Annotated in this window: 26 protein-coding genes; 19 read left to right on the forward strand and 7 right to left on the reverse strand. The window is 36.1% G+C overall.

Annotated features, from left to right (window positions below; all coding sequences use genetic code 11):
• Positions 1–460: 460 nt before the first annotated feature.
• Entirely contained in the window at positions 461–2,257 is a 1,797-nt protein-coding gene (gene lepA / locus FLACOL7796_RS00100; protein WP_173968583.1) for a translation elongation factor 4, read from the reverse strand.
• A gap of 504 nt (positions 2,258–2,761) precedes the next feature.
• On the opposite strand from lepA, the gene FLACOL7796_RS00105 reads away from it, so the two are divergent.
• On the forward strand, positions 2,762–2,989 hold the full coding sequence (locus tag FLACOL7796_RS00105; protein WP_173968585.1) for a hypothetical protein: 228 nt from the start codon (positions 2,762–2,764) through the stop codon (positions 2,987–2,989).
• A 41-nt stretch (positions 2,990–3,030) separates the two neighbouring features.
• On the opposite strand, the gene FLACOL7796_RS00110 is transcribed toward FLACOL7796_RS00105, so the two are convergent.
• Together FLACOL7796_RS00110 and FLACOL7796_RS00115 are read right to left on the reverse strand one after the other, a co-directional pair.
• On the reverse strand, positions 3,031–3,756 hold the full coding sequence (locus tag FLACOL7796_RS00110; RefSeq protein WP_173968587.1) for an NUDIX hydrolase: 726 nt from the start codon (positions 3,754–3,756) through the stop codon (positions 3,031–3,033).
• 21 nt (positions 3,757–3,777) lie between these two features.
• Positions 3,778–4,494, reverse strand: coding sequence for an NUDIX hydrolase (locus tag FLACOL7796_RS00115; protein ID WP_173968588.1), 717 nt, complete (start codon positions 4,492–4,494; stop codon positions 3,778–3,780).
• Positions 4,495–4,885: 391 nt separating this feature from the next.
• Here FLACOL7796_RS00115 and FLACOL7796_RS00120 point away from each other — a divergent pair, with 391 nt between their 5' ends.
• The 14 genes from FLACOL7796_RS00120 to FLACOL7796_RS00185 all read left to right on the forward strand — a co-directional run bounded on the left by FLACOL7796_RS00120 (position 4,886) and on the right by FLACOL7796_RS00185 (position 33,290).
• Entirely contained in the window at positions 4,886–6,376 is a 1,491-nt protein-coding gene (locus FLACOL7796_RS00120) for a xylulokinase (RefSeq protein ID WP_173968590.1), read from the forward strand.
• A gap of 2 nt (positions 6,377–6,378) precedes the next feature.
• On the forward strand, positions 6,379–7,698 hold the full coding sequence (gene xylA / locus FLACOL7796_RS00125) for a xylose isomerase (RefSeq protein ID WP_173968591.1): 1,320 nt from the start codon (positions 6,379–6,381) through the stop codon (positions 7,696–7,698).
• A 45-nt stretch (positions 7,699–7,743) separates the two neighbouring features.
• On the forward strand, positions 7,744–10,875 hold the full coding sequence (locus tag FLACOL7796_RS00130) for a SusC/RagA family TonB-linked outer membrane protein (protein WP_173968593.1): 3,132 nt from the start codon (positions 7,744–7,746) through the stop codon (positions 10,873–10,875).
• An 11-nt stretch (positions 10,876–10,886) separates the two neighbouring features.
• Complete coding sequence (locus FLACOL7796_RS00135; protein ID WP_173968595.1) at positions 10,887–12,458, forward strand: RagB/SusD family nutrient uptake outer membrane protein; 1,572 nt, start codon at positions 10,887–10,889, stop codon at positions 12,456–12,458.
• A gap of 22 nt (positions 12,459–12,480) precedes the next feature.
• Positions 12,481–13,851, forward strand: coding sequence for a hypothetical protein (locus FLACOL7796_RS00140; RefSeq protein WP_232067250.1), 1,371 nt, complete (start codon positions 12,481–12,483; stop codon positions 13,849–13,851).
• Positions 13,852–13,978: 127 nt separating this feature from the next.
• Positions 13,979–16,468 carry a glycoside hydrolase family 2 TIM barrel-domain containing protein gene (locus FLACOL7796_RS00145; protein ID WP_173968597.1) on the forward strand — a complete coding sequence of 830 codons (2,490 nt, stop codon included), beginning with the start codon at positions 13,979–13,981 and terminating at the stop codon, positions 16,466–16,468.
• Positions 16,469–16,499: 31 nt separating this feature from the next.
• Complete coding sequence (locus FLACOL7796_RS00150; protein ID WP_173968599.1) at positions 16,500–18,899, forward strand: glycoside hydrolase family 31 protein; 2,400 nt, start codon at positions 16,500–16,502, stop codon at positions 18,897–18,899.
• A gap of 307 nt (positions 18,900–19,206) precedes the next feature.
• A complete protein-coding gene (locus FLACOL7796_RS00155) occupies positions 19,207–21,213 on the forward strand; it encodes a glycoside hydrolase family 97 protein (protein WP_173968600.1) in 2,007 nt (668 codons plus the stop codon).
• Positions 21,214–21,385: 172 nt separating this feature from the next.
• Positions 21,386–22,966, forward strand: a complete 1,581-nt coding sequence (locus tag FLACOL7796_RS00160) for a GH39 family glycosyl hydrolase (protein ID WP_173968602.1) — start codon at positions 21,386–21,388, stop codon at positions 22,964–22,966.
• 45 nt (positions 22,967–23,011) lie between these two features.
• Positions 23,012–25,249: a glycoside hydrolase family 3 C-terminal domain-containing protein gene (locus FLACOL7796_RS00165; protein ID WP_173968604.1), complete on the forward strand. Its 2,238-nt coding sequence runs from the start codon at positions 23,012–23,014 to the stop codon at positions 25,247–25,249.
• 107 nt (positions 25,250–25,356) lie between these two features.
• Entirely contained in the window at positions 25,357–26,868 is a 1,512-nt protein-coding gene (locus FLACOL7796_RS00170) for a glycoside hydrolase family 5 protein (RefSeq protein ID WP_173968606.1), read from the forward strand.
• 105 nt (positions 26,869–26,973) lie between these two features.
• Positions 26,974–28,923, forward strand: a complete 1,950-nt coding sequence (locus FLACOL7796_RS00175; RefSeq protein ID WP_173968608.1) for a sialate O-acetylesterase — start codon at positions 26,974–26,976, stop codon at positions 28,921–28,923.
• Positions 28,924–28,931: 8 nt separating this feature from the next.
• Positions 28,932–30,434: a family 43 glycosylhydrolase gene (locus FLACOL7796_RS00180; RefSeq protein ID WP_232067251.1), complete on the forward strand. Its 1,503-nt coding sequence runs from the start codon at positions 28,932–28,934 to the stop codon at positions 30,432–30,434.
• A 450-nt stretch (positions 30,435–30,884) separates the two neighbouring features.
• Complete coding sequence (locus FLACOL7796_RS00185) at positions 30,885–33,290, forward strand: glycoside hydrolase family 95 protein (protein WP_173968609.1); 2,406 nt, start codon at positions 30,885–30,887, stop codon at positions 33,288–33,290.
• A 364-nt stretch (positions 33,291–33,654) separates the two neighbouring features.
• On the opposite strand, the gene FLACOL7796_RS00190 is transcribed toward FLACOL7796_RS00185, so the two are convergent.
• Positions 33,655–34,203 carry a CvpA family protein gene (locus tag FLACOL7796_RS00190; protein ID WP_173968611.1) on the reverse strand — a complete coding sequence of 183 codons (549 nt, stop codon included), beginning with the start codon at positions 34,201–34,203 and terminating at the stop codon, positions 33,655–33,657.
• Between the two features lie 397 nt (positions 34,204–34,600).
• Here FLACOL7796_RS00190 and FLACOL7796_RS00195 point away from each other — a divergent pair, with 397 nt between their 5' ends.
• From FLACOL7796_RS00195 to FLACOL7796_RS00210, 4 genes are all read left to right on the forward strand, one after another.
• Positions 34,601–34,957, forward strand: a complete 357-nt coding sequence (locus FLACOL7796_RS00195; protein WP_173968613.1) for a hypothetical protein — start codon at positions 34,601–34,603, stop codon at positions 34,955–34,957.
• Positions 34,958–35,119: 162 nt separating this feature from the next.
• Complete coding sequence (locus FLACOL7796_RS00200; protein WP_173968614.1) at positions 35,120–35,569, forward strand: hypothetical protein; 450 nt, start codon at positions 35,120–35,122, stop codon at positions 35,567–35,569.
• Positions 35,570–35,654: 85 nt separating this feature from the next.
• Complete coding sequence (gene pheS, locus FLACOL7796_RS00205) at positions 35,655–36,674, forward strand: phenylalanine--tRNA ligase subunit alpha (RefSeq protein WP_173968616.1); 1,020 nt, start codon at positions 35,655–35,657, stop codon at positions 36,672–36,674.
• Positions 36,675–36,838: 164 nt separating this feature from the next.
• Positions 36,839–37,246, forward strand: a complete 408-nt coding sequence (locus FLACOL7796_RS00210; protein ID WP_173968618.1) for a hypothetical protein — start codon at positions 36,839–36,841, stop codon at positions 37,244–37,246.
• Between the two features lie 211 nt (positions 37,247–37,457).
• On the opposite strand, the gene FLACOL7796_RS00215 is transcribed toward FLACOL7796_RS00210, so the two are convergent.
• The 3 genes from FLACOL7796_RS00215 to FLACOL7796_RS00225 all read right to left on the reverse strand — a co-directional run.
• Positions 37,458–38,597 carry a cytochrome-c peroxidase gene (locus FLACOL7796_RS00215; RefSeq protein ID WP_173968620.1) on the reverse strand — a complete coding sequence of 380 codons (1,140 nt, stop codon included), beginning with the start codon at positions 38,595–38,597 and terminating at the stop codon, positions 37,458–37,460.
• Between the two features lie 2 nt (positions 38,598–38,599).
• Positions 38,600–40,201: a DUF6850 family outer membrane beta-barrel protein gene (locus FLACOL7796_RS00220; protein ID WP_173968622.1), complete on the reverse strand. Its 1,602-nt coding sequence runs from the start codon at positions 40,199–40,201 to the stop codon at positions 38,600–38,602.
• A gap of 11 nt (positions 40,202–40,212) precedes the next feature.
• On the reverse strand, positions 40,213–41,532 hold a 1,320-nt coding region (locus FLACOL7796_RS00225; protein ID WP_232067252.1), incomplete at its 5' end, for a DUF4876 domain-containing protein.

Consider the following 41,532-nt stretch of genomic DNA (forward strand, 5'->3'; position numbering starts at 1 on the left):
CAATAGCATTAAAAATGAAGTTATTGAGTTAATAATCTTACTTTTTTATAAGTATTTACTTGTTTAATTGAGGGTGAAAATTTAAGTTTTTAAGTATAAAAGCATGGATTTGTTGAGGTTTGAACTGTTAAAAAAGCAAAAATCCCGATAACTTTTGCTATCGCGTTAATCTGTTTTCTAAATAAAAAATACAAGATATCAGAATTCTAATCGTAGAGACGCACAGCAGTGCGTCTTCGCAATCTATGTCTATTTTCTCGAAAGATTTAACATCAATTACCGATAAAATTTGCGGGAGACGCACAGCAGTGCGTCTCTACAATTCTGTACATTGAGACAGCGTCGTATTTATAAATATAGATTCCAACCTTAATCAAATATTAAAACAAAAAACCCGACAACTTTCGTCATCGGGTTCAATCTATATTCTATTCTCTTTATTCTTTCTTCTAAAAAAAAATTAATCGTTAAGTTTCAAAACAGCCATAAAAGCTTCCTGAGGAATTTCAACGTTTCCTACTTGTCTCATGCGTTTTTTTCCTTTTTTCTGTTTTTCAAGTAATTTACGCTTACGCGAAATATCACCACCATAACATTTTGCGGTAACGTCTTTACGAAGTGCTTTAATAGTTTCACGAGCAATAATTTTAGCCCCAATTGCAGCCTGAATCGGAATGTCGAATTGTTGTCTTGGGATTAATTCGCGTAATTTCTCGGTCATTTTTTTACCGATGTTGTAAGCGTTGTCTTCGTGAATCAAGGCTGAAAGTGCATCAACCGTTTGTGCATTCAAAAGAACATCCAGTTTTACCAATTTTGAAGTTCTCATTCCTATCGGAGAGTAATCAAAAGAAGCATAACCTTTAGAAACTGTTTTTAAACGATCATAAAAATCGAATACAATTTCTGCCAATGGCATATCAAAATTCAATTCAACACGTTCTGTAGTCAAATACGTTTGATTGGTAATCTGGCCACGTTTTTCGATACATAAACTCATTACGTTTCCAACAAAGTCAGCTTTTGTAATAATAGTAGCTTTTATAAATGGTTCTTCAACTCTGTCTAAACGAGAAGGTTCAGGCAAATCAGAAGGGTTGTTTACAATAAATGCAGTTTCAGGATCTTTTTTGGTGTAAGCCAAATACGAAACGTTAGGTACCGTAGTAATTACCGTCATATCGAACTCACGCTCTAAACGTTCCTGAATAATTTCCATGTGAAGCATTCCTAAGAATCCGCAACGGAAACCAAAACCTAAAGCCGCAGAACTTTCAGGAGTAAAAACAAGCGAAGCATCATTCAGTTGCAATTTCTCCATAGAAGAACGCAAATCTTCGTAATCTTCAGTATCAACTGGATAAATTCCGGCAAATACCATTGGTTTTACATCCTCAAAACCAGTAATCATATTAGTAGTTGGCGTTTTAGCATCCGTTAGAGTATCTCCAACTTTTACCTCTTTCGCTTCTTTAATTCCAGAAATCAAATAACCAACATCTCCGCTGGAAATTACATTTTTAGGAACCTGATTTAATTTTAAAGTTCCAATTTCGTCAGCAAAATATTCATTGCCGGTAGCCATGAATTTAATTTTTTGCCCTTTTTTGATTTCACCGTTTACAACTCTAAAGATTACTTCGATTCCACGAAACGGATTGTAAACCGAGTCAAAAATCAAAGCTTGTAATGGTTCATCAGGATTTCCTTTTGGAGCAGGAATTTTTTCGATAATAGCAGCCAAAATATTTTCGACACCAAAACCGGTTTTTCCGGAAGCATGAATAATATCTTCTAATTTACATCCTAACAAATCGATAATATCATCACTAACTTCTTCAGGATTTGCACTTGGTAAATCGACTTTATTCAAAACCGGAATAATTTCCAGATCATTTTCCAAAGCAAGATATAAGTTAGAAATCGTTTGTGCCTGAATACTTTGTGCAGCATCTACAATCAAAAGTGCTCCTTCACAAGCAGCAATAGATCGTGAAACTTCGTATGAAAAGTCAACGTGACCAGGAGTATCAATAAGATTTAAAATATATTCTTCTCCCTTATAGGTATATTCCATCTGAATGGCGTGACTCTTAATGGTGATTCCACGCTCACGTTCCAGGTCCATGTTGTCAAGCAATTGAGCTTTTTCTTCACGAGCTGTAACGGTTTGTGTAGCGCCCAATAAGCGGTCTGCCAATGTACTTTTACCGTGGTCAATGTGTGCAATAATGCAAAAGTTACGTATCTTCTTCATTTTAATATTTCAATTCTCTAAACGAGTTTTAAGTAATTTTCAGGGTATAAATTTGCGCTGTAGCAATTGCTGTAGAGCGTGTTATTAAGCCGCAAAGATAGCGCAAAGTTTTGGATTCTGGAATGTACTTGTCCGATTTTGAGTTTTCAAGCCTGAAAGCCGTTTTTTAAGAGATAAAATTATGCTAATTCCTTCATTATCAATTACAGCCTAGTACTCAAAAATGTAAGGATAATCTTTTTTCCTGACCTCTTAGGAAAACATCCTTGCTGAAAAAATATCATAATTAGCTTTTGTTTGAAAAAACTGTATTTTTTGTACGAATAATTGTCGTTTCGTGAAATATGATTATACTTGTAGTCTTTTTGACTATAATAAAAAATCATATTGTAGTTAAGATTTTTGAGGTTATTTTTTATGAAAAATCTGTGCGCAGGATTTTATTGTAAAAAACACCTCAGGAAAAAGTGTTTATTTTTTACTAATAATTAAATCAAACAAATTATGAAAAAACAAACCATGCAGCTTGCTGAAAAATTTGGCAGGCTTACTAAAGACGAAATGAAAAACATTACGGGCGGTGCATTAGGAACAATTTGTGGTGCCAGACCTGTACCAACCTCAATTTGTGCCAGCGGAATGGGAGTCGCAGCCAACTCCGGAACAGAAGATCCTACTAAATATCCGGGTATTGTGGGAGGTTACTGCAATGTGATATTTTTATGTATCTAGAATAATAAAAAATGCCTGAAGATTTCCTTCAGGCATTTGTATTAAAACTCAAAACTGAAACCTTTTTCAGTAAGTTTTTTATAAGTATCAGCATCAAATTTGTACAATTTAGCGGCTCTGTGCGATACGGCTTTTTGTTTTTCATCGAGCTCAACAAGTAATTTCATGTGCAGAATCTTTCTGCGGAAATTAGATTTGTCTAATTCAATTCCTAAAATCTCTTCGTACAAATGCATTAACTGCAACAATGTAAATTTTTCAGGTAAAAGATTAAAACCAATTGGAGCCTGACGAACGCGATTGCGCAGCTGCATCAAACTAAAATTTAGAATTTCGTTATGATCAAAAATCAACTCCGGGATCTTATTAATTTTATACCACTTTGCTTCAATAACAGATAAACTGGCTTTGATATTATAATCTTCACGATTGACCAAAGTATAATATCCAATAGTTACCACACGTCTTTGAGGCACACGGGCAGGATTGGTAAAAGCTTTTAGTTGCTCTAAATAAATGTTGTCAAGACTCGTAAGTTCATATACGATTCGGTGCGCTGCATCATCAGCACTTTCTTCTCTCTTCATGTATCCACCCAGAAGTCCCCATTTTCCGATGCTTTCTCCTTCAGCATGTTGTACCAAAAGTACCTCAAGACTTGCTTTATTGAATCCAAAAATAACGCAGTCAATCGTCATTCCGTCTATTTCCGGAGTAGTGGTTTTATTCGTAGGATCTGGATTATTTTTAGAAGATGGAAAAGTCATTTGCTAATATTGTCGATAGTATTAAAATTCAAAATTGAATCCTTTTTCTGTGAGTTTGTTGTAAATCTCCGGATCAAATTTATACAATTTAGCAGCTCTATGCGAAACATCCTGTTGTTTTTCATCTAATGCAACCAATAATTTCATGTGAAGAATTTTTCTTCTAAAATTAGATTTATCCATTTCGATCCCCAGAATCTCTTCGTATAAATGCATTAATTGCAATAAAGTAAATTTTTCAGGCAAAAGGTTAAATCCAAGCGGTGCCTGGCGTACCCTGTTTTGAAGATGTTTTAAACTATAAGCAAGAATTTCGTTATGATCGTAAATCAAATCCGGAATACTATTGATCTTATACCATTTAGCATCAGATGCCGTAAAACCCGCTTTAATATTATAATCTTCTCGTTTTACCAAAGCATAATAACCTATAGTAATAACGCGTCGAAGCGGAAAACGATCCGGATCTCCAAAAGCTTTTAATTGCTCTAAATAAATGTTATCCAGTCCCGTAAGTTCGTTCAATAAACGATGTGCGGCATTGTCAGTACTTTCTTTTTTATAAATCCATCCTCCCGGAAGTCCCCATTTTCCTTTGCTAATACCTTCTCCGTGTTGTACCAATAGTACTTCTAGACTCCCTTTATCAAATCCAAATATGACACAGTCAATCGTGATCGCATTCATTGCGGTTGGTTCACTTTTTAAAGCTGAATCGTCGGCTACATTTTTGACCATATGCTACTTAAATTTTAAACAAATTAAATAAATAAAATGAATAGTTGCTTTTATAAATCCTTTATATTTTTTTTAACGAAATAATTTTCTGACAATCAAGTGTTTGTGATTCGTTAGAAAATACCATTCTAAAATTATAATTCCTAAACGGCTGATTGTCAAATCGCTAATTCGTTATTTTTTTGATATTTTTTTATTCTATTTAACCCAATATTTTATTGTATTCATAAAAATGAGGATCCAATTATCAGAATTGAAAAAATATAACCCTAATATTTTGTTAATATAGAAAAAATGTTTTACACTTGTAGTCAAATTAACCATAAGATAAGTTCAGTTTGACTATAAGTTTAAAAAGGACAAATCTATAACTAACTTAAAATACCACCAAATGTTTTTTTTAGGAATTGATTTAGGAAGCTCTTCGATAAAATTATCAGTTTTCGATCCTGAGAAAGGAACGACCATTGGAGCCGTTAGCGTTCCTGATTTTGAAATGCCAATTATTGCCCAACAATTTGGCTGGGCAGAACAAGATCCTGAATCATGGTGGCAATTTGTAAAAGACGGAATCCAGCAATTAGGCACAAAATCTCATATTGATTTAAAGAAAATTGCCGGAATAGGCATCGCTTATCAAATGCACGGTTTGGTTTTAACCGATGAAAATCTGAATCCTGTTCGTTCGTCGATTATTTGGTGCGACAGTCGTGCAGCCATTATTGGAGATGAAATTTACAATCAGATTGGAGCCGAAAATTGTCAAAAACAAATTTTAGGAAGTCCCGGAAATTTTACCGCTTCAAAACTAAAATGGGTAAAAGATAATCAACCTGAAGTTTTTGCAAAAGCAAAATACATGATGCTTCCGGGTGATTTTATTGCTGCGAAATTGTCAAAAGTCGCTCAAATTAGTACTTCGGGATTATCAGAAGCAGCTTTGTGGAATTTCTCTGAAGGAAAACTGGCAACCGAAATCCTTTCTCAAATGGGATTATCATCTGAGATTGTTCCTGAAATTGTTTCGAATTTTGGCATTCAGGCAACTATTCACCCAGAAATAGCACAAGAATTAGGATTAAATCCTGATGCTAAAATATCCTACAGAGCCGGAGACCAGCCCAACAATGCATTGTCATTGAATGTTTTAAAACCCGGAGAAATCGCTACAACAGCCGGAACCTCAGCAGTTGTATACGCCGTAAGCGATCAGGATGCTTACGACAAACAAAACAGAATCAATACTTTTTTACACGTTAATAATACCGAAGCCGAAAAATGCAACGGAGTAATGTTGTGCATAAACGGTTCTGGAATTTTGTACCAATGGTTACGCAAAATCATGTCGGTTGACAGAACTGAATTAATTGCCTACGAAAAACTAAATGCCGAAGCTGCAAAAGTTGATGCCGGAAGCAACGGACTTCGTTTTTATCCTTTTGGAAATGGTGTAGAAAGAATCTTCAATAATAAAAATGCGACTTCAGGCATTCAGAATTTAAACTTCAATATTCATCAGCCATCACATTTAGTGCGCGCGGCCTGCGAAGGAATCGTGTTTGCCATGAATTACGGTTTTGATGTCATGAAAGAAACGGGAGTTTCAGGAACTGTGGTTCGTGCCGGAAATTCGAACTTGTTTTTAAGCCCGGTTTTTAGAGAAATCTTCACCAATACTACACAGACTACTTTAGAATTATACAATACATCCGGAGCCGAAGGTGCTGCAAGAGGCGCTGCTTTTGGTTACGGCTATTACAATTCGCTCGACGAAGCTTTTCAGGGATTGCAATGTTTAGACCGAATTGAACCTAATAAAATCCTGACGACTCAATATCAGGATTTGTATCAAGAATGGAAAAATCAAATTAAAATACAATAATAATGAGCACAACCAATCAATATTTTAAAAACATAGACACGATTAAATTCGAAGGCAAAGAAAGTGATAACCCATTAGCGTTTAAATGGTATGATGAAAATCGTGTCGTTGCAGGAAAAACGTTAAAAGAGCATTTACGCTTTTCGATGGCATACTGGCATACGCTATGTAACACAGGAGGAGATCCGTTTGGAGCTTCGACTGAAACTTTTTCCTGGGATAAAAATGAAAATGTAATCTTAAGAGCCAAAGACAAAATGGATGCGGCTTTTGAATTCATGACAAAATTAGGTTTGCCATATTATTGTTTTCATGATGTTGATGTGGTTGATGATGCGCCAACATTAGCAGAATTTGAAACTCGTATTCAGACAATGGTTGAATATGCCAAACAAAAACAACAAGAATCAGGTATTAAATTGTTGTGGGGAACTTCAAACTTATTCAGCAATCCTCGCTATATGAATGGTGCAGCTACGAATCCAAACTTTGATGTTTTGGCGTATGCAGGAGCTCAGGCAAAAATCGCAATCGATGCTACTATAGCTTTAGGTGGTGAAAATTATGTTTTCTGGGGAGGTCGCGAAGGATATATGAGTTTGCTCAACACAGACATGAAAAGAGAATTAGACCACTTAGGCAGATTCTTAAATACTTGTAAAGATTATGCTCGTAAAGAAGGTTTTAAAGGAAACTTCCTGATCGAACCAAAACCGATGGAACCAACAAAACATCAATATGATTATGATGCTGCGACTTCATTAGGATTCATTAATAAATACGGACTTCAAAATGATTTCAAATTAAATCTTGAAGTAAACCACGCAACACTTGCCGGACATTCTTTTGAACATGAATTGCAAGTTGCCGTTGATGCAGGAATGTTAGGTAGCATTGATGCCAATCGTGGTGATTACCAAAACGGTTGGGATACAGATCAGTTCCCAATAAATCTTCAGGAAGTTACTCAGGCAATGTTAGTGATCCTTGAAGGTGGAGGAATTCAGGGTGGCGGAGTAAACTTCGATGCAAAAGTAAGAAGAAATTCAATCGATTTAGAAGATAAATTCATCGCACACATTTCAGGAATGGATGTTTTTGCAAGAGGATTAATCTGCGCAGATCAGATACTTCAGAATACAGATTACAGAAAATTACGCACGCAGCGTTACAGTTCATTTGACGGCGGAAACGGAGCAAAGTTCGAAAACGGAGAATTATCTCTTGAAGATCTTAGCAAAATTGCACGTGCAAGTGGAGAACCTCAACCATTAAGTGGAAGACAGGAATTATTCGAACAAATTATTTCGAATGCTTACTAACGACTAAAAATTACTAACTATAATTTAAACCAATTCTTAACTATTATGAAAAGCAAACATTGTATTAAAACAACACCGCTCTCGTTTTGTATGGCGCTGTTGCTTAGTGTATTTATGATGCAGTCCGGTTTTGCCCAGGAGCAATCCCAGTTTGTAACCGGAAATGTAAAATCAGGAGATGATGGTATGAGCGTTCCGGGTGCTACGGTCGCTATCGAAGGTACCAAGACCGCTACATCAACAGATTTTGATGGAAATTTTAAATTAGAAGCCAAAGCTGGCAACGTAATCGTAATCAGTTTTATGGGATTTAAAACACAACGTATTACCGTTGGAACTCAAAAAACGATCGCTGTTACTTTACAAACAGAAGCGGCAGATCTTAAAGAAGTTGTCGTTATTGGGTACGGTTCACAAAAGAAAACACTTGTAACCAATGCCGTTACTCAGGTTAGCGGAGAAAATCTTGCAAAAACCAATACAACAAATGCGCTACAGGCACTTCAGGGTCAGGCAGCCGGTATCCAGATTACTTCTACTTCAGGTCAGCCGGGAGAAGGATTAAATGTGGTGATTAGAGGTGTTGGTTCAACAGCAGGAAGCAGTCCGTTATATGTTGTAGACGGAATACTTACTAATGATATTTCGTATTTAAGTAACTCTGATATCGAATCTATTTCTGTATTAAAAGATGCTGCATCTGCTGCCATTTATGGTTCGCAAGCTTCTAATGGAGTTGTTTTGGTAACAACCAAAAAAGGAAAAAGAGGTTCTTCAGGACAAGTTACTTTTGACCAATATTACGGAGTACAATCAGTATCCAGAAAAGTAGATTTATTAGATGCAACTGAATACGCTACAATCTTAAATGAAGCGGCAGTAAATTCAGGAAAAAATCCATATTTCTCTAACAGCCAAATTGCTGCAATGGGAAAAGGAACAAACTGGATGGATAAAATGTTAGTAGATAATGCAGCAACTAAAAACTTCTCTTTTGGTGTTTCCGGAGGTTCAGATAGTTCTGTTTACTCATCATCTTTGTCTTATTTAGGACAAGAAGGAGTTGTAGGAGGTAAAGATTTATCGAACTATGAGCGTTATAATTTCAGATTCAATTCAGAACATAAATTATACAAAGATATATTGACTTTTGGTCAGAACTTGAGTTTTGCTTACATCAATAAAAACGGAATTGGAGTTGGAAATCAGTACAACAATTCTCTAAGAAGTGCTTATCAGGTATCGCCATTATTACCAATGTACGATGCAAATGGCAACTATTACGATAGTACCAAAAACAGCGAGCCTTGGTTGGCGGGTCAGGCAAATCCTTATGCATTAATGGAGTACAACAATCAAAATGAAAATAATAATCAAAAATTGCTTGGTAATGTTTATTTGCAAATTGAGCCAATAAAAAATTTAACATTCAAAACTACTTTAGGTCTTGATTATTATGCAGGCGAAGGACATTCGTACGTTCCTAAATATCAATTGTCTATTTATGCAAACAGTGCTTTTGATAAAGTAAGTCAAAACATGAATAAAGGTAAAACACTTACCTGGGATAACTTATTGACGTATAAATTTAATGTTGCCGAAACGCATCATTTTGAGGCAATGGTAGGTACATCTTCTATTAATTATGACGGAACAACTATATCCGCTTCAAATGCAGATTCGTTTTTTGATGATTTAGAGCATGCCTGGTTAGACAATACCACGAATAAAGACGGAGCTAAAATAGCATTCAATGGTATCAAGCAAGAAACCAAAAGAATGTCTTATTTTGGAAGATTAAATTACAATTTTAAAGAAACTTATCTGCTAAATGCCACTTTTAGAGTTGATGGATCTTCCATTTTTGCTAAGGAAAATGAGTGGGGCTATTTCCCATCTGTTTCAGCAGGTTGGGTTGCATCAAACGAAGAATTTTTAAGAGATTCAAAAGTGATCAACTTCCTTAAATTGAGAGCATCTTGGGGACAAGTTGGAAATCAGAATGCAAGAGCTTTTCAATATCTGTCACCAATAAAGGTAGATGATACTAATTATACTTTTGGAGATAAGGAAGGAAGTCTTACTCCTGGAGCATACCCGAACAGATTATCAAATCTGGATTTAAAATGGGAAACTTCAGAGCAAATTGACCTTGGTCTGGACGCTAGATTTTTAGACAATTCATTAAATCTTACGGTTGATTTTTATAAGAAAACAAACAAAGACTGGTTAATATTAGCACCAGTTTATGCAACCGCAGGAGCTGACGCACCATTTATTAATGGAGGAGATGTTGTAAATAAAGGGGTTGAGGTAAGTTTAAACTATCAAAACAGTATTGGAGATTTTAAATACAGTGTGAGTGCGAATGGTGCTTACAACAAAAATACAGTTGGGGCAATACCAACGGCAGATGGAATGATTCACGGATTGCCTAATGAACTTTATGACAATTCACCTGAATTTTACAGAGCACAAAACGGATATCCGTTAGGTTATTTCTGGGGATATAAAACTGGCGGTGTGTTCCAGAATCAGGCACAAATCGACAATTACAAATCAGCAAATGGTGTAGTATTACAGCCAACCGCAGCTCCTGGAGACATTATTTATGTAAATACGAATGGCGACGATAAAATTGATGCTTCGGATAAAACGAGTATCGGAAATCCTAATCCTGACTTTACTTATGGTTTCTCTTTATCTGCAAGTTATAAAGCTTTTGATTTCTCGCTTTTGGCAAATGGAGTAGCAGGAAACCAAATCGTACAATCTTATAGAAACCAATCTAATGCTTACGGAAATTATACTTCTGCGATATTAGATCGTTGGCACGGAGAAGGATCTTCTAACACAGTACCAAGAGTGACTGAAGACAATAGAAACTTTACACAATTTTCAGATTTATATGTTCAAAATGGGGATTTCTTAAGAATCAGTACGGTAACATTAGGATTTGATTTAGCAAAAATGAAACAATCAAAACCATTTTTTGCCAGCCAGTTTAGAGTTTACTTTTCAGTATTAAATCTTTACACTTTCACAAAATACAACGGTATGGACCCTGAAATTGGATTTGGTTCTTCAAACAATGACCAAAAATTCTCATCAGGTGTAGATGTAGGATACTATCCAAGACCAAGAACATTCATGTTAGGATTAAATGTTAAACTTTAATAAATAAAAAGATGAAAAATACATATTTATATATTTTCTGTTTGAGTTTATTGGTTCTGGGTTCTTGTAGTTTAGAAACAGAGCCTCTAACACCAATAGATACAAGTTTTTACAAAACCAAAGACGATGCTTATACAGCATTAGTTGGTTGTTACGACGGAATGCAGGTAGCAACAGGCGGCGCAGGAGTGGGAGTTCCTGTATTAAGCGAAGTAATGTCTGATAATTGTTTTGGAGGTACGGGAAATTCAGATCCTTACAATTATGCAGTTATGGATGAATTTGATACTTCAAGATCTCCTGCAGATGTTGATATACTTAATACCAATTGGATCGCCTACTATAAAGCAATTTACCGTTGTAATATGCTATTATCTAAAATGGATCAGATTGAATGGCAGGGAGATATTGCCTTAAGAAACACATACGAATCTGAGACTAAATTTATCAGGGCTTATCTTTATTTTGAAATGGCCCGTATATGGGGAAGTGTGCCTTTATTGACAGTACCAACTTCTGAAAATGTTCCGCAGGCGACACCTGAAGAAATTTATAAAGTAATAGCAGATGATTTGGTATTTGCATCAAACAATTTGCCTACAGAAGCTTATAATGCGAAACCAAACGGACGTATTACAAAATGGGCAGCAAAATCTTTACTAGGGCGTGTTTATTTATATTACACAGGATATTACGGAAAACCTGACCTGGTTGGTGTAGTAAATAAAACTCAGGCTCTAGGACATTTAGAAGATGTTATTGCTTCTAGCGGACATGGTTTAGTGGCTGATTTTTCTACTCTTTGGCCGGCAGCTTCAGTAGACAAATATGCAGGTGAAGCCAATAGAGAATTTGTCTTTTCAATAAAATACACTTATACAAGTGATTATGACGGAAATACTGATAGTAACCAATGGATGGTAATGTTCGGAATAAGAGAATTCTCATCTTATCCGTATGGCCGTGGTTGGGGAGTTACCGTAAACTCTAAGTTATGGAATGCTTATAGTGTAACAGATACAAGACGTACTGCAAGTATAATTGGTTTAGATGAAGAGAAGATACCATTTGACAAAAAAAATAGCCAAAGAGAATACACCGGATATTACAATAAAAAATATTCTCCAATGGTGAACAAAGAAGGAGTAGATCTTCCGATTGCTATGGGAAGTCGCTTTTGGGACATCAGTCAATTTCAGGATTATGTAGTGTTACGATATTCAGACGTTTTATTAATGGCTGCAGAATTAGGAAGTGGCAATGCTCAGACTTATTTTGATGAGGTTAGAAGAAGAGCTTACAAAGAGAATTTTGTTGCATTACCAGTAAATGCTGATAATATTTTGAACGAGAGACGCCTGGAGTTTGCTCTTGAAGGAGTAAGATACTATGATTTACTACGTCAGGGAATTGGAAAAGCATCTTCAAGTATTGCAGAAACTACAACATTATTAAATGGTGGAGTTCCTACAACAAAAACAATTTCGGCAGGTAAAATTCAGGAAACAAAAGGACTGATGCAAATCCCGAATACTCAGATTACATTATCAGGAGGACTTTTGAAACAAAATGCTGGTTGGTAATTTTAACTAAAAAATCAAAGAAATGAAAAATATTAAAGTATTAATTACATCATTTTTGATATTAGCACTAATGCTCGTATCATCTTGTTCTCCAGATACCTATTCTCTGGATGAGCCAATGAATAAATCAGATATACATTATGACATTACTCAGGATTTAGTTGCAGATCCCGGAGGAAATACAGTACTATTAAAAAACACAACTCCAGGAGTTATTTTAAACTGGGATTATGTTACAGGAAAATCAAATAAAGCGGAACAAAAAGTACAATATGCTTTTAAAGGAACTTATACTATTAAGATTTCTGCAGTAACAGATGGTGGTATTGTCGAGTTAGATCCGGTAACTATTACAGTAAGTCAGGACAACTTAAACTATGTTAATGATCCTTTATGGACTGCATTATCTGGTGGAGTTGGACACAAAAAATCATGGGTAGCTGACAACGGTAAATACGGATTAGCTCCGGGAGCAATGTCTTATGCAGATCCTAATACAGTAGTAGAATGGAATAAATTCTCTCCAAACTGGGAACCTACAGGAAATGCAAATTCAAGTACAGATGCAGATATGCATTGGGGAAGATACATGACTTTCAGCCTTGACGGAGGACCTTTTATGACGGTTCATGAAGCTAACGGAATAAGCATCGAAAGCGGAGCATATTTCTTAGATGTTAATGCTCATACCTTGACTACAACCGGAGCTACAATTTTAAGACCGGATAATTATATTGCAAATGCAAGTAACTGGACTAGTGAAATTAAAGTATTAACACTTACAGAGAATCAGTTACGAATTGCTATTAAGAGAACCAATAGCGAAGGACCTTGGTGGTACATCTGGAATTTTGTTTCTAAAGATTATGCAGATACCTACGTTCCTCCGGTTACAGTGCCTGTTCTTGACGAAGGCTATAATCCTACATTTGCTCCAGGAGAATTGGTAACAATGTTAACAGGTGGTGCTGGTGCAGGTAGAGTTTGGAAACTGGATGCAGCAGGAAATCCGGTAGACTGGATTGGTGCAGGAAAAGGATGGACAACCGGAGCAGGTAGTTCTGCAGATTGGGGATGGAATCCTGGTTGGGCAGCTGTTGCAGCTAATTCATGGATACGTTTTGATCAATGGGGCGGTAAATTAAACTATACCCGCAGCCAAAACGGAGTTGTAACTACAGGAATCTTTACTATAAATGCAGCAACCAACGAAATTAATTTAGGAACAGAGGTCTTAATTCAAAATTCAGAAAGCTGGATGAGTCCATCTGCAAATGTTATTAAAGTAGTAAAAGCGTACAATAAAGATTTTCTTCAAAAAGGTATTTGGTTAGGAACATCTTACGATGCAACCAAAGATGAGTGGTTTGTTTTCCATTACATCATTCCTTAAATAATTGTGGCTTTTTAAAAACTAAAAGCCAGATTGTTTAAAAGTATAAAACAACCGGTAGGGGATTTACAAAGTCGCCTATCGGTATGTTTATATTTGTTTTTAAATATTAAAAAATCCTTTCAAAATGAAGAATAAAAGAAAATACTTCAATAATGGACTACCATTATTAATGCTAATCGGAATTATTTTGTTGGGCTCGTGCAGCAAAAAAGAGGATGCTTTTGCAAACAGAAAAGTTTCTTTTAATTCAGATTGGAGTTTTCATTTAAATGATAGCATACAAGACAAAGATACCATTGGAACTTCGACCAAATGGAGAACTTTAAACGTTCCTCATGATTGGAGTATCGAAGGAAATTTCGATGAAAAAAGTCTTGCCGGATACGGAGGCGGAGCATTAAACGGAGGTTTGGGCTGGTATAAAAAAACATTCAAAGTTGCTGCTGCAGATAGCAGTAAAGTAACATCCATTATTTTTGATGGCGTTTACAAAGACAGCGAAGTCTGGATAAACGGACATTATTTAGGAAAACGTCCAAACGGATACATAGGTTTTCAATATGACATGTCACCGTATTTAAATTACGGAGACAAAAACAACGAAATTATTGTAAAGGTTGACAATTCAAAACAACCCAATTCACGTTGGTATTCAGGATCAGGAATTTTTAGAAATGTCTGGATCGAAACCACCGATAAACTACACGTTGCACAATGGGGAACTTATGTGACAACACCAAAAGTTACAGCTGAAAAAGCTTCAGTAAGTTTTGAAACTACCATTCAAAACCAAAACACCGCTTCAAAAAAAGCAACAGTAACCACTACTATTTTTAAAGAAGATACCAAAGTAACATCCGTTACTCAAAATATAACGATTGGTGCAAATGCCAATCAAACCATTAAACAAGAAACTCAGGTCGAAACACCAATTTTATGGTCGGTCGAAAAACCTGAATTGTATTCAGCCGTTACTGAAATTTCGGTTGATGATAAAATTGTAGATCAATACAAAACCAATTTCGGAATCAGAGATTTTAAATTCGATCTTGATAAAGGTTTTATTTTAAATGGAAAGCAAGTCAAAATAAAAGGAGTTTGTCTGCATCACGATTTAGGTCCGTTAGGTGCTGCAATCAATACGCGCGCAATCGAACGTCAGTTAGAAATCATGAAAGAAATGGGCGTAAACGGAATCAGGACTTCACACAATCCACCTGCTCCCGAACTTTTAGATTTATGCGATAAAATGGGTTTCATTGTCATGGATGAAGCTTTCGACATGTGGAAACAAACCAAAACCAAATACGATTACGGAAACGATTGGGACAAATGGCACAAAAAAGATCTAATAGATCAATTGCTTCGTGACCGTAACCATCCAAGTATTTTTGTTTGGAGTATTGGTAATGAAATCCCGGAACAATGGAATGAAAATGGTGTGGCTATAGCCAAAGAATTAGCAGCAATAACGCGTCAATACGACAAAACGCGTCCGTTGACAGCAGCGATGAATCCACCGGTAAATATGAATATTGATGCCGTAACATTACAATTTGAGAAAAAAAATGTATCGATTAATCCACTTGCCGCATCTGGTGTTTTAGATTTAATTGGTTACAATTATGCACATCAAACCTACGAACATCATCAAAAAAACTTCCCCAATACACCATTCATTGCAACCGAAACTACTTCGGGATTACAAACAAGAGGTTATTATGACGCTGTTTCAGACACCATAAAAAAATGGCCAGTTAGCTGGGATAAAAAATTTACCGGAGGAAATCCGGGTAACACCGTTTCAGCTTACGATCAGGTACAAACGCCTTGGGGTTCTACGCATGAAGCCACCTGGAAAGTAATAAAAAAACACGATTTCCTTTCGGGAATGTACATCTGGACAGGTTTCGATTATATCGGAGAACCAACTCCGTATGAATGGCCGTCGATCAGTTCTTATTTCGGAATTGTCGATTTAGCCGGTTTCCCAAAAGACGTTTATTATATGTACCAAAGCGAATGGACAGACAAAACGGTGCTGCATATTTTCCCACATTGGAACTGGAAAGCAGGACAAACCGTAGATGTTTGGGCATATTACAATAAAGCAGATGAGGTTGAACTTTTCCTTAATGGAAAATCAGTTGGAGTTCGCAGTAAAAAAGGAGATGATTTACACGTCATGTGGAGAATTCCTTTTCAACCCGGAGCACTAAAAGCAATCTCTCGTAAAAACGGAAAAACAGTTTTAGAAACCGAAATCAAAACAGCCGGAAATCCTGAGAATTTAAAACTGACAGCAGACAGAAGTAACATCAAAGCCGATGGAAATGATTTGTCATTTGTAACTGTAGATATTCTCGATGCAAAAGGAACTTTGGCTCCAAATGCCAATAACGAAATCAATTTTTCATTAAAAGGAAACGGAAGAATTGTAGGCGTTTGCAGCGGAGATCCTGTAAGTCACGAATCGTACAAAGGTTCAAAACACACAGCGCTTAACGGAAAATGCTTAGTTATTGTTCAGTCTGATACTAAAACAGGAAGATTAGAATTAACTGCTAAAGCAAATGGACTAAAACCAGCCACAATTGTAATAACAGCAGAATAAAAGACTATTAATAAAACTAAATAACCACACAATGAAAAAAATACAGATAGCTTCTTTATCTCTATTCATGGGTTTTGGATTGTTGCTTTCGCCAAAAGCATCGGCACAAATTCAGAACGCAGATGTGCTAAATGCTCCGATAGATATCAGCAAGGATTTTCAGAATTATCTGAACACCTTTTATTTCGCTGATGAATTAACAGCTTTTGATCCTGCAACAGGAAAAGGAACCATAAAATATCTGAGATACAATTATAAAACACGTCAGGCTTTCAACAATATGATGATGAAACCCGATGTTGTCGAAGCGAACGAATTTCCAACCACAGAATATCAGGCTTCACCGGAATTACCGTTCCAAATTCAGTTTGTTTCGGACAGAACCATTAGAATTAAAACCACTTCAGGACCACAATTTCATCCTGAAAAAGAATCTTTAATGTTGATTAACGGCGTTGCGCCAAATCATCCTGAATTATGGAAATATGCTAAAATTGAAGGCGGTCACAGTTATACCAGCAAACACGGAAAAGTAGAAATTTTGACCAAACCGTGGCACGTAAAAATTTACGATGAAACCGGAAAATTGCTGACAAGTACACTTCACGATTCCGATTTCAAAAACACGTATACACCAACACTTCCGTTTTCGTATGTGCGCAGAAACAGCGATTATTCAAGAAGTATGGGAGCGGCTTTTAGTTTAGAACCAGACGAAAAAATATTTGGTTGCGGAGAATCATTCACACAATTCAACAAACGCGGACAAAAAGTAGTTTTATGGGCAGATGATGCAAACGGAATTCAGAATGAAACGATGTACAAACCCGTTCCTTTCTACATGAGTAGCCGTGGTTACGGAGTTTTTATGCACCATTCCACACCAATTACAGTTGACTTCGGTAGATATTATTCTAGTGCCAACGAAATGTACATTGGCGATGACGAAGCCGATTTGTTTTTCTTTATAGGAGAACCAAAAGATATTCTGGATCAATACACAGATTTAACCGGAAAAGCAGCAATGCCACCACTTTGGTCATTTGGTTTCTGGATGAGCAGAATCACTTATTTCTCTGAAAAAGAAGGAAGAGATGTAGCAAGAGATTTACGTAAATATAAAATTCCAACCGATGTAATTCACTTCGATACAGGTTGGTTCGATGTAGATTGGAGAAACAATTACGAGTTTGCAAAAGCACGTTTCCCTGATGCAGAAAAAATGATGACCGATTTAAAGAAAGATGGTTTTCAGGTTTGCTTATGGCAGTTGCCTTATTTCTCACCAAAGAATACTTTGTTTAATGAAATTATGGATAAGAATTTAGCCGTAAGAGATCGTAAAGGAAATCTTCCGTACGAAGATGCAGTCTTAGATTTCTCAAATCCGGAAACTGTAACGTGGTATCAGGCAAAACTGAAACATTTATTCGATCAGGGAGTAGCAGTTTTCAAAGTAGATTTTGGAGAAGCAGCACCGCCAGACGGAATTTACCATTCAGGAAGAACAGGTTTTTACGAACACAATTTATATCCGTTACGATATAATAAGGCGGTCGCCGAAATTACCCAAAAAGAAAAAGGATACACTTTAATCTGGGCAAGAAGCACTTGGGCAGGATCACAACGTTATCCGTTACATTGGGGTGGAGACGCCGAAACCACAAACGGAGCAATGTCAGCAGAATTACGCGGCGGACTTTCATTAGGATTAAGCGGATTCAGTTTCTGGAGTCATGACGTAGGAGGATTTGCAACAAAATCACCAGAGAATTTATACAGAAGATGGGCGCCTTTCGGGATGTTTACTTCACACGTAAGAAGTCACGGCGAACCTCCGCGCGAACCTTGGTTGTACAGCAAAGATTTCCTTGAAGGATTTAGAAAAGCTGATAATATGCGTTACGAATTAATGCCATACATCTATGCTCAGGCAAAAGAAAGTTCACAAAAAGGATTGCCAATGATGCGTGCATTATTTGTAGAATATCCAAATGATCCCGGAGCCTGGTTAGTAGACAACGAATATTTATTTGGATCAAGTATGTTGGTTGCACCACTTTTTGAAGAAGTGACGGAAAGAGACGTTTACCTTCCGGAAGGAACATGGATTGATTACCAAACCAAAAAAGTATACCAATCTGGCTGGCATAAAATCAAAGCCGGCGAAGTACCAATCGTAGTTTTAGTAAAAGACGGAACAGCTTTGCCTCACATCGCTTTAGCACAATCTACAAAAGACATGGATTGGAGTAAATTGACACTTAAAGTTTATGCAAGTGACAAAACCACATCGGCCACAGCCAAAGTATTTTTACCGGACGGCGATGCAGTACAAGAAATAAAAGTTACAAAATCCGGAAGCAATTTTGATGTAACATCAAACCCATTACAAGGAAAAACAACTCTTAAAACAGAGTGGATAAAATAAAGAAATGTATGCCACAGATTGCACAGATTAAAAGGATTAAAAATTGAGAATTAAAAATTAAAAATCTGCTTAAATCTGTGAGATCTGCGTGAAAAAATAAGCACAAAGAATTTTAAAAAAAATCATTTTAATCTGTGTAATCTGTGGCAAAAAAAAAATAGTTCGAGAAAATTTGTGCAATTAGTGGCAAAAAAATCTGCATAAAAATAAATCCCAAAAGGATAAAAATAAGTTTTTGTTGAGTTTCTAAATCGGGCGAAAGCCTTGCCAACGCCCGATTTACTAAAAATGAATTAAGAAAAATATCATGAAAAATTACCTCATTCTTCCCGCCTTATTACTTTCAGTTTCGATTGGATACAGTCAGAAAAGCAAAAATGCTTACGAACTGGCATCACCAAACGGACAAAACAAAATTAAATTTGAGTTAGTAAAAAATGCTCCAAAGTATGCCGTTTCACACGGAAAAACCGAAGTCATTACACCATCAGATTTAGGATTTTTATTAAAAGGAAATGAAGATTTCAGTTCTAATTTCGAAATTAAAAATGTAAAAAAATCAACCTTCGATGAAACCTGGGAACAAGTTTGGGGAGAAAAGAAAAATATTAGAAACCATTACAATCAGCTTTCTGTAGAATTACAACAAAAAACAGGAAACAAACGTAAATTAGAAATTCAGTTTCGTGCTTTCGATGACGGAGTGGCTTTTAGATATGTATATCCAAAACAAAATGTAAAAGACAGTATTTTCATTATGGATGAAAAAACGACTTTTAACCTGAAAGAAGATGGAAAAGCATGGTGGATTCCGGCTAACCGAGAAAACCGTGACGAATATTTGTTTGAAGAAGCGCCGGTTAGTAAACTAGACACCGTTTTAACGCCCTTAACAATAGAAAGTAAAAGCGGATTAGCATTAAGTTTTCACGAAGCAAACCTTATTGATTATGCGAGTACAACTTTGGTAAACAATGTAGGAACACAATTAAAAACAGATCTTGTGCCTTGGTCAGATGGCGTAAAAGTTCGTGTAAAAGATACCTTCACTTCTTCGTGGAGAACCATTCAAATTGGCGAAAAACCAACAGATTTAATTACATCCTATTTAATCCTAAATCTGAACGAACCTAATAAATTAAAAAATACAGACAGTTATTTCAAACCATACAAATATCTTGGAATTTGGTGGGGAATGCACATCGGGAAATATACTTTTTGGGAAAGTGACAAACAAGGCGCTACCACAAAACATGCCGAAGAATATATAGATTTTACTGCAAAAGAAGGATTTCATCATTTATTGATCGAAGGATGGAATAAAGGCTGGACACCGGGCTGGTATGAAAACCGTATGCACATGTTTAGTTTTACCAAAAATGCAGACAATTTCGACTTAGAAAAAGTAGTAGAATATGCAAAGAAAAAAGATATCGAATTAATTGGTTATCACGAAACAGGTTCAAACCTGATCAATTACTTAAAACAAGTTGATGAAGGTTTTGCCCTGTACAAAAAACTTGGAATTCACACCGTAAAAATTGGTCACGTAGGTTCTAAATTAAACATGAAAGAAATGCACTTCGGACAATTTGGAGTAAATTATTTCAGATACATTTTAGAAAAAGCCGCACAATACGATTTAGCCGTTTTATACCACGAATCGATAAAAGATACCGGAGAACGCAGAACTTTCCCAAACATGGTTTCGAGAGAAGCAGCCCGCGGACAAGAATATAATGCGTGGAGCGAAGGAAATCCGCCAAATCATTTAAGCATCATTCCGTTTACAAGATTACTTTCAGGACCAATGGACTTTACACCTGGAATTTTTGATGTTGAGGTAAAACAAGGATATCCCGGAAAAAGAATTCAGGGAACAGTGGGGCAGCAATTGGCGATTTATGTTACAACATATTCACCAATTCAAATGTTGGCCGATCTTCCTGAAAATTACGAAGGAAAACCAGCATTACAATTCTTAAAAGATGTACCAACAGACTGGGAAGATACAAAAGTATTGAACGGAGAAATTGGTCAATACATTACCACAGTCCGTAAAGACAGAAACAGCGCCGATTGGTTTTTAGGAAGTATTACAAATGAAAACCCGAGAGAGCTTGAAATTTCATTATCGTTTTTAGATAAAAATGCCAGTTACGAAGCACAAATTTATGCTGATGCCGCGGGAACAGATCAAAAACACAATCCTGAAGCCGTAGCAATTTCTAAGAAAACTGTAAAAGCTTCAGATTCAATGAAATTGCGTTTAGGTGGTGCAGGAGGAACAGCCATTAGATTTAAAAAACTATAAGCTATAGACATTTCAAACCCGACAGGTTTTTAAAACCTGTCTGGTTTACTAACGTTACGATTTAATTTAAAAATTTATTTATATATACCAAACAAGTATACGCACATGCTGAATCGTAGAGACGCACAGCAGTGCGTCTAACCCAATGTAATTCAACTCAAATGAATTTAATATGAAAAGATTCTTACTAACATTCCTGATTTTCGTTAATCTAATCAATATTAATTTGTTTGGACAAAACAGTAATGTTGAAAACCGAATCATAAAAATCGATTACAATAAAGAATCAGGAAAACTGAACACCATGTTCAAAGAATGTATCGGTGCCGGAAGAGCAAATGAAGGATTACGTGCCGATTGGCAACAACAATTGGCAATGACCAAAAAAGAATGCGATTTTAAATACATCAGAATGCATGGTTTATTGTCTGATGATATGGCCGTTTATCGCGAAGACTCAAAAGGAAATCCGGAATACAATTACCAATATATTGATGCTTTGTATGATTTTATATTGAGTATAAAAATGAAACCTTTTGTTGAGTTGGGTTTTATGCCTTCGGCTTTGGCGAGCGGAAAAGAAACTATTTTCTGGTGGAAAGGAAATGTAACTCCTCCAAAAGATTATAAAAAATGGGAAGATTTAATTCGAAATTTAACCCAGCATTTTAAAGAACGTTATGGAGACGAAGAAGTAAAAACATGGTATTTTGAAGTTTGGAACGAGCCTAATTTAACACCAGGTTTCTGGACAGGAACTCAGGCAGAATATTTCAAACTATATGAATATGCGGCTCGCGGAATCAAAAGCGTAAATCCGGCTTACAAAGTTGGTGGGCCAGCAACCGCGGGAGCAGCGTGGGTTCCTGAAACAATAGAATTTTGTATTAAAAATAATGTTCCTTTAGATTTTATTTCAACACATACTTATGGAGTAAAACAAGGATTTCTGGATGAATTTGGAACTACAGGAACTGTTTTAAATAAAGACGAATCGAGTATTAGCGGTGATGTTATAAATTCCCGCCAACAAATTTCAAATTCGGCTAAGCCAAAATTAGAATTACATTATACAGAATGGAGTTCATCCTATACTCCGGCAGATCCTGTTCATGACAGTTATCATTCGGCTGCTTATATTTTGCAAAAACTAAAACAAATTGGCAATGCCGCAAACTCAATGTCGTATTGGGTTTTTACCGATATTTTTGAAGAAGCAGGGCCAAGATTTACCCCTTTTCACGGAGGATTTGGATTATTGAATACACAAGGAATCAAAAAGCCAGCCTATTTCTCCTATTCCTTTCTAAATAAATTAGGTGAAACTGAACTTCAAAACAAAGACACCTCTTCATGGGGGACTAAAAATTCAAAAGGAGATGTTCAGTTATTATTTTGGGATTTTACGAATACGCATCCTGGAGATTCTATGAACAATCAGACTTATTATATAAAAGACTTACCTTCAAAGCCTAAAGGAAGTATAAAAATAGAAGTCGATGGTTTGCAAAAAGGAAATTATACTTTAGAAATCTATAAAGTAGGTTATAAAACAAATGACGCTTACGCGGATTATTTAGCAATGGGAAAACCGTCGCAGCTTACCAAACAACAAGTTGAAACCATTAAAAGAAAAAATGACGGCGCTTTGATTGCATCAGAAAAAGTGAGAATTGATGCTACAGGAACACTTAAGAAGGATATAAAAATCAATGAGAATGATGTTTTCTTGTTGAATTTGGTGAGACAATAATTATTTAAAACGACTATCTAAAAACTAAAAATAAATCTATTAAGCATGAAAAACAAAATGATATGCCTTTCAGCCGCATTTGCATTTTTGGCATTTGCCTCTTGTAAAAATGATGTAAAAACAGCAGGTTCTGATTCGGCACAAACAGAAGAATACAAAGGAAAAGAAATAGGATCAGAATACGATGCAGAAATCGATAAACTGGTTGCTCAAATGACGCTTGAAGAAAAAATCGGAATGTTGCATGGTAACAGCATGTTTACTTCTGGCGGTGTAAAACGTTTAGGAATTCCGGAACTTAAAATGGCCGACGGACCTCTGGGAGTTCGTGAAGAAATCTCCCGTGACAATTGGGCTCCTGCAGGATTAAAAGATGATTTTGCAACCTATTACCCAGCCGGAGGAGGACTAGCCGCAACATGGAATGCAGAAATGGCCTATACATTTGGAAATAGTGTAGGGCAGGAATTGCGCGCCAGAGACAAAGATATGTTGCTTTCGCCAGCCATAAATATCGTAAGAACACCTTTGGGAGGAAGAACATATGAATACATGTCTGAAGATCCGTTTTTGAACAAAAAAATTGCAGTGCCGTTAATTGTTGGTTTACAGGACAATGATGTTATGGCTTGTGTAAAACATTTCGCTGCCAACAATCAGGAAACCAATCGTGATTTTGTAGATGTACAAATTGACGAACGTACACTTCGTGAAATATATTTACCAGCCTTTGAAGCTTCGATAAAAGAAGCACATGCCTATAGTGTTATGGGCGCTTATAATAAATTTAGAGGAGAATATTTATGTGAAAACGATTATATGCTAAACAAAATCCTTCGTGACGAATGGGGATTTAAAGGAGTTGTAGTTTCAGATTGGGCTGCAGTACATTCTACAGTAAAATCATTAAAAAACGGATTAGATATTGAAATGGGAACACCAAAACCATTCAATGAATTTTTCCTTGCCGATAAATTAATTGCTGCTGCAAAAAACAAAGAAATTACAGAAGCAGAAATTGATGTTCATGTAAAAAGAATCCTGCGTACTTTATTTCAGGTAAAAGCAATGGGCGGGAAAGAGCGTGTAAAAGGAAGCATCGCAACCGAAGCACATTATCAGGACGCCTATAAAATTGCTGCAGAAGCAATAGTTTTATTAAAAAATGACAACAATGCATTGCCTCTAAAACTAGACGGAGTAAAATCTATCGCGGTAATTGGTAACAACGCTACGAAGAAAAATGCGCTTGGCGGATTTGGAGCCGGAGTAAAAACCAAAAGAGAAGTTACGCCGCTAGATGGTTTGAAAAACAGATTGCCATCATCGATCAAAATTAATTACGCCGAAGGATATTTAGAACGTTACGACGAAAAAAACAAAGGAAATTTAGGAAACATCACCTCAAATGGTCCTGTAACAATCGATCAGTTAGATCCAGCTAAATTACAGGAAGCAATCGAAACTGCTAAAAAATCGGATGTTGCCATTATTTTTGCAGGTTCAAACCGTGATTACGAAACAGAAGCTTCTGATCGTAGAAACCTAAAATTACCATTTGGACAAGAAGAATTGATTCAGAAAGTATTAGCCGTTAACCCAAAAACAATTGTCGTAATGGTTGCCGGAGCACCTTTTGATATTGATGCCGTAAGCAAAAAAACTTCAGCTTTAGTCTGGACATGGTTTAATGGATCTGAAGGAGGAAATGCCTTGGCCGATGTAATTTTAGGAAAAGTAAATCCGTCAGGAAAATTACCATGGACAATGCCTAAAAACATTATGGATTCTCCGGCGCACGCCACAAACAGTTTCCCTGGAGGAAAAACAGTAAACTATGCCGAAGGAATTCTGGTAGGATACCGTTGGTTTGATACTAAAAATATAGCACCATTATATCCTTTCGGATTCGGATTATCGTATACCACTTTTGCTTTCGATAATGCAAAAACAGACAAAACTTCATACGCACAAAACGAAACTATAACAGTTTCTGTAGATGTAAAAAACACTGGAAAAGTAGACGGTAAAGAAGTGGTTCAGTTGTATTCATCAAAATCAGATTCGAAAGTAACACGTGCTGCACAGGAATTAAAAGGTTTCCAGAAAACATTGGTAAAATCAGGAAGTTCAAATACAGTAACTATTAAAGTTCCGGTAAAAGAGTTGGCTTATTATGATGTAGCCGCTAAAAAATGGACAGTTGAACCAGGAAAATATACTTTAAAGTTAGGAAACTCCTCAAGAGATATCAAGAAAGAAGTTGTCGTAACAATCAAATAAAACTCGAAACAACAATGCTCTTTAATTTTTATTAAAGAGCATTGTTTTAATACATAAAAATGAAATTGCCTGAATAAAACTTAAAACTAACTATTAAACCAAACCAAATGAAAAATTCCATTAAAAGTTACCTGTTTAGTGCCATGTTGTGCTTGTCGGTTTTGACTATCTGGGCCTGCAGTTCAGATAAAGATGCAGCAGATCCAAATGCAACCAATAAAACAATTACGGTTGATACCAATAAAATTGATTTTTTAAATACAGGAAATGCAGTCGACATAAAAATTACAACAGACGTAGCTTCATGGAAAATTTCAGGATCAGATACTAGTTGGATACAATTGAATCAGGTTGGCGGAACCGCCGGAACGATAACCGTAAAAATTACCGCTTTAGCCAATACTACCACAACTGCAAGAACTGCAATTGTTACTATAAGTTCGCTTCAGGCAACATCAGTACAAATTGCCGTTTCGCAGGCAGCAGGAAATATTGTGACAGGTTTATATCCAAGTTACAATACCAATCCAATTGCTGCCGATGCATCAGGAATGGGAAGCACAGCCGTACAACTGGCAGCAAAAATTAAATTAGGATGGAATATTGGTAACACGCTCGAAGCCACTAACGGAGAAACCGCCTGGGGAAATCCAAAAGTAACAAAAGCTTTGATCGATGCTGTAAAAGCCAATGGATTCAATGCCATAAGAATTCCTTGTTCATGGAACCAGTATTTAGAAAATTCGGCTACAGCCAAAATCAAAGCCGAATGGTTAAACCGGGTAAAAGAAGTTGTTCAATATTGTGTAGACAATAATATGTATGTAGTTGTTAATATCCACTGGGACGGCGGCTGGTTAGAAAACAATATTACCGAAGCCAAAAAAGTCGAAAACAACGCCAAACAAAAAGCATTTTGGGAACAAATTGCCACACACTTACGCGGTTTCGACGAGCATTTACTTTTTGCAAGTGCCAATGAACCAGCAGTCGAAGACGCAGCCCAAATGGCAGTGTTAACATCGTATCACCAAACCTTCATTGATGCTGTACGTTCTACCGGAGGTAAAAATGCCTACAGAACATTAGTCGTTCAGGGACCTACAACAGACATTGAAAAAACAAATAAATTAATGACTATATTGCCAACAGATACAGCGACAAGCCGTATGATGGTAGAAGTTCATTATTATTCTCCGTGGAATTTCGCCGGATTAACCAAAGACGAATCCTGGGGTAAAATGTTTTATTATTGGGGAGCAAACTATCATTCTACTACAGAATTGGACCGAAATGCAAGTTATGGAGAAGAAGCAGATTTAGAAAAAACCTTTAAATTAATGAAAACCCAGTTTGTAGACAAAGGAATTCCGGTTTTGTTAGGAGAGTTTGGTGCCATTCGTCGCACAAGTCTAACCGGAGATGCATTAACATTACATCTTAACTCAAGAGTTTATTACTTAAAAACAGTAGTAAAAACAGCAAAAGCAAATGGTTTATTGCCATTTTATTGGGATGAAGGAAGTCTGGGAGACAATGGTTTCGGAATCATGAACCGATCTAATAATACAGTTTTCGACACACAAGCGTTAAATGCATTGATCGAAGGAATGCAATAAATAATAAATTTATCCCTAAGTGATATAAGAAAATGTAAGCACAAGCTACGAGCAAAACTTAAATTATCTTATATCACTTATAGGGTTTAAAAAATAATAAACACAATGAAGAAAAACATCCTCTTGCTTTTTTTACTATTCAGTATAATGGCAAATGCCAATGTCAGAATGCCTTTGTTGTTTTCTGACGGAATGGTTTTGCAGCGCAATAAAGAAATTCCCGTTTGGGGTTGGGCAGAACCAAACGAAAAAGTCGAAGTTCATTTTAACAAACAAACCAAAATCGTTCAGGCCGATAAAAACGGAAAATGGATGGTAAAACTTTCTGCCGAAAAAGCCGGAGGACCTTTTGAGTTATCCATTACAGGAAAAAATAAAATTATCATAAAAGATGTTTTGGTAGGCGAAGTCTGGATTTGCAGCGGACAATCGAATATGGAATTTCAGATGTACAAAACCATGAATGCCGAAAAAGAAATGGCCGATGCTGATTATCCTATGATTCGTCATTTTGGTGTCGCACAAGATCTAAGCGGAACACCAAAAGAAGATCTCAAAGCAGGAAAATGGGCCGTTGCCAACAAAGACAACATTCGTGATTTTACAGCAGCAGGATTCTTTTTCGCTAAAAAATTATACGCCGAATTAAAAATCCCAATCGGAATCATCAATACTTCCTGGGGCGGTACCAATGTAGAAACCTGGACAAGCCGTGAAGCTTTCGAAAAAAGCAATGATTTCAAAGCCATGATTGCCGATGTTCCTCAAGTAGACATGGACGCTGTTTTCGAAGTGTATAAAAAAACACTACTCGATAATGTAAAAAAAGTTCAGGGTTTTGATGTTTCAATGGAAAACGAAAACCAATTCAAAGACTTTAATTTTGATGATAAAAACTGGCCCGAAATAAAAGTTCCTTCCCTTTGGGAAAACCAACAAATAGGCAATATCGATGGCGTAGTCTGGATGCGTAAAACAATTACCTTAACTGCCGATCAAGCCAAAAGCGAAGCCATTTTGCATTTGTCTAAAGTAGACGACGAAGATATCACTTACGTGAATGGCATTCAGGTAGGAACCAACAAAATCTGGGAAACACTACGAGTGTATACAATCCCTGCCGGAACTTTAAAAGAAGGCAAAAACGTAATCGCCGTTCGCATCGCAGATTATTCAGGCGGTGGCGGAATCTACGGCGATCCGACTGATCTTAAAATTCAATTCAAAAACAATAGTGTACCACTCGAAGGACTTTGGAAATTCAATGTCGTTCAGGTAAAAATTGCCGTTTCACCAAACAGTTATCCCTCATTATTATTCAACGCAATGGTTAATCCGTTAATTCCGTATGCGTTTCAGGGCGTTTTATGGTATCAGGGCGAAGCCAATGTCTGGAGAGCAAAACAGTACAAAATAGCATTTCCGTTAATGATTACCGACTGGCGAACAAAATGGAATCAAGGCGATTTCCCTTTTTATTTCGTTCAATTGTCCACTTTTGACGAATTCAAAGGCAATAGCAAAGTCGGAAGCCGTTGGGCAGAACTCCGCGAAGCACAATCAGAAACTTTAAAGCTCAAAAACACCGGAATGGCCGTAACGACCGATATTGGTAATGCAAAAGACATTCACCCAACCAACAAACAAGACGTAGGTTTGCGTTTGGCAGCAATTGCGTTAAACAACGTTTACGGCAAAAAACAAGTTTATAGCGGAACAACTTATAAAGCTCAGGAAATAAAAGGAAACGAAATGATTCTTACTTTCGACAATATTGGAAGCGGCCTGACAGCATCAGACAATTCGCAAAACCTAAAAGGATTCGAAATCGCCGGAGCCGACAAAGTTTTTCATTCCGCGAAAGCGATAATAAAAAATAACAAAGTCATTGTTTCATCCGAAAACGTAAAAAATCCCGTAGCCGTGCATTACGGTTGGGCAGACGACGATACAGAAATCAATCTTTTCAATAAAGAAAAATTTCCGGCATCGCCTTTCAGAACCGATAATTGGGAAATGATTACGGCAAATGAGGTATATAAAGTCAGTAAATAATCTTAATTATGAAAAAGGTAATTTTATTATTTGTAAGTTTCATTTCGCTGGTAATCAATGCACAGCAGCAAAACAGCAAAGTTGGAGCTGATACTTATCAAAATCCAATATTTACAGGAGATTATCCAGATCCGTCCATAATAAGAGATGGCGAAGATTACTACATCGTACATTCTTCATTCAATTATTATCCCGGATTATTAATCTGGACCTCAAAAGATTTAGTCAATTGGAAACCCGTAACACATGCCCTTAAAAAAAGCGTAGGTTCAGTTTGGGCACCAGATTTGGTGAAATATAACAACAAATTTTACATCTATTTCCCTGCAAACGAAACCAATTATGTCGTGTCAGCAGATAATATCAACGGACCCTGGAGTGATCCAATCGATTTAAAAATTGGTAATATCGATCCCGGACATTTTACAGACGAAAAAGGAAATCGCTATTTATATTTTAGCAATGGTGATTATGTGCCATTGTCCAAAGACGGACTTTCGGTTTCCGGAGCAGGAAAACATGTTTACGACGGTTGGAAAATTCCTTCAGAGTGGTCGATAGAATGTTTTTGTATGGAAGGACCAAAAGTGCTAAAACACGGAAATTATTATTACCTAACCGTTGCCGAAGGCGGAACAGCCGGTCCGGCAACGAGTCACATGGTAATATCAGCAAGATCAAAATCACCTTTAGGACCTTGGGAAAACTCGCCATACAATCCAATTCTAAGAACCAACGATAGTTCAGAAAAATGGTGGTCAAAAGGGCACGCCACATTAATCGACGATGTTAGCGGAAAATGGTGGATGGTTCTTCACGGTTACGAAAACGGCTATTATAATATGGGGCGTCAAACGCTCTTACAACCTGTAGAATGGACAAACGATGGCTGGTTCAAAAGTCCGCAAAACATCAAAACCGGAGAACCTATAAAAAAACCGGCAGGAAAAACTGTAAAAAGTAACTTCACGCTTTCAGATACTTTTTCAGGAACTGAACTTCAGCCCCAATGGCAATTTTTCGATCATTATGACGCTGAACGATTTAAACTCACCCAAAACGGAATTCAGATAAAAGCAAAAGGAAAAAGCATTGGCGAGAGTTCTCCGCTTTTATGTACCCCTTCTGATCACTCTTACACCGCACAAGTCGAAGTAGAAATAGAAGGCAACGCCACCCCAGGATTGATTCTGTTTTACGATACTAAATTGTATACAGGAATTGCTTCCGACAAAGAGAATATTTTGGCAATATTGCGATCATGGCAATTTCCAACCCAGAAAGGCATCAATAAAACTCATTTATGGCTTCGTTTAGAAAAGAAAGAACAACTTGTAAATATGTTTTACAGCATCGATGGCAAAACATGGATCAAGATCGAAAACTCGGCAGAAGTAACCTCGTTTAATCACAATGTATTAAGCGGTTTCATGAGTCTTCGTTTAGGGCTTTCAGCAGTTGGCGAAGGTCAGGTTATGTTTAGAAATTTTATTTATAAAGCGACAAATTAAGATCTAAATAATTATATTTAGAATCAAAATAGTAGCGGTGATCATTAGGGCGTGACCGTATTTACAAAAGGCGCTATCTAACAAATCGCTTATGTGCGCCTTTCGCAAATACGGTCGGGCTATCCACGCTACTTCGGTAGCCAGCTCCTATCCCTCACGCGCACAAATTGTGGTTACGTATCCTAATAGGTTCTCCAAAACGGGTTAGGTATATTTGTCAAAGCAATTAAAAAATTAGAAACATAATAGGTTGAAAAACCAGTTAAGATAAAATAAGGTTAAAAATGTTTCATCAGAAACAATTCATCGTAAACGAATATCCCAAAGTTGTTCCATCAGGAACAATTGGTTGGTAGCAACGGATGAAATCCGTTGATGATAAGATAATAAACACCTGTAATAATGTTCCGTAGGAACATTTGAACGGTAACATTAAAACGCATCAAAAAAATGAATTCAAATCTCAAAAACACACTTTTCATTTTACTATTCGCCACTTTCTGCACCAAGATGTCTGCACAATCCAATCATGTTTTATGGTACAATCAACCCGCAGAATTCTTTGAAGAAAGTTTAGTTTTAGGAAACGGAAAACTTGGCGCAACCGTTTTTGGCGGAGCAAATTCAGATAAAATATATTTAAACGACGCCACGCTTTGGTCAGGCGAACCCGTAAACGCCAATATGAGTCCTGATGCTTACAAAAATATTCCTGAAATTCGCGAAGCACTCAAAAACGAAAATTATAAACTAGCCGAAGAACTCAATAAAAAAGTTCAGGGAAAAAACTCCGAATCATTTGCCCCGCTTGGAACATTAGAAATCAATAATTCCGAAAAAGGAAAAGCCGTTAATTACTATCGTGAACTTGATATTTCGAACGCAATATCAAAAGTCAGTTACGAAATGAACGGAATAAAATTTACCCGTGAATATTTTGTTTCAGCTCCAGACCAAATCATGGTAATTAAATTGACAAGCAGTATAAAAGGAGGTTTAAATTTTGACATTAATCTAAAGAGCTTACTAAAATCTAATGTCGAAGTAAGAAACAATATATTGGTAATGACAGGTTCAGCGCCCATTCATGAAAATGCAGGATATACCGTTTTACCAAAATACCTGCAAGTAAAAGAAAGAGGAACGAGATTTACTACTTTAATCCAAATTAAAAAAACCGACGGGAAAATTACAAGTTCCAGAGATGCTTTAAGTTTAAAAGATGCAACCGAAGCTTATGTATATGTATCTGTCGCGACAAGTTTTAACGGTTTCGACAAAAATCCAGCAACAGAAGGTGTAGATGATGTATCGATTGCATTGCAAAACCTGAATAAATCATTTGCAAAATCATTCGATAAACTAAAAGAAGCCCACATTGCCGATTACCAAAAATATTACAGCAGAGTAACATTAGATTTAGGTAAAACAACCGCTCCGGACTTGCCAACAAACGAACGTTTATTGCGCTACGCCGATGGAAAAGAAGATAAAAACTTAGAAATTCTATATTTCAATTACGGGCGTTATTTATTAATAAGCAGTTCCAGAACACCTGGAGTTCCGGCCAACTTACAAGGAATATGGAATCCGCATTTAAACCCGCCATGGAGCAGTAATTATACCATGAACATCAACTTGGAAGAAAATTACTGGCTGGCCGAAAACACCAATTTATCCGAAATGCATTTGCCGCTTTTGAGTTTCATCAAAAATCTTTCGGTAACCGGAAAAGTAACGGCAAAAACTTTTTATGGCGTAAATCAGGGTTGGGCTGCAGCACACAATTCAGATATTTGGGCCATGACCAATCCGGTGGGGCAATTTGGTAAGGAAGATCCAATGTGGGCATGTTGGCCACTTGCCGGTGCCTGGTTAAGTACGCACATTTGGGAACATTATACTTTTACACAAGACAAAGCCTATCTAAAAACAGAAGGATATCCGTTAATGAAAGGCGCAGCCGAATTTCTTTTAGGATGGATGGTCATCGATAAAAACGGAAATCTCATAACATCGCCATCTACTTCGCCAGAAAACCAATATCTAACGCTCGATGGTTTTGTTGGAGCAACAATGTATGGCGGAACGGCAGATTTGGCCATGATTAGAGAATGTTTTGACAAAACGATAAAAGCATCTAAAGTTTTAAATACCGATGTGGCTTTTAGATCAAAATTAGAAAATGCACTTGCAAAATTGCATCCCTATCAAATTGGTAAAAAAGGGAATTTGCAAGAATGGTATTTCGATTGGGAAGATAAAGATCCCAAACACCGTCATCAATCGCAATTGTTCGGACTTTTCCCCGGAGATCATATCACACCCGAAAAAACACCAGATTTGGCCGCAGCATCAAAAAAGACTTTAGAAATAAAAGGAGATGAAACAACAGGTTGGTCAAAAGGCTGGAGAATCAACCTTTGGGCAAGACTTTGGGATGGAAACCGAGCTTATAAAATGTTTCGTGAATTACTAAGATATGTAGATCCGGACGGAAAGAAAACCGATAAACCAAGAAGAGGAGGAGGAACCTATCCGAATTTATTCGATGCGCATCCGCCGTTTCAAATCGACGGAAATTTTGGAGGAGCCGCAGCCGTTGCCGAAATGCTGGTTCAGTCAAACGAAAACGAAATCAGATTACTTCCCGCTTTACCAGACGCTTGGGAAACCGGATCAGTAAAAGGAATCTGCGCCCGTGGCGGATTTGAAATTGAAATGAATTGGGAAAACAAGCTTATAAAGAAATTGATAATTTCTTCTAAAACAGGAGGGAAAACAACCCTAATAAATGGAGATAAAAAGCAAGAAATTGTTTTGAAAAAAGGAGAGAATCTAGAAGTAAAGTTTTAGAATAATTATAAACGCAATCTTCGTCAAACCCGACAGGTTTTTAAAACCTGTCGGGTTTACTATTTACAAATAATTGTTTGATTCTATTTTTAAGAGAAAGCTTCGTAGAAGCGAAATATTTATAGCACCAACATTTACAATATAAAGCTCCAACGGAGCGACATATAAATTCCTCGGAAAACGAAATATTTTACCCCTCTGGCACTTAAATTTCTTTTGAAGTAATAAATAATTGTTTGGTTTGTTTTTAAGGAAAAGCTTCGTAGAAGCGAAATATTTATAGCACCAACATTTACAATATAAAGCTCCAGCGGAGCGATATATAAATTCCTCGCAAAACGAAATATTTTCTCCCCTCTGGGACTTATTCTTCTTTAATGGTTTCCTGTTTTGCTTCAGAATCTTTAGCATGATTATCTTTAAATTCTTCGTACCATTTTTCGATAGAAGGATAAACAAAAGCAGCTACTTTTTTTACAGGATTATAAAAAATAGATTTATCGAGCGTTTCTTTTTTGGCAAACGTTTCATTAAAGTTTATTTTCTCAAAAAGCGCAATAAAAATACTCAGAATCAGGATCGTTTTTAAAACTCTGAAAAAACCTCCGCCCAGTTTGTTGGCCCATCCCAGAAAAGCAAAATCAGCAATTCCCGTCAGGATTTTGGCCAGGAAATAAACACCAATAACCACCAGAATAAAAGTCAGGATAAAAGCCGTAACCTGTATCGTGTTCGGATTCCATGAAACGTGTTTCATGATCAGTTCCTTCATAAACGAAGAGAATTTAATCGCAATATAAATTCCCAACAATAAAGAAATAAAAGAAGCGATCTCTACAAAAAGCCCGTTTTTAATTCCTTTGTATAAACTAAAAGCTAAGAGTGCTCCAAAAAGCATGTCTAAAAAACTCATATTTTCTGTGTTTTATTGAGGCGCAAATATAGGTCTTTTTTTAGGTTCAAAGGTTCAGAGTTGCAAAGGTTCAAAGTTTTTTTAGCCCACGGATTATACGGATTTTAGCAGGTTGACACAAGTAAAATTAGTTGGCAGATTTAGACTAAGGCTTTTAAGTAAAGATCAGGAAGGGTTAACAGTAGAGAAAAAAAATCAGTGATAATCCGTTCAACCCGCTTAATCAATGAGTGATTTATTTAATAATGTATGAGAAATCTTTAATTTTAGGTCTTTGGATTTGAACTTCCTATCTTTGCAATAATAATTTTAGAGCTGTGATAGTAGAAATTAAGTTTAAATAATCTTTAAATCGTTCTTCAATCTGAAATCTAAAATCTAAAATCCACAAATAAAAATGTCCAGAGATACACAACTAAAAGAGCGATGGGAAAAGCTCGTCGATATACTATCTAATCAATTTTCGCAAGGCGAAGACTTAGATTTAGATGCCATAATTTACCTAATTGGAGTTCAGGAACTCGGAAAAGTACACCGCGAATTCAAAAAAGATGAAAAATTAAACCTGATGCACATCGCCATTTGCCGATTATTAGAACCATACGGTTTTTATGAATTCGATTTTTTTGATGCCGAAGGATGGCCACACTACAAAGTAAAAGAAGAATTACCTTCGCTAAAAGCCGGAGAACAATCGGTTTTAATGAAAGAAGCCATTGTAAACTATTTTTTAGAAAGAGAACTTATTGAATAGTTTTTTAGTTTACAGTCACAGTCGCAGTTTTCAGTGCCAAACTGCGACTGTGACTGAAAACTGCGACTTTAAATTAAGAAAAAAATGTGCAGATACGCAATGGTTGCCTACAAACCACATTATGCTTGTTTTAATTGCCGAAAGACATTTAAAAGAAGATTGATGAACGACATACAAAGAGGCGAAAAGTCAGTTCAGGAAGCCAAATGTCCGGAGTGCGGTGAATTGATGGCGAGTATGGGACTTGATTTTGAATCGCCAAAAAAAGACGATCTCAAAAAATGGGAACATATCAAAAGCCTATATTCCGTTGGTATTGCATTTCATTCCTGTGGTTGTAGCGGTCCGGGTTATATTCCTAATTCTAAAGAAAAGCTAATCGAATATTTTGAAGATTTAAAACAAAAATACTTTAAAAATATGGAGTTTTGGCGTTCCAGAACAGAACCAACGAACAATACCGAGCGAGATAAAGAATGGAATAAAAACTGGGCGCAATTGAGTAATATAGCATCAAAACACCGAAAAGAAATTATTACCAACCAGGAAGGAATCAGTTTTTGGCTTGAAAAAGTGAAACAAATAGAACATAAAATTAGTCTCATAAAATAGATTCTCGAATTTGAAAAGGAAACTTTGAATTTTAGACATCTACTTAGAACAAAATCCTTAAATTTGCACCTTCAAAGTAAGATCGATGATAGACAAGATAAAACAACATATAGAGGAAGCGAAAGCCTTTAATGATAAAAATAAAGAATCGTTAGAGCAGTTCCGTATTAAATATTTAGGTAGTAAAGGGTTGTTGAAAGAACTTTTTTCAGAGTTCAAAAATATTCCAAACGATCAGAAAAAAGATTTCGGACAAGTTATCAATACTTTAAAAGCTGTAGCTGAAGAAAAAGTTCGCGTTATTCAGGAAGAATTAGAAAGCAAACAGGAAGTAAAAGGAATGTTTGGCGATTTAACACGTGCTGCAGAACCGGTAATTATTGGTTCTCGTCACCCTATTTCGATCGTTAAAAATCAAATTATAGATATTTTTGCCAACATTGGTTTCAACGTTTCAGAAGGTCCGGAAATCGAAGACGACTGGCATAATTTTACCGCTTTGAACTTGCCAGAATACCATCCGGCTCGTGATATGCAGGATACATTTTTCATTCAGACCAATCCTGATGTGTTGTTGCGTACGCATACATCATCTGTTCAGGTTCGTTATATGGAAAATCACAAACCGCCAATTCGTACTATTTCTCCGGGACGTGTTTTCCGTAACGAAGCGATTTCATCTCGTTCTCACTGTATTTTCCACCAAATTGAAGGATTATACATTGACAAAGACGTTTCTTTTGCCGATTTAAAACAAACTCTGCTTTATTTCACCAAAGAAATGTTCGGAAAATCTAAGATTCGTTTACGTCCATCATACTTTCCATTTACAGAACCAAGTGCCGAAATTGATATCTATTGGGGTTTAAAAACCGAAACTGATTACCGTATCACAAAAGGAACAGGTTGGTTAGAAATTGGAGGTTGCGGAATGGTAGATCCAAACGTTCTTAAAAATTGCGACATCAATCCGGACGAATTCAACGGTTTTGCTTTCGGAATGGGAGTAGAGCGTATTGCAATGCTTTTGTATCAAATTGGCGATATCCGTATGTTTTACGAAAACGACGTTCGTTTCTTAGAGCAATTCAAAGCAAATATTTAGGAGCTATTTCCTGCTGTGCGCTGTATCTTTTGTTTTTTAAAGAAAAAAACAAAAGGATGCCGCTTCCATCAGGGCTAGGGCTTTACGTTATAAATTACCTTTACAATAAACAAACCTTTGTTGAAGCTTCAGGCTTTGATAAAGGTTTTTAAAATTTAATAAAAATGAAAGCAGATATAACAATCCCAGAAGTAGAAAACGTATTCATTGCCGCTGTTCAGGAATGGAGCGACGATTTTATGGAAAAAGTGTGGTACGCTTATCTTGTAAACGACAGCGACTTTGATCTTGACAGCGTTATGGTAGTCTCAAAAGCATTTGGAACTATCGATGGCGAAATGAAAAAAACATCCGTTTTACGCCATGCCTTTGTCGAAGTTCCGGCAGTTTCGGTTGTAAAAATCGAAATGGTCGAAAAAAGTTTACTGGTTTTAAACAACGAATTCATGGTAACTTTCTTCATCGATAATAAATTGTACGACAAGAAATTCACTTTCAAATCAAACCTAATCAACGAAAATGATACCGAAGAAGTGCCTATTTTGTTTGTTGAAGGAGTGATGGTAAAGTAGGCTAGTTTTTAGTCTCAGTCTCAGTCTCAGTCTCAGTCTCAGTCTCAGTCTCAGTCTCAGTCTCAGTCTCAGTCTCAATTTTTATCAAGCTTATAAAGTTAGAATAATTTATAAATAAAAAGAGTCCGGAAAATTATTTTCCGGACTCTTTTTTTATTTTCAAGTACTCACATTAAAACTGAAAACTGTGACTGCGACTGAAAACTAAACACTATTGCGGTAACTCAGGCGGTCTCATTTTATAAGCGCCCGTAGACAAACTGCTAATAAAAGCTTCTAAAGCATCAACCTCTGATTGATTCAGTTTTAGTTTTTGAATCAATCTGGAAGTGGTTGGGAATAATGTGTCGTTTGCTTGACTTTCCTTTCTTTTAGGTTGAGGCATTCCGGCATTGTAAATGTTTAGAACGCCGCGTAAATTAGGGAATAAACCATTGTGCATATAAGGCGCGTTTTGAGCAACTCCTCTTAAAGATTGCGTTTTAAATTCGCCTACATTTTCTTTTTTTCCAGTGACATTATATCTTCCTAAATCCTCATATTCTCTTCCGTAATAGGTTAGACCAATATTATGAAATTTATTATCAGAGAAATTAGCCGTATTATGGCAATTAATGCAACGCGCTTTGGTACGGAATAAGTGCAAACCTTCGACTTCTTTATTGCTCAGTTGAGTTGAATCACCCGCCACAAATTTGTCGAAGCGGCTTTTCGGACTTATTAAAGTTCTTTCGAAAGTGGCAATGGCTTTTAGAATTTCGGTCTGAGTGAGTTTTTCTTTTCCAAAAGCTTTTTGAAAGTGAGTTCTGTAACCTTTTATTTTATTCAGCCTTTTTGTGGCAAGATCAATATGAAAGTTCATTTCTTTAGTATCTTTTATAGGAAAGCTTGCCTGATCTTCGAGCGTCGCCGCTCTTCCGTCCCAGAAGAAAACTTTTGCATAAGCGATATTCATTAAACTAGGAGAATTTCTAATTCCTTGTAATCTTCCTTCTCCGTAAGAAACCCTTCTGGCATCGCCCCAGTTTAATTCCGGATCATGGCAATTGGCACAAGAAATTTGTCCTGATTTTGATAATCTAGGATCAAAAAATAGAATCTTACCCAAAGCTGCTTTCTCTTCGGTGTATTTGTTGTCTTCAGGAAATTCAGGTTGCCCCAGAGTTCCAATATCTTCAAAACCCTGTGCATAAACAAGAGAATCTACCTCTGGTTTTGGCCATTTTTGATAATCTCCGCTGCTGTACAATCTCTTTAATTGAGCGATAGAAAGCGTTGGATTAATTTTAGTATAAGAAACGATAATAAGTGATAGTACCATTACCCCAATGGCAATAAACTTTGTTTTCATTTTTAGTAATTTAATTGTACACCACACTGAATCCAATAAGTAGTATTCGTATTGATAATGGCGTTGTAGTCATTTTGTTTTTTTAGTGCTAGTTTTTCTTTAAAGTTGGTAAAGAAAACTACTGTTTTGTTGTTTTTTACCGGATAACTGTATTCTAATCGTATTGCCGGCGCAAAATAATTAGTTGTACTCACTACATAATCATGAATGATAACGTCGTTGAAAAAAGTGCTATTAGTGCCGCCAGAAGTATCATAATAATCTAGTTTAGATGACGGCAATGGAAAATACATATTAAAGCTTACTGTTGTATTTAGCTTGCTTTTATCAAATGAAAAATCACGACTTGCGAATATGCCTGTATTTAGCGAGTTGATTTCGAGATCAGTGGTTGCCATGACATCATGATATTCGTTTTGTTGGTAAAGCATATCAAATCCAAGTAAATAATCTATATGTGAACCTGTTTTTTTTGATAGTGAAGTTAACCAGCTAATTGCATTTAATTTGTTCTTGTAGTTATAGCCATTATTTTTTACATCAAAATTTTTACCATCGCTCATGTCGTATTTAAAAGTTGATTTTAACTCTTTTTTACCCCATTGGTGCAATGCAAATAATTCGGCGTGATTAGTTGTAGTTTCAATTTTTAGTCTTAGATTATCTTCATTGTCAAAAACATCGGAATAAAAATTATTATTTGCTTTTTGGTTATAATATAAAGCCGTGAAACGAGTATTGTTATTGCTAAAGTTATAACCGAAACCAATTTTGTTTTGATTCTCCTTGTAAAGAAATCGTGTACTATTGTAATAATTAGATTTGAAATAATTGATAATTCTGCCATAACCTGTATTGAATCGTAGATAAGTTTCAGGTTTTACTTCAACATTAGAATGATCATCTTTATATCGATATGAAAAATCTTTGTCTGAGCGTGTATAATTGGCAAAAGCAAAAATTTTATGATTTTCTTTTAGGTCGTATCCCAGTTGTATTTCACCACCAATTTTTCTCGAAATAATTTGCGGTCTCGGATCTAAATTTCGACTGTATTTTGCTACTTCATAACCTAACTTTGAGGCAAAAGATATTTTACGCGTGAGCTGTTTAGAAAGACCTCCGTTGACTACATATTGCTGGTTGGTCCAGTTTGCTTTTCTCGGAACAAAAAAATAATGAGGCATAATAACTTCCTGTTCTTCTGAACGATCATCAGAAAGTACCCATCCTAAATCCTTTTCATCTATTTTTTTTAGAGATAAATTCCCAAATAATTTCCATTTCGAAGTTGTTGTATAATAACCTTGAGCTAAAAACTGATAGGTGTTTATTTCATTTGCAATTTGTTTTCGGGCAAATTCATTTTTTTGATATTCGTATGAGACTTCAGTAAACGTAAAATCTTTAATATACTGTTTGGTGTAATTAACAGGATATTTAAAAATTTGATTTTTAATCTGCGAATCAATAATATGATTGGTTACAATGATACTGTCTTGTGCTTGTAAAGAAGAGATAGGAAAAATAGAAAAAAGAAGTAACGCCCAGTATTTCCGGGCATTACTCATAGTATTGTAAATTTTGATATTTTCGATTTTCATTAATGAAAATTTTAGTTGAATCCTCTAGGGTTTGCGGTTATTTCAACAAAGTCATTAGTTGAATTATTAGTATCCTGTAATATGATTCTTCCTGCAATCGTAGTTTTTGTCCTTCTTATTACTGATTTTGAAGAATAGTTTCCAGAAGGCAAATAAGTATTTCCTCCATCAATTTGTGCTTGTAACTTTTTAGGAATTAATCCTGATCCTAAATCCTTTGTAGTATCAACACCATCGATAAGAACCGAGTTAGGAATTTGAAGAAATAAATTTTTGTCTCCTTTAGGATTTTTATATTTTTTCAGCGCTGCAAATTCTGCATCGGTCATTTTAAAAATAGCATAAGCCTGTCTTCCATTAGCATCTAATATCATATCATTATTACTGTTTCCCCAGTAGGCAATCTCTACATCCGGAACAGCTGGATTTTGAATGTCATATTGATATAAATCACCTGAAAAAGTACCTAAGAATGATTCAAAATCTGCGTTGCTTAAATCTACAGTCAATTCAGGATTTAAAATACTTACGGCTTTTCCGTTATTGTCAATGTAGTTAGATTTATGGTTAATTGCATTTTGAGCAATAACAATACTTTTACCCGGTTGTACAGGATATTGAGTGCCATTTCCTGGGATTTTTATAATATTAATTCCGTAAACATAATTAGTATTTGCACTATTACCTTCCGTCATTCCTTCTGCTTTGCTCCAGTCAAACTGCCCATTAGCCAAAGAATAAGCTGCTACTGTTGTTGTTGTAGATCCTGTAAGTTGAGCCATGTACAAACCATCTGCATATTGAACGGTATTAGAGTTATTATAAATTTCTATAAATTGATCTCTAAAAGTAGCTCCCTTTTTTGTGTCAGATCCACCGTAGTAAATTTGTTTAAGCACAAAGTCACCTACTTTTGAGGTTTTCATTATTAAAGTTACAGGAGTAGTTTCTGTGTTTACTGTTATATTACTTTGAGAAGCATTAAAGTTAATTTCAGTCTCCGATGGCGTATAACCAAAGGTTTCTGTGAATTCTGCCGACTGCATTACTTTTGTCGCTGAAACAGAATAGTTACCTGGTAAAATTTGGTTGAATTGTGCCGTTCCGTTGTCGTCTGATTGAACAGTATATTTGTTTCCTGTTTCGCTATTTACAATAGTTACATCAGATTTTTTTGTTATAATGTTATTGAATGTTTCATCGTATTTAATAGAAACACTAAAGTTTACTGGTTTTAAGGCTTCATTTTCATCGTTATTGCTGCAGGATTGTATTAGTAATCCTAAAAGAAATGTTATAGTAATAAGAAGAGTTTTTTTCATGGTATATAT

It is taken from the genome of Flavobacterium bizetiae, from assembly GCF_902804475.1.
In the GTDB taxonomy this organism is placed as follows: domain Bacteria; phylum Bacteroidota; class Bacteroidia; order Flavobacteriales; family Flavobacteriaceae; genus Flavobacterium; species Flavobacterium bizetiae.

What these genes read in the sequence shown, in the direction of transcription:
- FLACOL7796_RS00120 (WP_173968590.1), top strand. Translation starts at nt 4,886, where the DNA reads ATGTTTTTTTTAGGAATTGATTTAGGAAGCTCTTCGATAAAATTATCA.
- xylA (WP_173968591.1), top strand. Translation starts at nt 6,379, where the DNA reads ATGAGCACAACCAATCAATATTTTAAAAACATAGACACGATTAAATTC.
- FLACOL7796_RS00140 (WP_232067250.1), top strand. Translation starts at nt 12,481, where the DNA reads ATGAAAAATATTAAAGTATTAATTACATCATTTTTGATATTAGCACTA.
- FLACOL7796_RS00210 (WP_173968618.1), top strand. Translation starts at nt 36,839, where the DNA reads ATGAAAGCAGATATAACAATCCCAGAAGTAGAAAACGTATTCATTGCC.
- FLACOL7796_RS00185 (WP_173968609.1), top strand. Translation starts at nt 30,885, where the DNA reads ATGAATTCAAATCTCAAAAACACACTTTTCATTTTACTATTCGCCACT.
- FLACOL7796_RS00135 (WP_173968595.1), top strand. Translation starts at nt 10,887, where the DNA reads ATGAAAAATACATATTTATATATTTTCTGTTTGAGTTTATTGGTTCTG.
- FLACOL7796_RS00175 (WP_173968608.1), top strand. Translation starts at nt 26,974, where the DNA reads ATGAAGAAAAACATCCTCTTGCTTTTTTTACTATTCAGTATAATGGCA.
- FLACOL7796_RS00130 (WP_173968593.1), top strand. Translation starts at nt 7,744, where the DNA reads ATGAAAAGCAAACATTGTATTAAAACAACACCGCTCTCGTTTTGTATG.
- FLACOL7796_RS00145 (WP_173968597.1), top strand. Translation starts at nt 13,979, where the DNA reads ATGAAGAATAAAAGAAAATACTTCAATAATGGACTACCATTATTAATG.
- FLACOL7796_RS00110 (WP_173968587.1), bottom strand. Translation starts at nt 3,756, where the DNA reads ATGACTTTTCCATCTTCTAAAAATAATCCAGATCCTACGAATAAAACC.
- FLACOL7796_RS00150 (WP_173968599.1), top strand. Translation starts at nt 16,500, where the DNA reads ATGAAAAAAATACAGATAGCTTCTTTATCTCTATTCATGGGTTTTGGA.
- FLACOL7796_RS00105 (WP_173968585.1), top strand. Translation starts at nt 2,762, where the DNA reads ATGAAAAAACAAACCATGCAGCTTGCTGAAAAATTTGGCAGGCTTACT.
- FLACOL7796_RS00195 (WP_173968613.1), top strand. Translation starts at nt 34,601, where the DNA reads ATGTCCAGAGATACACAACTAAAAGAGCGATGGGAAAAGCTCGTCGAT.
- FLACOL7796_RS00115 (WP_173968588.1), bottom strand. Translation starts at nt 4,494, where the DNA reads ATGGTCAAAAATGTAGCCGACGATTCAGCTTTAAAAAGTGAACCAACC.
- FLACOL7796_RS00220 (WP_173968622.1), bottom strand. Translation starts at nt 40,201, where the DNA reads ATGAAAATCGAAAATATCAAAATTTACAATACTATGAGTAATGCCCGG.
- FLACOL7796_RS00165 (WP_173968604.1), top strand. Translation starts at nt 23,012, where the DNA reads ATGAAAAACAAAATGATATGCCTTTCAGCCGCATTTGCATTTTTGGCA.
- FLACOL7796_RS00160 (WP_173968602.1), top strand. Translation starts at nt 21,386, where the DNA reads ATGAAAAGATTCTTACTAACATTCCTGATTTTCGTTAATCTAATCAAT.
- FLACOL7796_RS00155 (WP_173968600.1), top strand. Translation starts at nt 19,207, where the DNA reads ATGAAAAATTACCTCATTCTTCCCGCCTTATTACTTTCAGTTTCGATT.
- FLACOL7796_RS00215 (WP_173968620.1), bottom strand. Translation starts at nt 38,597, where the DNA reads ATGAAAACAAAGTTTATTGCCATTGGGGTAATGGTACTATCACTTATT.
- FLACOL7796_RS00190 (WP_173968611.1), bottom strand. Translation starts at nt 34,203, where the DNA reads ATGAGTTTTTTAGACATGCTTTTTGGAGCACTCTTAGCTTTTAGTTTA.
- pheS (WP_173968616.1), top strand. Translation starts at nt 35,655, where the DNA reads ATGATAGACAAGATAAAACAACATATAGAGGAAGCGAAAGCCTTTAAT.
- lepA (WP_173968583.1), bottom strand. Translation starts at nt 2,257, where the DNA reads ATGAAGAAGATACGTAACTTTTGCATTATTGCACACATTGACCACGGT.
- FLACOL7796_RS00200 (WP_173968614.1), top strand. Translation starts at nt 35,120, where the DNA reads ATGAACGACATACAAAGAGGCGAAAAGTCAGTTCAGGAAGCCAAATGT.
- FLACOL7796_RS00180 (WP_232067251.1), top strand. Translation starts at nt 28,932, where the DNA reads ATGAAAAAGGTAATTTTATTATTTGTAAGTTTCATTTCGCTGGTAATC.
- FLACOL7796_RS00170 (WP_173968606.1), top strand. Translation starts at nt 25,357, where the DNA reads ATGAAAAATTCCATTAAAAGTTACCTGTTTAGTGCCATGTTGTGCTTG.